The 55222-nt window shown below is 63.9% G+C and carries 52 protein-coding genes and 4 tRNA genes (1 of these 56 cut by a window edge); 36 read left to right on the top strand and 20 right to left on the bottom strand.

The window, feature by feature from the left end; genetic code table 11:
* The 3 genes in view from C6A77_RS13090 to C6A77_RS13080 are tightly spaced (at most 44 nt apart) and all read right to left on the bottom strand, a layout consistent with a single transcriptional unit that may run on beyond the window.
* Positions 1-603: the 5' portion of a GntR family transcriptional regulator gene (locus tag C6A77_RS13090; protein ID WP_114169844.1), read on the bottom strand. It extends 66 nt beyond the left edge of the window; 603 of the gene's 669 nt are visible here — the first part of the coding sequence; the start codon lies at positions 601-603; the stop codon falls past the left edge of the window.
* 15 nt (positions 604-618) lie between these two features.
* Entirely contained in the window at positions 619-1323 is a 705-nt protein-coding gene (locus C6A77_RS13085) for an FCD domain-containing protein (protein ID WP_114169843.1), read from the bottom strand.
* Between the two features lie 44 nt (positions 1324-1367).
* Positions 1368-2681, bottom strand: a complete 1314-nt coding sequence (locus C6A77_RS13080) for a C4-dicarboxylate transporter DctA (RefSeq protein WP_114169842.1) — start codon at positions 2679-2681, stop codon at positions 1368-1370.
* Positions 2682-3183: 502 nt separating this feature from the next.
* Between C6A77_RS13080 and C6A77_RS13075 the strand changes: the two genes are divergently transcribed.
* Both C6A77_RS13075 and C6A77_RS13070 read left to right on the top strand, forming a co-directional pair.
* Complete coding sequence (locus tag C6A77_RS13075; protein WP_114169841.1) at positions 3184-4749, top strand: PAS domain-containing methyl-accepting chemotaxis protein; 1566 nt, start codon at positions 3184-3186, stop codon at positions 4747-4749.
* 13 nt (positions 4750-4762) lie between these two features.
* On the top strand, positions 4763-6454 hold the full coding sequence (locus C6A77_RS13070; protein ID WP_114169840.1) for an EAL domain-containing protein: 1692 nt from the start codon (positions 4763-4765) through the stop codon (positions 6452-6454).
* Positions 6455-6673: 219 nt separating this feature from the next.
* Here C6A77_RS13070 and C6A77_RS13060 read toward each other — a convergent pair whose 3' ends face one another.
* Entirely contained in the window at positions 6674-8422 is a 1749-nt protein-coding gene (locus C6A77_RS13060; RefSeq protein ID WP_114169838.1) for a sigma-54-dependent Fis family transcriptional regulator, read from the bottom strand.
* 227 nt (positions 8423-8649) lie between these two features.
* On the opposite strand from C6A77_RS13060, the gene C6A77_RS13055 reads away from it, so the two are divergent.
* From C6A77_RS13055 to C6A77_RS13030, 6 genes are read left to right on the top strand one after another with little or no spacing between them, the layout of a single operon-like run.
* Positions 8650-9744, top strand: coding sequence for an ABC transporter ATP-binding protein (locus tag C6A77_RS13055; protein ID WP_114169837.1), 1095 nt, complete (start codon positions 8650-8652; stop codon positions 9742-9744).
* Positions 9744-10841, top strand: a complete 1098-nt coding sequence (locus C6A77_RS13050; protein WP_114169836.1) for an ABC transporter ATP-binding protein — start codon at positions 9744-9746, stop codon at positions 10839-10841. The genes C6A77_RS13055 and C6A77_RS13050 overlap by 1 nt, the downstream gene beginning before the upstream one ends.
* Positions 10838-11701: a sugar ABC transporter permease gene (locus C6A77_RS13045; RefSeq protein WP_041166682.1), complete on the top strand. Its 864-nt coding sequence runs from the start codon at positions 10838-10840 to the stop codon at positions 11699-11701. Before C6A77_RS13050 ends, C6A77_RS13045 begins: the two co-directional genes overlap by 4 nt.
* Positions 11702-11704: 3 nt before the next feature.
* Positions 11705-12505 (top strand): carbohydrate ABC transporter permease, encoded by an 801-nt coding sequence (locus C6A77_RS13040; RefSeq protein WP_114169835.1) that lies wholly within the window; start codon positions 11705-11707, stop codon positions 12503-12505.
* Positions 12506-12516: 11 nt separating this feature from the next.
* Entirely contained in the window at positions 12517-12789 is a 273-nt protein-coding gene (locus C6A77_RS13035; RefSeq protein WP_114169834.1) for a DUF2160 domain-containing protein, read from the top strand.
* Positions 12790-12828: 39 nt separating this feature from the next.
* Positions 12829-14568: an ABC transporter substrate-binding protein gene (locus C6A77_RS13030; protein ID WP_114169833.1), complete on the top strand. Its 1740-nt coding sequence runs from the start codon at positions 12829-12831 to the stop codon at positions 14566-14568.
* Between the two features lie 339 nt (positions 14569-14907).
* On the opposite strand, the gene folD is transcribed toward C6A77_RS13030, so the two are convergent.
* Positions 14908-15762, bottom strand: coding sequence for a bifunctional methylenetetrahydrofolate dehydrogenase/methenyltetrahydrofolate cyclohydrolase FolD (folD, locus tag C6A77_RS13020; protein ID WP_114169832.1), 855 nt, complete (start codon positions 15760-15762; stop codon positions 14908-14910).
* Positions 15763-16051: 289 nt separating this feature from the next.
* On the opposite strand from folD, the gene C6A77_RS13015 reads away from it, so the two are divergent.
* The 4 genes from C6A77_RS13015 (at position 16052) to C6A77_RS13000 (ending at position 16502) form a co-directional block, all read left to right on the top strand.
* Positions 16052-16128 (top strand) — tRNA-Arg (locus tag C6A77_RS13015).
* 41 nt (positions 16129-16169) lie between these two features.
* Positions 16170-16245: transfer RNA gene (locus tag C6A77_RS13010), tRNA-His, on the top strand.
* Between the two features lie 52 nt (positions 16246-16297).
* Positions 16298-16382, top strand: a tRNA-Leu gene (locus tag C6A77_RS13005).
* 44 nt (positions 16383-16426) lie between these two features.
* A tRNA-His gene (locus C6A77_RS13000) sits at positions 16427-16502 on the top strand.
* A gap of 74 nt (positions 16503-16576) precedes the next feature.
* On the opposite strand, the gene C6A77_RS12995 is transcribed toward C6A77_RS13000, so the two are convergent.
* Both C6A77_RS12995 and C6A77_RS26125 read right to left on the bottom strand, forming a co-directional pair.
* Positions 16577-16888 carry an XRE family transcriptional regulator gene (locus tag C6A77_RS12995; protein WP_161959670.1) on the bottom strand — a complete coding sequence of 104 codons (312 nt, stop codon included), beginning with the start codon at positions 16886-16888 and terminating at the stop codon, positions 16577-16579.
* The gene (locus C6A77_RS26125; RefSeq protein ID WP_275937129.1) at positions 16885-17016 is read right to left on the bottom strand and encodes a hypothetical protein; all 132 of its coding nucleotides are present in this window, start codon (positions 17014-17016) and stop codon (positions 16885-16887) included. The genes C6A77_RS12995 and C6A77_RS26125 overlap by 4 nt, the downstream gene beginning before the upstream one ends.
* Positions 17017-17236: 220 nt before the next feature.
* Here C6A77_RS26125 and C6A77_RS12985 point away from each other — a divergent pair, with 220 nt between their 5' ends.
* The 7 genes from C6A77_RS12985 (at position 17237) to C6A77_RS12955 (ending at position 26257) form a co-directional block, all read left to right on the top strand.
* On the top strand, positions 17237-17536 hold the full coding sequence (locus C6A77_RS12985; RefSeq protein WP_114169830.1) for a DUF6388 family protein: 300 nt from the start codon (positions 17237-17239) through the stop codon (positions 17534-17536).
* A gap of 247 nt (positions 17537-17783) precedes the next feature.
* Positions 17784-19097, top strand: a complete 1314-nt coding sequence (gene tig, locus C6A77_RS12980; protein ID WP_114169829.1) for a trigger factor — start codon at positions 17784-17786, stop codon at positions 19095-19097.
* A gap of 90 nt (positions 19098-19187) precedes the next feature.
* On the top strand, positions 19188-19829 hold the full coding sequence (clpP, locus tag C6A77_RS12975) for an ATP-dependent Clp endopeptidase proteolytic subunit ClpP (RefSeq protein ID WP_003259400.1): 642 nt from the start codon (positions 19188-19190) through the stop codon (positions 19827-19829).
* 108 nt (positions 19830-19937) lie between these two features.
* Entirely contained in the window at positions 19938-21221 is a 1284-nt protein-coding gene (gene clpX / locus C6A77_RS12970) for an ATP-dependent Clp protease ATP-binding subunit ClpX (protein WP_025338419.1), read from the top strand.
* Between the two features lie 162 nt (positions 21222-21383).
* Positions 21384-23780, top strand: coding sequence for an endopeptidase La (gene lon, locus C6A77_RS12965; protein ID WP_114169828.1), 2397 nt, complete (start codon positions 21384-21386; stop codon positions 23778-23780).
* Positions 23781-23931: 151 nt separating this feature from the next.
* Positions 23932-24204: a nucleoid-associated protein HU-beta gene (gene hupB, locus C6A77_RS12960; RefSeq protein WP_003250246.1), complete on the top strand. Its 273-nt coding sequence runs from the start codon at positions 23932-23934 to the stop codon at positions 24202-24204.
* A 181-nt stretch (positions 24205-24385) separates the two neighbouring features.
* Positions 24386-26257, top strand: coding sequence for a SurA N-terminal domain-containing protein (locus tag C6A77_RS12955; protein ID WP_114169827.1), 1872 nt, complete (start codon positions 24386-24388; stop codon positions 26255-26257).
* Between the two features lie 175 nt (positions 26258-26432).
* On the opposite strand, the gene C6A77_RS12950 is transcribed toward C6A77_RS12955, so the two are convergent.
* Positions 26433-27473: a patatin-like phospholipase family protein gene (locus tag C6A77_RS12950; protein ID WP_114169826.1), complete on the bottom strand. Its 1041-nt coding sequence runs from the start codon at positions 27471-27473 to the stop codon at positions 26433-26435.
* 179 nt (positions 27474-27652) lie between these two features.
* Here C6A77_RS12950 and C6A77_RS12945 point away from each other — a divergent pair, with 179 nt between their 5' ends.
* The 3 genes from C6A77_RS12945 to C6A77_RS12935 all read left to right on the top strand — a co-directional run bounded on the left by C6A77_RS12945 (position 27653) and on the right by C6A77_RS12935 (position 29603).
* On the top strand, positions 27653-27931 hold the full coding sequence (locus C6A77_RS12945; RefSeq protein WP_114169825.1) for a hypothetical protein: 279 nt from the start codon (positions 27653-27655) through the stop codon (positions 27929-27931).
* 17 nt (positions 27932-27948) lie between these two features.
* On the top strand, positions 27949-28728 hold the full coding sequence (locus tag C6A77_RS12940; protein WP_114169824.1) for a CHAD domain-containing protein: 780 nt from the start codon (positions 27949-27951) through the stop codon (positions 28726-28728).
* A gap of 77 nt (positions 28729-28805) precedes the next feature.
* A complete protein-coding gene (locus tag C6A77_RS12935; RefSeq protein ID WP_114169823.1) occupies positions 28806-29603 on the top strand; it encodes a thioesterase family protein in 798 nt (265 codons plus the stop codon).
* 17 nt (positions 29604-29620) lie between these two features.
* Here C6A77_RS12935 and C6A77_RS12930 read toward each other — a convergent pair whose 3' ends face one another.
* From C6A77_RS12930 to C6A77_RS12920, 3 genes are all read right to left on the bottom strand, one after another.
* The gene (locus tag C6A77_RS12930) at positions 29621-29989 is read right to left on the bottom strand and encodes an Mpo1-like protein (protein WP_114169822.1); all 369 of its coding nucleotides are present in this window, start codon (positions 29987-29989) and stop codon (positions 29621-29623) included.
* A 75-nt stretch (positions 29990-30064) separates the two neighbouring features.
* Complete coding sequence (locus C6A77_RS12925; RefSeq protein WP_114169821.1) at positions 30065-31543, bottom strand: methyl-accepting chemotaxis protein; 1479 nt, start codon at positions 31541-31543, stop codon at positions 30065-30067.
* Between the two features lie 128 nt (positions 31544-31671).
* Positions 31672-32469 (bottom strand): TatD family hydrolase, encoded by a 798-nt coding sequence (locus C6A77_RS12920; RefSeq protein ID WP_114169820.1) that lies wholly within the window; start codon positions 32467-32469, stop codon positions 31672-31674.
* Positions 32470-32627: 158 nt separating this feature from the next.
* Here C6A77_RS12920 and C6A77_RS12915 point away from each other — a divergent pair, with 158 nt between their 5' ends.
* The 4 genes from C6A77_RS12915 to greB all read left to right on the top strand — a co-directional run bounded on the left by C6A77_RS12915 (position 32628) and on the right by greB (position 35601).
* Positions 32628-34034, top strand: a complete 1407-nt coding sequence (locus tag C6A77_RS12915) for a transglycosylase SLT domain-containing protein (RefSeq protein ID WP_114169819.1) — start codon at positions 32628-32630, stop codon at positions 34032-34034.
* Positions 34035-34146: 112 nt separating this feature from the next.
* Entirely contained in the window at positions 34147-34584 is a 438-nt protein-coding gene (locus C6A77_RS12910; RefSeq protein ID WP_114169818.1) for a DoxX family protein, read from the top strand.
* Between the two features lie 223 nt (positions 34585-34807).
* Complete coding sequence (locus C6A77_RS12905) at positions 34808-35116, top strand: hypothetical protein (protein ID WP_114169817.1); 309 nt, start codon at positions 34808-34810, stop codon at positions 35114-35116.
* An 11-nt stretch (positions 35117-35127) separates the two neighbouring features.
* Positions 35128-35601 carry a transcription elongation factor GreB gene (gene greB, locus C6A77_RS12900; protein ID WP_114169816.1) on the top strand — a complete coding sequence of 158 codons (474 nt, stop codon included), beginning with the start codon at positions 35128-35130 and terminating at the stop codon, positions 35599-35601.
* Positions 35602-35727: 126 nt separating this feature from the next.
* On the opposite strand, the gene C6A77_RS12895 is transcribed toward greB, so the two are convergent.
* Positions 35728-38235 carry an FtsX-like permease family protein gene (locus tag C6A77_RS12895; RefSeq protein WP_114169815.1) on the bottom strand — a complete coding sequence of 836 codons (2508 nt, stop codon included), beginning with the start codon at positions 38233-38235 and terminating at the stop codon, positions 35728-35730.
* On the bottom strand, positions 38235-38918 hold the full coding sequence (locus tag C6A77_RS12890; protein ID WP_114169814.1) for an ABC transporter ATP-binding protein: 684 nt from the start codon (positions 38916-38918) through the stop codon (positions 38235-38237). Before C6A77_RS12890 ends, C6A77_RS12895 begins: the two co-directional genes overlap by 1 nt.
* Positions 38919-38928: 10 nt before the next feature.
* On the opposite strand from C6A77_RS12890, the gene C6A77_RS12885 reads away from it, so the two are divergent.
* The 3 genes from C6A77_RS12885 to C6A77_RS12875 all read left to right on the top strand — a co-directional run bounded on the left by C6A77_RS12885 (position 38929) and on the right by C6A77_RS12875 (position 40972).
* Positions 38929-39534, top strand: a complete 606-nt coding sequence (locus tag C6A77_RS12885; protein ID WP_114169813.1) for an arylesterase — start codon at positions 38929-38931, stop codon at positions 39532-39534.
* 58 nt (positions 39535-39592) lie between these two features.
* Positions 39593-39883: a hypothetical protein gene (locus C6A77_RS12880; RefSeq protein WP_114169812.1), complete on the top strand. Its 291-nt coding sequence runs from the start codon at positions 39593-39595 to the stop codon at positions 39881-39883.
* A 111-nt stretch (positions 39884-39994) separates the two neighbouring features.
* On the top strand, positions 39995-40972 hold the full coding sequence (locus tag C6A77_RS12875; RefSeq protein ID WP_114169811.1) for a L,D-transpeptidase family protein: 978 nt from the start codon (positions 39995-39997) through the stop codon (positions 40970-40972).
* A gap of 132 nt (positions 40973-41104) precedes the next feature.
* Here C6A77_RS12875 and oprI read toward each other — a convergent pair whose 3' ends face one another.
* Positions 41105-41356 carry an outer membrane lipoprotei OprI gene (gene oprI / locus C6A77_RS12870; protein WP_003259780.1) on the bottom strand — a complete coding sequence of 84 codons (252 nt, stop codon included), beginning with the start codon at positions 41354-41356 and terminating at the stop codon, positions 41105-41107.
* Between the two features lie 506 nt (positions 41357-41862).
* Between oprI and C6A77_RS12865 the strand changes: the two genes are divergently transcribed.
* Positions 41863-42144 carry a GNAT family N-acetyltransferase gene (locus C6A77_RS12865; RefSeq protein ID WP_114169810.1) on the top strand — a complete coding sequence of 94 codons (282 nt, stop codon included), beginning with the start codon at positions 41863-41865 and terminating at the stop codon, positions 42142-42144.
* Positions 42145-42288: 144 nt separating this feature from the next.
* Here the strand turns inward: C6A77_RS12865 and C6A77_RS12860 are convergent, their stop codons facing one another.
* Positions 42289-43365, bottom strand: coding sequence for a 3-deoxy-7-phosphoheptulonate synthase (locus C6A77_RS12860; protein ID WP_025338433.1), 1077 nt, complete (start codon positions 43363-43365; stop codon positions 42289-42291).
* 231 nt (positions 43366-43596) lie between these two features.
* Between C6A77_RS12860 and C6A77_RS12855 the strand changes: the two genes are divergently transcribed.
* The 3 genes from C6A77_RS12855 to cysB all read left to right on the top strand — a co-directional run bounded on the left by C6A77_RS12855 (position 43597) and on the right by cysB (position 46265).
* A complete protein-coding gene (locus tag C6A77_RS12855) occupies positions 43597-44538 on the top strand; it encodes a putative 2-dehydropantoate 2-reductase (protein WP_114169809.1) in 942 nt (313 codons plus the stop codon).
* Between the two features lie 126 nt (positions 44539-44664).
* Positions 44665-45162 (top strand): universal stress protein, encoded by a 498-nt coding sequence (locus C6A77_RS12850; protein ID WP_114169808.1) that lies wholly within the window; start codon positions 44665-44667, stop codon positions 45160-45162.
* A gap of 128 nt (positions 45163-45290) precedes the next feature.
* Complete coding sequence (gene cysB, locus C6A77_RS12845) at positions 45291-46265, top strand: HTH-type transcriptional regulator CysB (protein WP_114169807.1); 975 nt, start codon at positions 45291-45293, stop codon at positions 46263-46265.
* 126 nt (positions 46266-46391) lie between these two features.
* On the opposite strand, the gene C6A77_RS12835 is transcribed toward cysB, so the two are convergent.
* The 5 genes from C6A77_RS12835 to C6A77_RS12815 form a co-directional block, all read right to left on the bottom strand.
* On the bottom strand, positions 46392-47126 hold the full coding sequence (locus C6A77_RS12835) for a phosphoadenylyl-sulfate reductase (protein WP_114169806.1): 735 nt from the start codon (positions 47124-47126) through the stop codon (positions 46392-46394).
* 79 nt (positions 47127-47205) lie between these two features.
* Entirely contained in the window at positions 47206-48549 is a 1344-nt protein-coding gene (pabB, locus tag C6A77_RS12830; RefSeq protein ID WP_114169805.1) for an aminodeoxychorismate synthase component I, read from the bottom strand.
* Between the two features lie 211 nt (positions 48550-48760).
* Positions 48761-49741: an alpha-L-glutamate ligase-like protein gene (locus C6A77_RS12825; RefSeq protein WP_114169804.1), complete on the bottom strand. Its 981-nt coding sequence runs from the start codon at positions 49739-49741 to the stop codon at positions 48761-48763.
* The gene (locus tag C6A77_RS12820) at positions 49741-51276 is read right to left on the bottom strand and encodes an inactive transglutaminase family protein (protein WP_114169803.1); all 1536 of its coding nucleotides are present in this window, start codon (positions 51274-51276) and stop codon (positions 49741-49743) included. The genes C6A77_RS12825 and C6A77_RS12820 overlap by 1 nt, the downstream gene beginning before the upstream one ends.
* Before the next feature lie 5 nt (positions 51277-51281).
* Positions 51282-51818: an ATP-dependent zinc protease gene (locus C6A77_RS12815; protein WP_114169802.1), complete on the bottom strand. Its 537-nt coding sequence runs from the start codon at positions 51816-51818 to the stop codon at positions 51282-51284.
* Positions 51819-52123: 305 nt separating this feature from the next.
* Between C6A77_RS12815 and C6A77_RS12810 the strand changes: the two genes are divergently transcribed.
* The 3 genes from C6A77_RS12810 to prpC all read left to right on the top strand — a co-directional run bounded on the left by C6A77_RS12810 (position 52124) and on the right by prpC (position 55062).
* Complete coding sequence (locus C6A77_RS12810; protein ID WP_013971909.1) at positions 52124-52840, top strand: GntR family transcriptional regulator; 717 nt, start codon at positions 52124-52126, stop codon at positions 52838-52840.
* On the top strand, positions 52837-53727 hold the full coding sequence (gene prpB, locus C6A77_RS12805; RefSeq protein WP_114169801.1) for a methylisocitrate lyase: 891 nt from the start codon (positions 52837-52839) through the stop codon (positions 53725-53727). The genes C6A77_RS12810 and prpB overlap by 4 nt, the downstream gene beginning before the upstream one ends.
* A 207-nt stretch (positions 53728-53934) precedes the next feature.
* Positions 53935-55062 (top strand): 2-methylcitrate synthase, encoded by a 1128-nt coding sequence (gene prpC / locus C6A77_RS12800; protein WP_114169800.1) that lies wholly within the window; start codon positions 53935-53937, stop codon positions 55060-55062.
* Positions 55063-55222: the final 160 nt, after the last annotated feature.

Here is a 55222-nt window from a genome sequence, read left to right as displayed (position 1 = left end):
GGCATCGCCTTGCTCGACGGCGTCGATGATCGCCGCATGCTCCTCCCAGGCGCAGTGGTCGCAGCAGGGGGACTCGTAGCGGGCGATGATCAGCGAGGTCATCGGCACCAGGCCATTGAGAAACCGCGCCAGTGGCGCGTTGGCGGCCACCTGCGCCAGTTTCAGGTGAAACTCGCCGCCCAGGCGGATCGCCGCACAACGTTCGCCGTTTTCATGGTGCTGGCGTTCGCGCTCCACCAGCTGGCGCAACTGGCGAATCTGCGCCGGCCGGGCGCGCTGTGCGGCCAAGCTGATCAGCGTGGTTTCGGCCAGGCGCCGGGCGCTGAGCACCTGGCGTGCCTGCGCAGGGTCTGGCGCGGCCAGGTGCGCGGTGTGGCTGGGGCGCTGCACCACCACTTGCTGGTCGGACAGGCGCCCGAGCACGCGGCGGATCACGGTACGGCTGACGCCAAAGGCATGGCCAAGGGCCTGCTCGGGCAACAGGCTGCCAGGTGGCAGACGCTGCTCGAGAATGGCATCGAACAGCCGTGGGTAGATCTGCTCGGCCGACAGGCGGGTTTCACCGGCCGCGAGCAGGGCCGGCAAATGGGGGGCGGCGTTCATGGTCGCTCTCCTGGGTCATGGCTGCGGGTGTTCGTCGGGGATGTTCAACGGGATGCCCATGCGCAGCCCTTCGGCCAGAATGTGCTGGCGCATCTGGGCACTGGCCTGGGCGCTGCTGCGTTCACGGATGGCGCGCACCACGGCTTCGTTTTCCTTCAGCCGTGCGGCCAGGTGCTCTGGCGAATTGCGCAGCATGTCGGCGCTCTGCTTGAGGGCATTGCCGGTCTGCTGCACCACGCTCTGGAAGATCGGGTTGGTGGTCAGGGCGAACAGTGCTTCGTGGAAGGCGATGTAGGCGCGCACCCCGGCTTCACTGTCATCGGCTTCCAGCGCTTCGCGCATGTCCATCAGCGTCAGGCGCAGCTGGCCGATGTCCTGGCTGTTGGCCGATTGCGCCACCAGGCCGACGATGAACGGTTCGAGGGTGTAGCGCAGCTCCAGCACATCGGCCAGGCTGGCGGCGGCGCCGGTGTCCGCGCCAGGCTCCTGGGCGGCGGCATCGGCATCCAGCACCAGCACGCCCTTGCCGGGCAGCGAGCGCACCAGGCCCAGGGTTTCCAGGACGATCACCGCTTCGCGCAGGCTGGGGCGGCTGATGCCCAGTTGTTCGGCCAGCTCGCGCTGGCCCGGCAGCATGTCGCCGCTGCGCCACTGGCCGCGGGCAAGGGCCTGGCGCAGTTTTTCCACCACTGAATTGACGACGGTCGATGAGCTGATCACGGTTCGCTCCTGGAAGGGCCGGCAGCAGGGCCGGCCACGTTCGCTCAGAATTCCTGTTGATGAGGGGTGTTGGGCTGCTTGCGTGGCGCCGGGGCGAAGCCGGGTTTGCCGTCGAGCACGTTGTGTGCGCGCTCCAGGTCGATGTCCTTCTCCCAGCGGGCGATCGCCACGGTGGCCACGCAGTTGCCGATCAGGTTGGTCAGCGCCCGGCCGATGCCCATGAACCAGTCCACCGCCAACACCAGCACCAGGCCGACCACCGGGATCGCCGGCACGGCAGTCAGCGTTGCGGCGAGGATCACCAGCGCCGAACCTGGGATGCCGTGAGCGCCCTTGGAAGTCACCAGCGACACCAGCAGGATGGTCAGCAGGTCGGTCATCGCCAGCGGTGTGCCGGTGGCGTTGGCGATGAACACGATGGCCAGGGTCAGGTAGATCGAGAAGCCATCGAGGTTGAACGAATAACCGGTGGGGATCACCAGGCCGACGGTGGAAGTGCCGACGCCCAGGTGCTCCAGCTTGCGCATGATCTGCGGCAGCACGGCATCGGACGAGGCGGTGCCCAGGACGATGGTCAGCTCTTCGCGCAGGTACTTGATCAGCGGCAGCAGCTTCAGGCCCGACAGGCGCATGACCGTGCCCAGCACGATCAGGACGAAGCCGGCACAGGTCAGGTAGAACAGCGCCACCAGCCCGCCCAGGTGTTGCAGCGATTCCAGGCCGTACTTGCTGGTGGTGAAGGCAATGGCGCCGAACACGCCGATCGGCGCCAGGCGCACGATCATGCCCATGATCCGGAAGATCACGTGGCTCAGTTCGTTGATCAGCCGCGAGATGCCGGCGGCCGAATCACCCACCAGGTTCAGTGCACTGCCGAACAGCACCGAGAACAGCAGCACCTGGAGAATGTTGTTGTCGGCGAAGGCGCCGATCACCGAGGTCGGGATCAGGTCCATGAAGAACGCCGTGGCACCATGAATATGCTGGCCGCGTTCGGCCAGGCTGCTGGCGTCGGCGCTGGACAGCTGGTCCAGGTGGATGTTGGCGCCGCTGCCGATGCCGCTGGTGAAGGCGAACACCAGGCCGATCACCAGCGCCAGGGTGGTCAGGACTTCGAAGTAGATCACCGATTTCAGGCCGATGCGCCCGACCTTTTTCAGGTCGCCGGCACCGGAGATGCCGCTGACCACCACGCAGAACACGATCAGGCCGATGAGCATCTTGATCAGCTTGATGAAGCCGTCACCAAGCGGTTTCAGTTGCAGGGAAAGGTCGGGGAAGCTCAGACCGCAGGCGATGCCGAGGGCAAGGCCGAGCACGACTTGCAGGAAGATCGAACGCGAGCACCATTTGAGCATGGGAGGGATCTCTGATCGGTGTCCTTGCTTCGGTAGCCGCACGGGGCGAAAGAGCGCAGGACTTAATTATTGTGGTCTTACCGGTTTGTTCAGCGCGACGCCATGAAAGCGCGAAAAATCCGACATTGCAAGGGTTTTTGGCCTTACCGGTCTGACCAGTTGTGGGGCGTTTTTGCCGGGCGGCTCTAGTTCGGTGCATGCGCCTGCCAAGCGCCGCTTTGTCGCGATTGGCAGCTAAACGGCTCCCCCAGGGCATTGCGCATCGAATAGCAACCAGGCTCGGCCAGACGCCGGGTATGCCGTTGCAATCCGCTTGCCAAGCGCCATCGCGACTTCAATTTTTGCGATAACGCCATGATTCATAAGGTTTATTTGCTTTATACGATTCAGCTCGTACAATCCGCGCTCGACCGGGCAGTCACTAACGGGCCGGCACCGGGATTCTTATCCCGGTAATCGCCCACAAGCAGGCTGCTGGCGATTAAATGAATGGAGTCTCATCGTGCGTCACAACCTTCCGGTCACCCCGGTCGAGCAACTTTTCCCCTCGGATCAGCGGCTGATTTCCGCTACCGACACCGCCAGCCTGATTACCTATTGCAACCCCGAATTCGCCGCCATCAGCGGCTACAGCGAGGCCGAACTGATCGGCAGCCCGCACAACCTGGTGCGCCATCCAGACATGCCGCCGGCGGTGTACGAATTGATGTGGCGTTACCTGAAGGCCGGCAAGAGCTGGATGGGCATCGTCAAGAACCGCTGCCGCAATGGCGACTACTACTGGGTCAACGCCTACGTCACCCCCATCCGCGAAGGCGGGCAGGTGGTGGGCTATGAATCGGTGCGGGTCTGCCCCAGCCGTGAGCAAGTGGCGCGTGCCGAGGCCCTGTACGCGCGCCTGCGCAACGGCCAGGCGGCGCTGCCGTGGCCGCACCGCCTGCTGTCGTTGGCGCAGACCCTGGCCTTGCCACTGGCGGGCGGGCTGCTGGCGCTGGGCGCCAACCGGCTGTGGCCGGGCCCGGTGGCGCAGGGGCTGACCCTGGGGCTGTTCGTGGGCTATGGCCTGTGGGCGTGCAAGGCCTTCGACCGGCAAATGCAGCAAGTGGTGCGGGGCGCCGACGGCACCTTCGCCGACCCCATCGCCGCCTTGACCTACAGTGACCTGCCCGGTGCCGCCGGGCAGCTGCAACTGATGCTGATCAGCGAAGAGGCCCGGCTGAAAACCGCGCTGACCCGTTTGAGCGACCTCGCGGCGCAGATGGCCGTGGCCGCCCGTGACGCCGGGCAGCTGTCACGCGGTACCGAAGCGGCGCTGCTGGAACAGCGTGCGCAAACCGACCTGAGCGCCACCGCCATGAACCAGATGGCAACGTCCATCGGCGAAGTGGCCAGGCATGTGCAACTGACCGCCGCCGAGGCGCATACCGCGCACCTGCTGGCCGAGCAGGGCAGCCAGGTGGCCGATGCCAGCGGTGCGGCCATTCGCACCCTGGCCGGCACCGTGGCGCAGATCAACCAGGCGGTCACTCACCTGGCCGGCCAGACCGGTGCCATCGCCGACGCCACCGGGATGATTCGCGGTATCGCCGAACAGACCAACCTGCTCGCGCTCAACGCCGCCATCGAGGCGGCCCGTGCCGGTGAGCAGGGCCGTGGCTTTGCCGTGGTCGCCGATGAAGTGCGGGCGCTGGCCGACAAGACCCGGCAATCGACCTTGCATATCCAGGCGATCATCGATGCGCTGCGCAGCGGTGCCGCGCAAGCCGTGGCGATCGCCAGCCAGGGCATCGACGGGGCCGAGCAGGGCGTTGCCCAGGTGCAGGACGCTCGACAGGCGCTGCATGGCATTCGGCAAGCGCTGCAGCGTATCAGCGACATGAGCCAGCAGATGGCCACCGCCTCGCAGCAGCAGTCGGTCGTCGCCGAAGACGTTTCGCGGCAGATCAATGGCGTGGCCGGCATTGCCCAGCACAGCGCCCACAGCGCCAACGCCGCCGCTTCGCGCGGCACCGAACTGCAACAGGTGTGCACCGGATTGCGCGCCCTCGTGGAGCGCTTCAACCGCTAAGGCAGGATGCTTTATGGATGACAACTATCGCGCGGCCGTGGACGCGGCCGCGATTTTTTCCGAAACCGACCTGCGTGGGACCATCACCTACGTCAACCAGCAGTTCTGCAGCATTTCCGGGTACAGCCACGAAGAGCTGCTGGGCACCAACCACCGCATCCTCAATTCCGGCCTGCACGAGCCGGCATTCTTCGTCGGCATGTGGCGGGCCCTGGCCGCCGGCCGGGTGTGGAAGGGGGAGATCTGCAACCGCGCCAAGGACGGCTCGCTGTACTGGGTCGACAGCACCATGGTGCCGCTGGTCGACCCGCTGACCGGCCTGGTGCGCAAGTACGTGTCGATCCGCTTCGACGTCACCGAGAAGCGCCAGCTGCTGCATACCCTGCAATGGCGGGTGGGCCACGATGTACTCACCGGCCTGCCCAACCGTGCCTACCTGTCCGACCTTTTGCACCAGGCCCTGGCCTACTCGCGCCGGGAAAACCTGCCGCTGGCGGTGTGCATGCTCGACCTGGACGGCTTCAAGGCGGTGAATGACGGCTACGGGCATGCCATGGGTGACCTGCTGCTGGTCGAAGTGGCGCAGCGCTTGAAGCGCATCCTGCGCGATGGCGATGCCGTGGCGCGGTTGTCGGGCGACGAATTCGTTCTGCTGCTGCGCGATGTCGACGCGGACCGCCAGCTGTATGCGGCGCTGCGCCGGGTGCTGCAAGCGTTGGCGGCGCCTTATGTGGTCCGCGAGCAGCGCCTGTCGCTCAGCGCCAGCATCGGCGTGACCCTGTACCCGCAGGACGACGAAGACGCCGACACCCTGGTGCGCCACGCCGACCAGGCCATGTACGTGGCCAAGCAGCGTGGGCGCAACCGTTATCACCTGTTCGATGTGACCCAGGAGCAGGAGCTCAAGGCCACCCACCAGACCGTGGCGCAGGTACGCCGGGCCCTGCAGCAGGGCGAGCTGTGCCTGTATTACCAGCCCAAGGTCAACTTGCGCAGCGGCCAGGTGCTGGGGTTCGAGGGCTTGTTGCGCTGGCACAAGCCCGAGCACGGGCTGGTGTCGCCTGGGCAGTTTCTGCCCTGGGTAGAACAGACCGACCTGATCGTCGAAATCGGCGAATGGGTGCTGGAGCAGGCGCTGAGGCAACTGCAGGCCTGGCAATGCCAGGGGCGCGCCTGGTCATTGAGCGTGAATATCGCTGCGCGGCATTTGCAGCGCAGTGATTTTGCCGAGCGCCTGCGGCAGATGCTGGCGCAGTACCCGCAGGTGGACCCGGCGCGGCTCGACCTGGAAATCGTCGAGTCCGTGGCCATCGACAACCTGCAGCATGTCGGTGCTTGCCTCGACGCCTGCCGCGCGTTGGGCGTGCGCTTCTCGCTGGATGACTTTGGCACCGGCTATTCGTCGCTGAGCTACCTGAAACGCCTGCCGACGCAGACGATCAAGATCGACCAGTCGTTCGTGCGCGACATCCTGCATGACCAGGATGACCTGGCGCTGACCGGGGCAGTGATCGGGCTGGCGCGGGCATTCGGCCGCGAGGTGATTGCCGAGGGCCTGGAGAGCGTCGAGCACGGCCGCGTGCTGATGGGCCTGGGCTGCGAGCTGGCGCAGGGTTACTGCATTGCCCGGCCGATGCCGGCCGCCGAGGTGGTGGCCTGGGCACAGGCCTACCGGCAGCCGCCCCAGTGGCGCGACCCCGGGTAGTTGCTCAGCGGCGCCGCGCACCGCTTCCTGAATTGTGCGTACCTGTTGGCGCAACTGCTTGCTCAAATGCCAAAAGCCGGCGCAATCCCTGTGGGAGCGGCCATGGCCGCGAACACCGGCGCGGCCGGTGCCATGCACCGCGCTGCATTCTTCGCGGGTTTGCCCGCTCCCACAGGTGGTGTGCAGGTCTTGAGGGTAGCGCGGTGGCGGTAGACCCGATCACTGCTCCCGCAACCGCTTGTAGAGGGTGGTGCGGCTGATCCCCAGCCCACGCGCCACCGCCGAAAGGTTGCCGTTGGCTTGCGCCACCAGCGCTTGCAGGTCTGCCTCGTCAGTCGCGACCGCCACCGGCCCCGGTGACTCGGCGAGAAAGCCCGCCGGCAGGTGTTCCAGGCCGACCGGCCCGGTACCGGCCAAGGCCAGCGCCACCTGCAGCACACTCACCAGTTCGCGTAGATTGCCCGGCCACGGGTGCCGGTCGAGCAGCTCGACGATGGCCGCCGGTAGCCGCGCAGGTTGCCCGGGTTCGCGGTAGCGGGCATGAACCTGTTCGATCAGTTGGCGGCGATCGCTGCGCTCGCGCAGCGGCGGCAACACCAGCGCCAACCCGGCGATGCGGTAATACAGGTCCTGGCGAAAGCGCCCGGCGCGCACTTCTGCGGCCAGGTCGCGGTTGCTCGCCGACACCACGCGAATATCCACCGCCACCGGTTCGCCGCTGCCCAGCGGCTGGATGCTGCGCGACTGCAGCACGCGCAGCAGGCGGGCCTGGGTGGGTAATGGCATGTCGCCGATTTCGTCGAGGAACAGGATGCCGTGGTGGGCCTTGCGGATCAGCCCCGGGTTGCCCTTGTGGTGCGCGCCGGTGAAGGCGCCCTTGTCGTAGCCGAACAGCTCCGATTCCACCAGCTCGGCCGGGATCGCCGCGCAGTTGACCGCGACCAGTGGCTGGCTTGCGCGGCTGCTGGCCTGGTGCAGGGTGTTGACGAACACTTCCTTGCCCACGCCGGTTTCACCCTGCACCAGCACCGGGATGTCTTTTTCCAGCAACAGCCCGGCTTGTGCCAGGGCCTTCTCCAGGCGTGGTTCCGCGCTGCTGCCGGCACAGCGGCGGGGCACCGCGCGCGGCGCCTGCCACTGGCAATGAAAGCGGTTACGCCCGGTCGCCTGCAGGGCGAAGGGCTGTTGCCGGGGATGGCCGAGCAGCTGCCGCAGGGGCAACTGGAACAGTTGCTCGATGTTCTGCCGCAGCGGGTTACCGCCCAGCAGGCTGTCGGCCCGCTGGTTGGCGGCCAGCACCTGCCCCTGCTCATCGAACACCAGCAGGCCGGCCCACGGGCTGTCGAGATTGTCGCAGGCGCTGTTGAAGATCAGCTGCGCGTGCTGGTCGGCATACTCAGCGAGGATCAGGCGGTTTTCCAGGCTCTGGCCCATCATGCGCACCAGGCCCAAGGTCTGGCTGGCCGGCAGGTAGCCGTCGCTGGCAACGTCGAGCACCCCGACGCGTTGCCGCGTGGCGTCCAGCAGTGGCGCGGCGGCGCTGGACAGGTAGCGGTTCTGGCGCAGGAAGTGCTCGTCCTGGCCAACGTGGATCGCCTCGGCGCAGACCAGTGCGGTACCCAGCGCGTTGGTGCCGACGCTGTGCTCGTGCCAGTGGGCACCGGCGCTGAAGCCGTGCGCCTGGCGCGGTTCGATGAAGCGCCGCGAGCCCCAGGTGTCGAGCAGGCAGCCGCTGGCGTCGGCCAGCATCACCAGGTAGCTGGCATTGCCCAGCAGGTGCGCGTATTGCGGCAGCACTTCCTCGCGGGTCAGGCGCAACAAGGTTTGCCGCCGCTCCAGCAGCGCGCTGAGTTCGGCGCGGGTCAGGCAATCGAAGTCCGGGGCCTGCTGCGGCTGCAGGCCGTGTTCGCGACAGCGGGCCCAGGAAGCCTGGATCAGTTGCGCATGGGTCGAAGCGGATACGGCCATGGGCCTGTCCTGTGTGATTGTTGTTGTCATGGTGCCGACCGCTGTTCAGTGTTGTTCACGGTTGTTCAATGTCAAACCGCAGAGTGTTCAGTTGTGCAGTGCTTGTGTTCACTTGTGAACCTGCGGTTGGCCAACGCGGCTGCCCATGCCGCAGGCCAGACGCTTCGGGCGCAACTGGCACGAAACTGGCTGTACCCGGCAGACAACAATCACAAGAAGGCCACGCCATGTCTCTGGTGCTGGAGCAGGTCAGCCGCAGCGTCGACAACCAGGCCTGGATCGTCGATGCCTCGCTGCGTTTCGAACCTGGCTCGTTCAACGTGCTGCTGGGCCGCACCCTGGCCGGCAAGACCAGCCTGATGCGCCTGATGGCCGGGCTCGACCGCCCGGACCGGGGGCGGGTGCTGATGGACGGCCAGGATGTGACCGGCGTACCGGTGCGCCAGCGCAATGTGTCGATGGTGTATCAGCAGTTCATCAATTACCCGACCCTCAGCGTGTACGAAAACATCGCCTCGCCGCTGCGCCAGGCGCGCATGGCCGAGCCGCAGATTCGTCAGCGGGTGCAGGAAACCGCCGAGATGCTGCGCATCGAACCCTACTTGCAGCGCCTGCCGCTGGAGCTGTCCGGTGGCCAGCAGCAGCGCACGGCCATGGCCCGGGCGCTGGTCAAGGATGCCTCGCTGATCCTGTTCGACGAACCGCTGGTCAACCTTGACTACAAGCTGCGCGAGGGCTTGCGCCAGGAACTGCGCGAACTGTTCGCGGCGCGCCACTGCATTGCCGTGTATGCCACCACCGAGCCCAACGAGGCGCTGGCCCTGGGCGGTACCACCACCCTCGTGCACGAGGGCCGTATCGTCCAGAGCGGGCCCACCGCCGAGGTCTACCAGCGCCCGGGCAGCGTGCTGGCTGCCGAGCTGTTTTCCGAGCCGCCGATCAACCTGGTGCCCGGCCGAATCAGCAGCCACGAAGTGAGCCTGGGCCAGGCCGTGCACTTTGCCCGCAACGCCGACCTGCAGGCGCTTGCCGAGGGCGACTACCGCTTTGGCGTACGCCCCAGCCACATCAGCCTGGTGCCAAGCCATGACGACGACCTGGAACTGTCGGTACTGGTCGAGCTGGCCGAAATCAGTGGTTCCGAGACCTTCCTGCATGTGCGCAACGAACACTGGCGGATGATCCTGCACCTGCCAGGGGTACACGAATACCAGGTGGACACGCCGATCCGCGTGTTCATTCCCACCCACAAGCTGTTCGTGTTCGACAGTGCCGGGGCGCTGGTGCAGGCCCCGGGGTTGCGCCAGGCAAGGAGAGGGTGATGGCCGAGATCCGCCTGCGCCAACTGGCGCACAGCTACAGCCGCCAGCCCGCCAGCGAGGCGGACTACGCGTTGCACGCCCTAGAGCATGTGTGGGAGCAGGGCGGTGCCTACGCCTTGCTCGGGCCGTCGGGCTGCGGCAAGTCGACCTTGCTCAACATCATTTCCGGTTTGCTGACACCGTCCCACGGCGAGGTGCTGTTCGACGGCAAACCGGTCAACCAGCTGTCGCCGCAGGCGCGCAACATTGCCCAGGTGTTCCAGTTCCCGGTGGTGTACGACACCATGACGGTGTTCGACAACCTGGCGTTTCCCTTGCGCAACCAGGGCCTGGACGAAGCGCGTGTGCGCGCCCGGGTCGAGGAGATTGCCGAGGTGCTCGACCTGTCGGCGGTGCTGCGCAGGAAGGCGCGCAACCTCAGTGCCGACGAAAAGCAGAAGGTCTCCATGGGCCGTGGCCTGGTGCGCGATGACGTCTCGGCAATCCTCTTCGACGAGCCGCTGACGGTGATCGACCCGCACCTGAAGTGGAAGCTGCGGCGCAAGCTGAAGCAGATCCACGAGCAGTTCAACATCACCATGATCTACGTCACCCACGACCAGCTCGAGGCCTCGACCTTCGCCGACAAGATCGCGGTGATGCACGGCGGGCGCATCGTCCAGTTCGGCACCCCGCGCGAGCTGTTCGAGCGGCCGCGGCACACCTTCGTCGGCTATTTCATCGGCAGCCCGGGGATGAACCTGATCGAGGTGCGCGCCGAAGCGGACGGTGTGGGGTTCGGCGATATCCACCTGGCCTTGCCCGACGGCCTGCGCGAACGCCTGGCGGCGATGCCGGGCGGGCGCTTGCAGGTGGGCATCCGCCCGGAATTCGTGCAGCTGTGGGACAGCCCGTTCGATGATGCCTACCCGGCACGCGTGCTGGATGTCGAGGACCTGGGCACCTACCGCATCGTCACCCTGGAACTGGGGGGTGTCGCGCTCAAGGCGCGCCTGGGCGAGGACCGCCCGGTGCCGGTGGCCCAGGCCTGGGTCAGCCTGCCGACGCAGTGGCTGATGCTGTACGTCGACGATGTGCTGCTGGAGGCCGCGCCATGAACAAGGTACCCAACAACAAGGCCTGGTGGCTGGTGCTGCCGGTGTTCCTGCTGGTGGCCTTCAGTGCGGTGGTGCCGATGATGACGGTGGTCAACTACTCGGTGCAGGACATCTTCGACCAGTCCAACCGTTACTTCGTCGGCGCCGACTGGTACCGCCAGGTGCTGCGCGACCCGGCACTGCATGACGCGTTGCTGCGCCAGTTCATCTATTCCGCCTGCGTGCTGCTGATCGAGATCCCGCTGGGCATCGGCATTGCCCTGACCATGCCGACCAAGGGGCGCATGGCCTCGGTGTGCCTGATCATCATGGCCATCCCGCTGCTGATCCCGTGGAACGTGGTCGGCACCATCTGGCAGATTTTTGGCCGTGCCGACATTGGCCTGCTCGGCGCTACCCTGGCCAAGTTGGGGGTCAGCTACAACTACGCCGGCGACCCGTTCGACGCCTGGCTGACCGTGCTGGTGATGGATGTGTGGCACTGGACGTCGCTGGTGGCGCTGTTGTGCTATTCGGGGCTGCGCGCGATCCCCGACGTGTATTACCAGGCCGCGCGCATCGACCGCGCCTCGGGCTGGGCAGTGTTCCGCCATATCCAGTTGCCGAAGCTGAAGAACGTGCTGCTGATCGCGGTGATGCTGCGCTTCATGGACAGCTTCATGATCTACACCGAGCCCTTCGTGCTGACCGGTGGCGGGCCCGGCAACGCCACCACGTTCCTCAGCCAGACCCTCACGCGCATGGCCGTGGGGCAGTTCGACCTGGGCCCGGCGGCGGCGTTCTCGCTGGTGTACTTCCTGATCATCCTGCTGGTGTCGTGGCTGTTCTACACAGCCATGACCCATGCCGACAAGGACTAGCCCATGAGCACGCGCAAATCGCTGGCCCTGCTGTTGTACTTCTTCTTCCTGCTGGTGCCGATCTACTGGCTGCTGAACATGTCGTTCAAGAGCAATACCGAGATCCTCGGCGGCCTGACCCTGTGGCCACAGGCGTTCACCCTCGACAACTACCGGGTGATTTTCACCGATCCCAGCTGGTACAACGGCTACCTCAACTCGCTGTACTACGTGTGCCTGAACACCCTGATCTCACTGCTGGTGGCGCTGCCGGCGGCGTACGCCTTCTCGCGTTATCGCTTTCTTGGTGACCGGCACCTGTTCTTCTGGCTGCTGACCAATCGCATGGCGCCACCGGCGGTGTTCCTGCTGCCGTTCTTCCAGCTGTATTCGTCGATCGGCCTGTTCGACACCCATATCGCCGTGGCGCTGGCCCACTGCCTGTTCAACGTGCCACTGGCGGTGTGGATTCTCGAAGGGTTCATGTCGGGCGTGCCGAAGGAAATCGACGAAACGGCCTACATCGACGGTTACAGCTTCCCGCGTTTCTTCGTGAAGATCTTCATTCCGCTGATCGGTTCCGGCATCGGCGTGACGGCGTTCTTCTGCTTCATGTTCTCCTGGGTCGAGCTGTTGCTGGCGCGCACCCTGACTTCGGTGAACGCCAAACCGATTGCAGCGGTGATGACGCGCACCGTGTCGGCGTCCGGCATCGACTGGGGCGTGCTGGCAGCAGCGGGGGTACTGACCATCTTGCCGGGCATGCTGGTGATCTGGTTCGTGCGCAACCATGTGGCCAAGGGCTTTGCCCTGGGCCGGGTGTGAGGAGGGCAAGCATGGAATGGATGGCCTGGACCTTGCCGACGGCGCTGTTCTTCGCCGCCGTTGGCCTGTTGCTGCTGGGGATGACCCTGCTGGAATTGCGCCGCCCCTGTGTCGAGCGGCGCGGCTTGCTGCCGCTGGTCACCAGCCGTGGCGATCGTTTGTTCATCGGCCTGCTGGCCAGCGCCTACCTGCATCTGCTGGTGGTCGGCGTCAGCGAGGGGCCGTTGTGGGTGGCCTCGCTGCTTTCGCTGGCGTGGCTGGTGGTGGTGCTGCGCTGGGGCTGAGCGAGCGGCCCTGTGGGATAACTGAAACGGGAGATCACAATGTTCGACAACAAGTACAACAGGCGACATTTGACCCTGGCCGCGTTGCTGGTGCTGGCCAGCGTGCAAGGCACAGCCTGGGCCGACCAGTACGAGGACGCAGCGAGGAAGTGGATCGGCAGCGAGTTCAAGCCGTCGACCCTGACCGCTGAACAGCAGCTGGCCGAGTTGCAGTGGTTCATCAAGGCTGCCGAGCCGTTCCGTGGGATGAAGATCAACGTGGTGTCGGAAACCATCACCACCCATGAATACGAGTCCAAGGTGCTGGCCAAGGCCTTCAGCGAGATCACCGGCATCCAGCTGACCCACGATTTGCTGCAGGAAGGCGATGTGGTGGAAAAGCTGCAGACGCAGATGCAGTCGGACAAGAACATCTATGACGGCTGGGTAAACGACTCCGATCTGATCGGTACGCACTTTCGCTACGGCAAGGTGGAATCGATCACCGACCTGATGGCCAATGAAGGCAAGGCCTACACCTCGCCGACCCTCGATCTCAAGGACTTCATCGGCATTTCCTTCACCACCGCGCCGGACGGCAAGGTCTACCAGTTGCCCGACCAGCAGTTCGCCAACCTGTACTGGTTCCGCGCCGACTGGTTCGAGCGGCCCGAACTGAAGGCCAGGTTCAAGGAGAAGTACGGTTACGAGCTGGGTGTGCCGGTGAACTGGTCGGCCTACGAGGACATTGCCAAATTCTTTACCGAAGACGTCAAGGAAATCGACGGCAAGCGCGTCTATGGCCACATGGACTACGGCAAGAAGGACCCGTCGCTGGGCTGGCGCTTCACCGATGCCTGGTTTTCCATGGCCGGCGGCGGCGACAAAGGCCTGCCCAACGGCCTGCCGGTCGACGAATGGGGCATTCGCGTGGAGGACTGCCACCCGGTCGGTTCCAGCGTGACCCGTGGTGGCGACACCAACGGCCCGGCTGCTGTCTATGCCACCCAGAAGTACGTGGACTGGATGCGCGCCTATGCGCCCAAGGAAGCCCAGGGCATGACCTTCTCCGAAGCGGGCCCGGTGCCGGCCCAGGGCAACATTGCCCAGCAGATCTTCTGGTACACCGCCTTCACCGCCGACATGACCAAGCCGGGGCTACCGGTGGTGAATGCCGACGGTACGCCGAAGTGGCGCATGGCGCCCTCGCCGAAGGGGCCGTACTGGGAGGAGGGCATGAAGCTGGGCTATCAGGACACCGGCTCGTGGACGTTCTTCAAGTCCACCCCCGAGAAGCAGCGCCTGGCGGCGTGGCTGTACGCCCAGTTCGTCACCTCCAAGACCGTGTCGCTGAAAAAGACCATCGTCGGCCTCACGCCGATCCGCGAGTCGGACATCAACTCCCAGGCCATGACCGATCTGGCGCCGAAACTCGGCGGGTTGGTGGAGTTCTACCGCAGCCCGGCGCGGGTGCAGTGGACGCCGACCGGCACCAACGTGCCCGATTACCCGCGGCTGGCGCAGTTGTGGTGGAGTCATATCGCTGAAGTGGCCAGTGGCGAGAAGACCCCGCAGGAAGCCCTGGACGGCCTGGCCCGCGACCAGGACCGGATGATGGAACGCTTGCAGCGCTCCAACGCCCAGGCGACCTGTGCACCGAAGCTGAACCCGGAGAAGGACGCCCAGTACTGGTTCGACCAGCCCGGTGCACCGAAACCCAAGCTGGCCAACGAAAAGCCCAAGGGCGAGACGGTCAGCTACAGCGAGCTGTTGAAGTCGTGGGAGGCGGCCAGGAGGTGATCGGCTGAGCACCGCACTGGCTTCTTCGCGGGCGTGCCCGCTCCCACAGGTTTCAGCGCAAGCCCGAGGCATACGCAGCCCCATGTGGGAGCGGGTTCACCCGCGAAGCAGGCGACGCGAGGGATGGCACCGGCTGCGCCGGTGTTCGCGGCCACGGCCGCTCCCACAGGGATCGCGCCAGTTTTTGGAAATTGATCAAGACAGTTGCTCCCACAGTGAGAGCGGTGCATTACCTGTGGGAGCGGGCAAGCCCGCGAAGAGGCCGGCAAGGCCCGTGCATTAACCACCGGCAAAAAAAAACGGCACCTGCCAGAGGTGCCGTTTTCATGTCACGCGTTCTTACTTGTGCAGCTCTTCCGCCGCATACAGCGTGTTTTCCAGCAGGCACGCCCGGGTCATCGGCCCGACGCCACCCGGCACCGGGGTGATCCAGCCAGCACGCGGCAGGGCGGTCTCGTAGACCACATCGCCGACCAGCTTGCCGTCTTCCTGGCGGTTGATGCCGACATCGATGACGATGGCACCTTGCTTGATCCACTCACCCTTGACCAGGCCGGGTTTGCCAGCGGCCACCACCACCAGGTCGGCGCGGCCGACATGGCCGGCCAGGTCCTTGGTGAAGCGGTGGCAGACGGTCACGGTGCAGCCGGCCAGCAGCAGTTCCATGGCCATCGGGCGGCCGACGATGTTGGACGCACCGACGATTACCGCGTTCATGCCGTACAGGTCCTGGCCGGTGCTTTCCAGCAGGGTCATGATGCCTTTCGGCGTGCACGGGCGCAGCAGCGGGATGCGTTGGGCCAGGCGACCGATGTTGTAGGGGTGGAAACCGTCCACATCCTTGTCCGGGCGGATGCGCTCGAGCAGCAGCGAGGCGTCCAGGTGCGCCGGCAGTGGCAGCTGCAGCAGAATACCGTCGACGGCCGGGTCATCATTGAGGCGGTCGATCAGCTCGGTCAGCGCCTGCTGCGTGGTTTCGCTGGGCAGGTCGAACGCCTGCGAAATGAAGCCGACCTCTTCGCAGTCCTTGCGCTTGTGCGAGACATAGACTTGGGAGGCGGGGTCGGTGCCGACCAGGATCACCGCCAGGCCCGGCGTACGCAGGCCTTGCTGGCGACGCTCCACGACACGTTGAGCGATCTGCTGGCGCAGGCTGGCGGCGATCGCCTTGCCATCGATTAGGTGTGCAGTCATAGACGCGTGATTAACCATCGAGAAGGAAACAATTAAAGAGGGCGCATTCTCGCACGACACGGGCCACGGGCAAAGGCGGGTGGTCGGGCAAATCCCCTAAGCCCTTAAATAATTTAAATTTTTTAGCGAAAGGTGTTGACGACTTACAGGCCCGCCTATAAGATTCGCCGCACTTGTCGGGCACAGCCTAGCACTGGTTGGCTAAGTCGGGCAGAATGAGTGGTTTGGCAGTTGCCTGTTATTGGCAGTTGACTGTTGAAAGTCTCGTTCGGTTAGGCTTCAAGCTTAAGCGCCCGTAGCTCAGCTGGATAGAGCATCCGCCTTCTAAGCGGATGGTCGCAGGTTCGAGTCCTGCCGGGTGCGCCATTAGGCAGCTTTGGCAAGCAAGTAGGCTGTAATGCAATATGGTGGGCGTAGCTCAGTTGGTAGAGCGCTGGATTGTGATTCCAGTTGTCGTGGGTTCGATTCCCATCGTCCACCCCATATTCTTCAAAGGCGCCTCGATTGCATCTGGCGCCTTTGTTTTAAGCGTTACGCGGACGTGGTGAAATTGGTAGACACACTGGATTTAGGTTCCAGCGGCGCAAGCTGTAAGAGTTCGAGTCTCTTCGTCCGCACCATGCTTCTGTAAGGCTGTACGGCAACACTGCAACACCGCAATATGGTGGGCGTAGCTCAGTTGGTAGAGCGCTGGATTGTGATTCCAGTTGTCGTGGGTTCGATTCCCATCGTCCACCCCATATTTTTCGAAGGCGCCTTGGTCGTGAGACCGGGCGCCTTTTTGTTTTGGGCGTTGGCCTGGGGCTCGCTGTGCTCAGGCGAGGGCAGGGCTGTTTTCCGGTACCAGGCGCACTTCGACGCGTTGCCCGAGGGCTCGTGCTGCGCTGGCCAGGGTTGCCAGGGTTGCCAGGGTCATGCCTGGGTCATTCTGGTCGAGTGCCCGGTCAACCGCGGTGCGGCTGGTGTGCATGCGCTCCGCCAGCGCTTTCTTGCTGACTTTCTGCGCTTTCATGGCCTCGGCAATCTGCCAGGCGATCACGCGCTTGAGGGCGGCGGCGGATACCTCTTCTGCAAGGTCTTCGCTTGCCAGGAAGTCGTCGAAGTCGGAGCCGATATGGGTGCTCATTGTTTGTGCCTCTCTATGGCGGCTTTGCGCTGCTTGGCGATGGCCATGGTGCGAGGGAGGCAGGTCAGCCATTCGCGCACGGGTTCATTGCCGGCTTCGGTGCGAAAGAAGCGGGCATCGAGTGTCATCGTGTTCCTGTCCATGGAGGTGTACCAAAAAAGGTTCTCCATTCAAGCGGAGGGCGTTCGCTTGGGCCATGGGGCGTTTCCTTCGGCGTTGTAGGCATGTTCGCCGGGCTGCAAACAATCCATCACGACCCTTGCAATCCTCTGGTGGCAGCCCAATAAAAGCTGTTAGATTTCAGCCGGTTGAAACATCGGCCCATTTGGCCGGCAGAGGAACAGCCCGATGATTGCAAAAGAAGCCCGTCAGGCCTTGGCGCTGCAGCGTTTTGCCGAGGCCAACCCGCAGCTGCTGGAAGAGATCCGCGAGCTGGATGCACGCGAGCAGGCCCAGCAGATCGAGTGGGCGTTCGAGGATGCGGCTGAGGAGCAAGGTATCCAGCCCTGGGAGCTGGCCCTGCAACTGATCGCCGAAACGCCGGAGCAACTGCAGGCCATGCGCCTGGAGACGCACCGTGAGGTGGCTGAGGCGCTGGGCATGGCGTGGGAAGAGTACTGCCAGTTCAACGAAATCGAGCCTGATTAAAAGGAAGCGATTGGTTGCTGGTGGTTGTTTGACAAAGTATTTCGGCTGCAGGGCGCCACAGGCGCCGTGCAGCAACTATTGAAGCAGGCCCGGCGCCATGGCGCACGGGCCTTGAAAGTTAATCGACCGGCGTGGTTTCCCGTCGTCCCGAGTGGGGTGACTTCTGCTGCGCGACTCACTAGAATGCTTGCCCTTGATTCTGGAGTCGGGCTAACGCCGGCTAACGTCTGTGCAACGAGGAATATCCATGCAAGTTTCTGTTGAAAACACTTCCGCTCTCGAGCGCCGCATGACCATCGCCGTTCCGGCCGAGCGCGTCGAGAACGAAGTCAACAAGCGTCTGCAGCAGACTGCCAAGCGCGCCAAGGTTGCCGGCTTCCGTCCGGGCAAAGTGCCAATGAGCGTGATCCGTCAGCGTTTCGAGGCCGATGCCCGTCAAGAGGCTTTCGGTGACCTGGTCCAGGCTTCCTTCTACGAAGCCATCGTCGAGCAGAAGCTGAACCCGGCTGGCGCCCCTGCGGTAGAGCCGAAGTCCTTCGAAAAGGGCAAGGACCTGGAATTCGTCGCCATCTTCGAAGTGTTCCCGGAGTTCACCGTTGGCGGCCTCGAGTCGATCAGCGTCGAGCGCCTGAGCGCCGAAGTGGCTGACGCCGACCTGGACAACATGCTGGAAGTGCTGCGCAAGCAGAACACCCGCTTCGAGGCCGTCGAGCGCGCCGCGCAGAACGACGACCAGGTCAACATCGACTTCGTCGGCAAGGTCGACGGTGAAGTGTTCGCCGGTGGTTCGGCCAAGGGCACCCAGCTGGTACTGGGCTCCGGCCGCATGATCCCGGGCTTCGAAGACGGCCTGGTTGGCGCCAAGGCGGGTGAAGAGCGCGTTGTCAACGTGACCTTCCCAGAGGACTACCAGAACCTGGACCTGGCAGGCAAAGCCGCCGAGTTCACCATCACCGTCAACAGCGTTTCCGCCCCTGTGCTGCCAGAACTGAACGAAGAATTCTTCGCCCAGTTCGGCATCAAGGAAACCACCCTGGAAGGCTTCCGCACCGAAGTTCGCAAGAACATGGAGCGTGAACTGCGCCAGGCCATCAAGGCCAAGGTGAAGAACCAGGTCATGGACGGTCTGCTGGCCGCCAACCCGATTGAAGTGCCGAAAGCCCTGCTGGAGAACGAAGTCAACCGTCTGCGCGTGCAGGCTGTTCAGCAGTTCGGCGGCAACATCAAGCCTGAGCAATTGCCGGCCGAGCTGTTCGAAGAACAAGCCAAGCGCCGTGTGGTGCTGGGCCTGATCGTGGCCGAAGTGGTCAAGCAGTTCGAGCTGAAGCCGGACGAAGGCAAGGTTCGCGAAATGATCGAGGAAATGGCTTCGGCTTATCAGGAGCCTGAGCAGGTCATCGCCTGGTACTACAAGAACGACCAGCAAATGAACGAAGTCCGTTCGGTTGTGCTGGAAGAACAAGTTGTAGATACTGTTCTGCAGAAAGCGACTGTGACCGACAAGTCGGTCTCGTACGAAGATGCCGTTAAACCAGCCCAGGCTCCTGCCGCCGCTGAGTAACCGGCTTCTCTCGTAGGAAACCCCACAAGCCAGCCTTCGAGCTGGCTTGTGCGTATTCAAGCCATGACTATTTGGGAGTGAGCGCAGGACATGTCCCGCAATTCTTATATTCAGCAGAGCTCTGACATCCAGGCCGCAGGCGGCCTGGTCCCGATGGTTATCGAGCAGTCCGCCCGTGGCGAACGCGCTTACGACATCTACTCGCGCCTGTTGAAGGAGCGCGTAATTTTCCTGGTCGGCCCGGTAGAAGACTACATGGCCAACCTCGTCGTGGCGCAACTGCTGTTCCTGGAAGCGGAAAACCCGGACAAGGATATCCATCTGTACATCAACTCGCCGGGCGGTTCGGTAACCGCCGGCATGTCGATCTACGACACCATGCAGTTCATCAAGCCGGACGTCTCGACCATCTGCATCGGCCAGGCCTGCAGCATGGGCGCCTTCCTGCTGGCTGCAGGTGCCAAGGGCAAGCGTCACTGCCTGCCCAACTCGCGCGTGATGATCCACCAGCCGCTGGGCGGCTTCCAGGGTCAGGCCACCGATATCGAGATCCACGCCCAGGAAATCCTCAATATCAAGGCCCGTCTGAACGAGCTGCTGGCCTACCACACCGGCCAGGATCTCGAGACCATCAAGCGCGACACCGAGCGTGACAACTTCATGAGCGCCTCGCGCGCGGCCGAGTACGGCCTGATCGACTCGGTCTACGACAAGCGGCAACTGGCCTCCTGACCCGGGGTGCCAGAGCAGGTGGGCGCGGAAAGCGCCTACCTGCGGACTTGAAAAAGCCCGCAATTGCCTTCATCTTGTGTTGCAAGCCTACCGGATTGGATCGATCGAATGACTGACACCCGTAACGGCGAGGACAGCGGCAAATTGCTCTATTGCTCCTTCTGCGGCAAAAGCCAGCACGAAGTGCGCAAATTGATTGCCGGGCCCTCGGTATTTATCTGCGACGAGTGCGTCGACCTGTGCAACGACATCATCCGTGAGGAGGTGCAGGAAGCCCAGGCCGAGAGCAGCGCGCACAAATTGCCTTCGCCGAAAGAAATCAGCGGCATCCTGGACCAGTACGTAATTGGTCAGGAGCGCGCGAAGAAGGTGCTGGCCGTAGCGGTGTACAACCACTACAAGCGCCTGAACCAGCGTGACAAGAAGGGTGACGAAGTCGAACTCGGCAAGAGCAACATCCTGCTCATCGGGCCGACCGGCTCGGGCAAGACCCTGCTCGCCGAAACCCTTGCACGCCTGTTGAACGTACCGTTCACCATTGCAGACGCCACCACCCTGACCGAAGCCGGTTACGTGGGTGAGGACGTCGAGAACATCATCCAGAAGCTGTTGCAGAAGTGCGACTACGATGTGGAAAAGGCCCAGATGGGCATTGTCTACATCGACGAGATCGACAAGATCTCGCGCAAGTCGGACAACCCGTCCATCACCCGTGACGTCTCGGGTGAGGGTGTGCAGCAGGCACTGCTGAAGCTGATCGAAGGCACCGTGGCTTCGGTTCCGCCGCAAGGTGGCCGCAAGCACCCGCAACAGGAATTCCTGCAGGTCGATACCCGCAACATCCTGTTCATCTGCGGTGGCGCCTTCTCGGGCCTGGAAAAGGTCATTCAGAACCGCTCCACCAAAGGTGGCATCGGTTTTGGCGCCGAAGTACGCAGCAAGGAAGAGGGCAAGAAGGTTGGCGAGTCCCTGCGTGAGGTCGAGCCGGACGATCTAGTCAAGTTTGGCCTGATCCCGGAATTCGTCGGCCGACTGCCGGTGCTGGCCACCCTCGACGAGCTGGACGAGGCTGCGCTGATGCAGATCCTCACCGAGCCGAAGAACGCCCTGACCAAGCAGTATGCCAAGCTGTTCGAGATGGAAAGCGTCGACCTCGAGTTCCGCAGCGATGCGCTCAAGGCCGTGGCACGCAAGGCACTGGAGCGCAAGACCGGCGCCCGTGGTCTGCGTTCGATTCTCGAGGGCGTGCTGCTCGACACCATGTACGAGATTCCTTCGAAGAAGGATGTCAGCAAGGTGGTGATCGACGAGAGCGTCATCGATGGCACCTCGCAGCCGCTGATGATCTACGAGAACAGCGAGCCGCAAGCCAAGGCCGCGCCGGATGCCTGAGACAGGTAAACGTCGCTGATGGTTGCAAGCACGAAGGGGCCTACGGGCCCCTTTCTGCTTTTCCTGCGCTAGCGCTTGTAATTTCCCAGGCATGCCCCCACATTAGGTCCAAGCATCATTTCCACCGGTTTCCGGCCATAAGGCCGCTGTAGAGGCGAAATCATGAAGACCACCCTCGACTTGCCTCTTTTGCCATTGCGCGATGTCGTTGTTTACCCGCACATGGTCATCCCGCTGTTCGTGGGGCGCGAAAAGTCCATCGAAGCCCTCGAGGCGGCGATGACGGGCGAAAAGCAGATCCTCCTGCTGGCCCAGAAAAACCCAGCCGACGATGACCCGGGCGAAGACGCCCTGTACCGCGTCGGTACCGTTGCCACCGTATTGCAATTGCTGAAGCTGCCCGATGGCACCGTCAAGGTGCTGGTCGAGGGCGAGCAGCGCGGCGCCGTCGAGCGTTTCAGCGAAGTGGAAGGGCACATTCGTGCCGAAGTTTCCCTGATCGACGAAGTCGACGCCGCCGAGCGCGAGTCGGAAGTGTTCGTGCGCACGCTGCTGTCGCAGTTCGAGCAATACGTGCAGCTGGGCAAGAAAGTCCCCGCCGAAGTCCTGTCTTCGCTGAACAGCATCGAAGAGCCGGGGCGCCTGGTCGACACCATGGCCGCGCACATGGCGCTGAAGATCGAGCAGAAGCAGGAAATCCTCGAAATCGTCGACCTGGCCACCCGTGTCGAACACGTATTGGCGCTGCTGGACGCGGAAATCGACCTGCTGCAGGTCGAAAAGCGTATCCGCGGCCGGGTCAAGAAGCAGATGGAGCGCAGTCAGCGTGAGTACTACCTGAATGAGCAGATGAAGGCCATTCAGAAAGAACTCGGTGACGGCGACGAAGGCCATAACGAAGTCGAAGAGCTGAAAAAGCGCATCGAAGCCGCTGGCCTGCCCAAGGATGCCCTGACCAAGGCCCAGGCCGAGCTGAACAAGCTCAAGCAGATGTCGCCGATGTCGGCCGAGGCCACCGTGGTCCGCTCCTACCTCGACTGGCTGGTGCAGGTGCCGTGGAAGGCCCAGAGCAAGGTGCGTCTGGACCTGGCCAAGGCCGAGGAAATCCTCGATGCCGACCACTATGGCCTGGAAGAGGTCAAGGAACGCATCCTCGAATACCTTGCCGTGCAAAAGCGCGTCAAGAAAATCCGCGGCCCGGTGCTGTGCCTGGTCGGCCCGCCTGGCGTCGGCAAGACCTCGCTGGCCGAGTCGATCGCCGCGGCCACCAACCGCAAGTTCGTGCGCATGGCCCTGGGCGGTGTGCGTGACGAGGCCGAGATTCGTGGCCACCGCCGGACCTACATCGGTTCGATGCCTGGCCGCCTGATCCAGAAGATGACCAAGGTAGGGGTGCGCAACCCGCTGTTCCTGCTGGACGAAATCGACAAGATGGGCAGCGACATGCGTGGCGACCCGGCCTCGGCGCTGCTCGAAGTGCTCGATCCGGAGCAGAACCACAACTTCAACGACCACTACCTGGAGGTCGATTACGATCTCTCGGACGTGATGTTCCTGTGCACCTCGAACTCGATGAACATCCCGCCGGCGCTGCTCGACCGGATGGAAGTCATCCGCCTGCCGGGTTACACCGAAGACGAGAAGATCAACATCGCGGTCAAGTACCTGGTGCCCAAGCAGGTCAAGGCCAACGGCCTGAAGAAGGAAGAGCTGGAGGTCGATGTTTCGGCGATCCGCGACATCATCCGCTACTACACCCGCGAAGCCGGCGTGCGTGGCCTGGAGCGGCAGATCGCCAAGGTCTGCCGCAAGGTGGTGAAGGAACATACCGGGCAGAAGCAGGTCAAGGTCAAGGTGGCCAGCGAGCAGCTGGAGCACCTGCTGGGCGTGCGCAAGTTCCGCTACGGCCTGGCCGAGCAGCAGGACCAGATCGGCCAGGTCACCGGCCTGGCCTGGACGCAGGTGGGGGGCGAGTTGCTGACCATCGAAGCCGTGGTCATCCCTGGCAAGGGCCAGCTGATCAAGACCGGCTCGCTGGGCGACGTCATGGTCGAATCGATTACCGCCGCGCAGACCGTGGTGCGCAGCCGCGCCCGCAGCCTAGGTATCGCTGCCGACTTCCACGAGAAGCATGATGTGCATATTCACATGCCCGAAGGCGCCACGCCGAAGGACGGCCCAAGCGCCGGTATCGGCATGTGCACTGCCCTGGTGTCGGCGCTGACGCAGATTCCGGTACGTGCGGATGTGGCCATGACCGGCGAAATCACCCTGCGCGGCCAGGTGCTGGCCATTGGCGGGCTGAAAGAAAAACTGCTGGCAGCACACCGTGGCGGCATCAAGACGGTGATCATTCCCGAGGAGAATGTTCGCGATCTGAAGGAGATTCCGGAAAATATCAAACAGGATCTGCAGATCAAACCGGTCAAATGGATTGACGAAGTCCTGCAAATTGCGCTGCAATACGCCCCGGAGCCCTTGCCAGATGTGGCTCCGGAGATTGTCGCGAAAGATGAGAAGCGCGACGGCGATGCTAAGGAAAGAATCAGCACGCACTAGTAGTTTTTTGCTGGGGGGCTTTCCTTGACAGTTTTTTCGGGGCCTTGCTATAAAGCGGCACGCTATTGTCATCAGGCCACCCAGCGCACGTTTCATAAGCTTTTCATTACATACTTAGAAACAAACTCAATAGAGAATAAGGGGACTTAGAGTGAACAAGTCGGAACTGATTGACGCTATCGCCGCATCTGCTGACATCCCGAAAGCTGTAGCCGGCCGTGCGCTGGACGCAGTCATCGAATCCGTCACCGGCGCCCTGAAGCAAGGTGACGATGTGGTACTGGTTGGCTTCGGTACCTTCTCGGTCAAGGAGCGCGCCGAGCGCACCGGCCGTAACCCGCAAACCGGCAAGGCGATCAAGATCGAAGCCGCCAAGGTTCCAGGTTTCAAGGCCGGCAAAGGCCTGAAAGACGCCGTCAACTAAGTCGTCTTTCAGCCGGACCCGGCCTGGCCAGGTCCGAGTACGGTGACGGCGGGGCGCAAACGTTCCCGCCTGACACGTTTGCTAAGCAAAGGCGCATCCTCGGATGCGCCTTTCTTTTATCAGGTTTCTACCCACGCTCCGCGGTTGTCGACGCAGTGGTACAGCCGTTTCTGGGGGACGCATGCTGCAAAATATCAGGGACAATTCACAAGGTTGGATTGCCAAGACCATCATCGGCCTTATCGTCGTATTGATGGCGTTGACCGGCTTCGAAGCCATTTTCCAGGCCGCCACCCATAGCCAGGACGCCGCCAAGGTGAACGGCCAGACCATCAGCCAGAACGAGCTGAGCCAGGCGGCCGACATGCAGCGCCGTCAGCTGATGCAACAGCTGGGCAAGGATTTCGACCCTGCGCTGCTGGATGACAAATTGCTGCGTGAAGAGGCCCTCAAGGGCCTGATCAGCCGCAAGCTGCTGCTGCAAGGTGCAGAAGACGCCAAGTTCGCCTTCTCCGAGGCCGCGCTGGATCAGGTGATCCTGCAGACGCCGGAATTCCAGGTGGACGGCAAGTTCAGTGCCGACCGTTTCGACCAGGTCATCCGCCAGATGGGCTACGGCCGCATGCAGTTCCGCGAGATGCTCGCCGAGGAAATGCTCATCGGCCAGCTGCGCACTGGCCTGGCCGGCAGCAGCTTTGTCACCGACCAGCAGGTCGATGCCTTCGCACGCCTCGAAAAGCAGACCCGCGACTTCGCCTCCCTGACCTTCAAGGCCGACCCGGCCGCGGTCAAGGTCAGCGACGACGAGGTCAAGGCGCACTACGACCAGCACGCCAAGGAGTTCATGTCGCCTGACCAGGTGGTGATCGACTACGTCGAGCTGAAGAAGTCGGCGTTCTTCGACCAGGCCAAGGTGACCGACGAAGAGCTCAAGGCCCAGTACGAGAAGGAAATCGCCAACCTCGCCGAGCAGCGCCATGCCGCGCACATCCTCATCGAGGTCAACGACAAGGTCACCGACGCCCAGGCCAAGGCCCGTGCCGAAGAGGTCGCGCAGCGCCTGGCCAAGGGTGAAGACTTTGCCGCGCTGGCCAAGTCGTACTCCCAGGACCCTGGTTCGGCCAACAGCGGTGGTGACCTTGGCTTCGCCGGCCCGGGCGTCTACGACCCGTCGTTCGAGGAGGCGCTGTACAAGCTGCAGGATGGCCAGGTCTCGGCGCCGGTGCGCACCGAGTTCGGCTACCACCTGATCAAGCTGCTGGGGGTTCAGGCGCCGGAAGTGCCAAGCTTCGCCAGTCTGAAGGACAAGCTGACCCGTGACCTGAAGGTGCCGCTGGTCGAGCAGCGTTACGTCGACGCCAGCAAGCAGCTGCAGGATGCCGCCTACGAGGCTTCCGACCTGGCCCAGCCGGCCCAGGACCTGAACCTGAAAGTGCACACTTCTGCAGCGTTCGGCCGTGAAGGTGGCGAAGGCATCACTGCCAACCGTGCGGTGGTGCAGGCTGCGTTCTCCGAAGAAGTGCTGGAGGAGGGTGCCAACAGCACCGCCATCGAACTCGACCCGGAAACCACCGTGGTGCTGCGCGTCAAGGAGCACCGCAAGCCGGAGCAACTGCCGCTGGAAGCGGTGGCCAGCAACATCCGCGAACACCTGGCCAAGGAGAAGGCGACTGCCGAGCTCAAGGTCAAGGCGGACAAGCTGATTGCCGGCCTGCGTGATGGTTCGATCGCAGCAGGTGGCGTGCACGAGGGGCAGGCCTGGAAGGCCTACGAGGCGGTCACCCGTGGCGAGGACGGCATCGACCCGGCCGAGCTGCAGGCGCTGTTCCGCCTGGGCAAGCCTCAGGCCAAGGACAAGCCGGTGTATGGCAGCGTGGTGCTGCGTGACGGCAGCCTGGTGGTCCTGCAGCTCAAGGGTGTCAACGAAGGCGCTACCGCCACCGACGAAGAGAAGCAGCAGATCCGCCGCTACCTCGCCTCGCGTGCTGGCCAGCAGGACTTCGCGGCCTACCGCAAGCAACTGGAAGCCAATGCGGACATCACCCGTTACTAAGGTGATTGTTGCATGACAAACAGGCCGCCTTGTGCGGCCTGTTTCGTTTTATGTCGCTTGTCCTGGCCTCATCGCCGGCAAGCCAGCTCCCACAGGTTTCCCACAGGGCTCAAGCATTGTGGGGAGCTGTGGGAGCTGGCTTGCCGGCGATGAGGCCAGTACAGGCAATACAGGCCTACCGCTTCACCCCTTCATAGCTATCCAGCGTATCCCGCGCAATTTCCCGCCCCAGGGCAATCAGCTCCGGCGCTTTGTAAAACTCGAAAAAGCGACACACCCGCTTGGGCACGTTGATCAGCACATCCGGTGGGTAGCCAGCAATCTTGTACTGCGCCAGCGAGGTCTGCATGACCTCGAAACTCTGGTTGATCAAGTCCAGTAGCGAAGCCGGCCCCACGTTGTCGATGATGAACGAGCCGGTCGCCGACTTTGGCGCGCCCTCGCTTTCCGGCGCCGCCGCCGGTTGCTGGCCTTCCGGGTTGGCAGCATCCGCCAGCCACGGGTTCGGCGACGCCAGCCCTTCGGCGACGATTTCCTGCTCGATACGGATCAGTTCCTCGGCCGGCTTGCGCCTGAACGGCAAGCGCGACCCCAGCGAACTCAACAAGGCATCGAAACGCATCTTGAACGCTGCCGGGCGTTCGATCACCGGCAACTGGTATTGCTTCTGGTTGGTGGCGTTGAGGTTGACCGCGATGATCAGGTCGCAGTGGCTGGAAACCACCGGCACGATTGGCAGCGGGTTGAGAATGCCACCGTCGACCAGCATGCGATTGCCTTGCACCACCGGTGTGAACAAGCTGGGGATGGCTGCCGAGGCACGCATGGCCTGGTGCAGGCAGCCCTCCTGGAACCAGATTTCCTGCTGGTTGGTGAGGTCGGCGGCCACCGCCGTGTAAGGGATGCGCAATTGTTCGATGTTGATCTCACCGACGATCTTGCGGATTTGCCCGAACACCTTGTCGCCGCGAATCGCGCCGAGGCGAAAGCTGACATCGACCAGGCGCAGCACATCCAGGTAGTCGAGGCTTTCGATCCAGTTGCGGTACTCTTCCAGCTTGCCAGCGGCGTAGATGCCACCAATGACCGCACCCATCGAACAGCCGGCGATGCAGGCGATGTCGTAGCCGCGGCGTTCGATTTCCTCGATCACGCCGATGTGTGCATACCCCCGGGCGCCACCCGATCCCAGTACCAGTGCCACGCGTTTACTCATGAATATTCCCCGGCCAGTGCAACCATGGTCCTACAATGCACCCATCGTTGCCTGTGCTTCAATGTCCTTCGCGCTGAGCTACTGTAATAAAACTGACCCGGCAAAGCCGCCTGGGCAGGGCACTTTTCAGCTGTCAGGGCGTCGAACAGCCACCGTTTTTTTCCATTGAGGTATTACCAATGAAAGCCTGGATCTGCCTTCCACTGATCGCCTTGGCCCTTGCTGGCTGTGCGGGCAAGACGGCCTACCGTGAAAGTTGTGCGAGCCAACTGGATGCCGCCTGGAAGGAGCTGGACCTGGCCAAGGCCGAAGGCTTTGCCGGCGCGGTGAGTTATTCCAAAGCCTTGTCGCTGTTGACCGGGGCCAAGACCCAGCAGCAGTTCGAAGGGTATGAAAGCTGCACCAACAAAGCCGAAAAGGCGCGCTTCTACATTCGTGAATCGCGCGCCGGGCGCTGACCAGGGAGCGTCTCTCGATGTCTGCCATGCTCGATCATGTGGTTGCCCAGATAGTGGCCTTGCAGGTGCGCCTGCTGGCCTGCCGCGAACGCCTGGCTGCCGACACCGACAGCGAGGCATTGCACGACCTGCGCACCACCCTGCGGCGCCTGCGCAGCCTGCTGCGCCCGCTGCGTGGGTTGCCGGGGGTGGAGCAACTGGAGGAAGCCGCCAAGGCGCTGGGTGGCCTGACCACGCCGCTGCGTGACCGCGAGGTGCTGGCTGGCGAACTGATCAGGCGTGGCTTTGCCGAACCGGGGCAGCAGCGCCTGCAAGGGCGAGGCAAGACCTTCGCCAGTGTTGCCGCCAGCCCGCAGTTGATGCGGGTACTGGCGATTGTCGATGCGTTCCCGTTGTTTCTGCGGGCGGCCGGCCGTGAAGGCCTCGACAAGGGCCTGAAAAAGCGTATCGACAAGCGCCTGGTCAAACAGTGGCGCAAGTTGCACGACGCGCTGCGCGACCCGGCTCACGACCGCCACCGGCTGCGTTTGTTGATCAAGCGTGCGCGTTACGGTGACGAGGCCTATCCGCAGCTCGAGCATGCCGGGAAGAAGTTGCAGCGCCTGCTGAAGCGGGCCCAGGGCGACCTGGGTGACTGGCATGATCGCCTGCAATGGCTGCTGCAAGCGCGCGAGCATGCCGACCTGGCACCGTGCCAGGCCGAGTGGGAGCGGGAGTTGCACGCCGCCGAGCGCCATTCGGATGTGACCCTGGATGCGCTGCAACAGGCACTGTCGCGGCGAAAGCCCGAAAAATGACCGATATGCGGGCTGATCGGCGAGGGTTTGCTGGCTAGGATGGGCAGACCTTTTCGCTGCAGGCAGGAGCCGGTCAAATGAATTTCAAGCAACTGCTCGACGCCGTGCGGGCCAACCCAGATGCTGTCAGCATTCCGCCCAGCTGGGCCCAGGGCCGCGCCGCCTTTGGCGGGCTGATGGCCGCCTTGGTGTATGAAACCATGCGCCAGAAACTCTCCGATGACCGCCCGGTGCGCTCGCTGGCCATCAGCTTCGTTGCACCGGCCGCAGCGGATGTACCCATCCGCTTCGAGGTGGAGGTGTTGCGTGAAGGCAAGGCCGTCAGCACGTTGCTCGGCCGTGCCGTTCAGGACGGCCAGGTGGTGACCCTGGTGCAGGGCAATTTCGGTGCCGGGCGGCCGTCAGTGGTCGATGTGCCTGCGTTGCCGGCCATGGACATGACAGCGCTCGAAGAAGCCGCCCCCGAACTGCCCAATATCAAAGGCGTCACCCCCGAGTTCATGCAGCATGTGGCCTTGCGCTGGGCGATAGGCGGGCTGCCCTTCAGTGGTAACCCGTCGCGGCGGATGGGCGGTTGGGTACGTTTGCGTGGAATGGAAGAAGAACCGGTCACCGAGGCGCACCTGCTGGCGCTGGTCGATGCCTGGCCGCCGAGCCTGTTGCCACTGCTCAAGCAGCCCGCTGCGGGCAGTACGCTGACCTGGACCATCGAATTCGTGCAACCCACGGCGCAGTTGTCGACCCTGGACTGGTGCCGTTACTGCGTGGAAACCGAATATGCGCGTGATGGTTACGGCCATGCCGCCGCTGCCCTGTGGACGGCACAGGGGCAGCTGCTGGCCTTGAGCCGGCAGACGGTTACCGTGTTTGCCTGACCGGCTGCAGCAGAGCATCAGCGCCGATGCTTGTGCCGCTCCCGCCAGGCCTTCCACCAGGCCCCGCTCAGCACGAAGCGCGGAAAGGTGATGAACTGCTCGGTCAGCAGGCGCTGCACGGCGTCCTTGCGGTTGGCGAACGGCTCGGGCTGCTCGGCTTCCAGGCGATGGCCTTGGCGCTGCAAACCCAGGCCGGCGATCAAGGCGATGATGCCAACGGCAATCTGCCCCAGGTCCAGACTGAACAGCCCGGACAGCATCAACAACGCGCCCAGGATGAACAGCGGCACGGCGATCAGGTGCAGCACCAGATTGGTCGGGTGGCGGTGATTGTGGTGGTAGCCGCGCCATTGCCAGCTGGGCAGATTGGGCAGTCGTTTGCTCATGGGCATTTCCTCTCGGTCATGCCCAAAGCTTAGTGCGGCCCCCGGCGGGAGGCCAATCGAGGCTGGCTATGGTGACTATAGCTTGAGCTGGCCAATGGCCTTGTTCAGTTCGCCGGCCAGGGTGGCCAGTTCGCTGCTGGTGCTCGCCGAGCCGACGGTCTGCTGCACGGTCTGTTCGGTGACATCACGGATGCTCACCACCGCACGGTTCATTTCCTCGGCCACCTGGCTCTGCTGCTCCGCCGCCACGGCAATCTGGGTGTTGCTTTCGCGCATCTGCGCCACGGCGCCGGTGATCTCGGCCAGTGCTGCACCGGCCTCCTGCGCCTGCCTGACACAGTCGTCCGCCTTGTACGAGCTTTCCTGCATGAACTCGACCGCATCGCGGGTGCCCGATTGCAGGGCCGAGACCATGGTGGTGATCTCGTCGGTGGAGGTTTGCACGCGCTTGGCCAGGTTGCGCACTTCATCGGCCACCACGGCAAAGCCGCGGCCCAGGTCGCCGGCGCGTGCTGCTTCGATGGCGGCGTTCAGCGCCAGCAGGTTGGTCTGCTCGGCGATGCTGTGGATCACACTGACCACGCCGTTGATTTTCTGGCTGTCTTGCGCCAGCTGGCGGATCATTTCGGCGGTTTGCTGCACGCCGCTGGACAGCCCGGAAATCGAATCCTGCACCCGGCTGACTACCGCCTGCCCGCTACCGGCCAGGGTGTCGGCCGTTTGCGACAGGTCCCGGGTGGCGCCGGCATGTTGGGCAATGTGGTGCACCGTCGCCGTCATTTCGTTGATCGCGGTAGCGGCCTGGTCGGTCTCGCTCTGCTGGCCGAGCATGCCGTGACGCACATCGCTCATGCTCGCCGCCAGGCGCACGGCACCCGAGTCCAGTTGTGCGGCGGTGTTTGCGACGGTGCTGACCACGCGGTGGTAGGTTGCCTGCATGGCGTTGAAGGCCCCGGCCATCTGCCCGACTTCGTCGCCACAGGCCAGCGGCACGCGGGCCGACAGGTCGCCGGTTTTTTCCACGTGCAGCATCACATCCTTGAGCGTGTTGAGCTGGCTGAGCAGGAAGCGGATCAGCAGTTGCGAGGCGCCGAGCATGGCCAGCATCAGGATCAGTACGCACACCGCATAGTTGCTGAAACGCTCGAAGAACACCTGGCGCAGGCTTGGCACCTGGGCCAGCACGGCTAGCTGCTGGTCGCCGTTGCGCAGCACGTGCGCGCCATGTAACGGGTTATTGCCGAGGATTCGCGCGGCCGGCAGCTCGACCCAGCCCTGGGCGTTGCGCAGGGCTTCGAGGGGTTCACCGGCGAAGGTAGGCAGCTGCCCGGCCGACCAACTGATGACATTGGCCGTGCGCGGCAGTGGCTGCCCGGCCGGCCAGGCGGCCAGCAACTGAGCCTGGGCGACCGCCTGGGCCTGCGCCGCTTCGGCGCGGGCGCGTTGCTCCAGGTGCACGGCATACAGCACCAGCAGCAAGGTCGTGACAAAGGCCACCGCGTTGACGGCCCAGAATTTGTACTTCAGGGAAACATTGCTAAGCCAGGCACCCATGGGCAGGTCTTCTCTGAGTTGAGCGGAAACAATATTGGCAAGGTGCCATCATTGTGCCCGCCCAAGCCAGGGGCTTTGTTGATGTGTATCAAGAAAATTCCGCCGGCCAGGGTAGCCCTGCCGCTGCTTCAGGGAAGCTGAAAGAACGCTCGCGCAGTCGCGGTGGTATGCGCCGCCGTATGCTCGGCCGTCTCCCCCCGGTGCACGGCGACCTCGCGCAACACCTCGGGCAGGAATGCCGGTTCGTTGCGCCCGTTTTTCGGTTTCGGCCGCAGGCTGCGCGGCAGCAGGTAGGGCGCATCGCTTTCCAGCATCAGCCGCCCTTCGGCAATGTTGGCCACCAGCGGGTGCAGGTGGGTTCCGCGGCGTTCGTCACAGATCCACCCGGTAATGCCGATGTGCAGGTCCATGTCCAAATAGGCGAACAGCGCGTCGCGCTCGCCGGTAAAGCAGTGCACCACCGCGCCGGTCAGGTGGTCGCGGTAATCCTTGAGGATCGCCAGCAGGCGCTCGCTGGCATCGCGTTCGTGCAGGAACACCGGCAGGCGCAGCTCGGCAGCCAGTGCCAGCTGTGCCTCCAGGGCTTTTTCCTGAAGCGGGCGAGGGGAGAAGTCGCGGTTGAAGTCCAGCCCGCATTCCCCCACGGCGCGTACCCGTGGCTGGCTCAGCAACTGGCGCAACTGGCGCTCGCTGCCGGCATCCCAGGCCTTGGCATCATGCGGGTGCACGCCGGCCGTGGCGAACAGGTGCGCGCCACCTGCATCCAGCTGCTGGCACAGCTCCAGTGCCTGTTCGCTGACCGCAAGGCTGGTGCCGGTCAGCACCATCTGCGTGACCCCAGCTTCGAGGGCGCGCTCGACGACGGCCGCCTGCTGGTCGTGGAAACTGCTGTTGGTCAGGTTGACGCCGATATCGATCAGTTGCATGGTGCTACCTCGTGCCGCGGGGCGGCCAGCATAGCAAAAACCGTGTTTTTGCGGAAAAACCAAGAACTTCATACTGTTGCCATGGTCTTTTGCCGTCATTTCTCACTTGGCGGTGCCACCCCATGGCTGCCGCCCACCGACCACGGACACGTTTGCGCATGCTGCGATGCTGGTTGATTTTCCTGCTGACGCTCGGGCTGGTTGCCGCAGGGCCCGCGCATGCGCGGCTGCCGGGGCCGCAGCAGAACATTCCGCCCGCCAAGGTGCGGGACCTGCAGCAGATTCGCAGCAGCCAGGTGCTGCGGGTGCTGGTCAACCAGAGCCGCAACAGCTCCGGTGAGGTCAAGGGCGAGCCGGTCGGCATCGAATACTATCGCCTGCGTGCCCTTGAGCATTACCTCAACGCCCGCGCCGGCGACGGCCAGCAGATCCGGCTCAAGTTGATCCCGCGGGCCAAGGAGCAGTTGCTGGGCGCCCTGGCCCGCGGCGAGGGCGACCTGGCCGCGCCGGGCGAGCTGCTCGACCCCGGCGTGGTGCGCGAGGTCAGCAGCAGCGCGCCGGTGCTCGAGCAGGTGCCGCTGGTGCTGGTGGGGCGCAAGGGCGAACGCAGTTTCCGTCATGTCGAGCAGCTGTCCGGGCGAACCGTGGCCCTGACCAGCGCCAGTGCCGCCGGCCCGTTGATCCAGCAGGTCAACCAGCAGCTGGCACTGCGCAAGCGCGCGCCCATCAAGGTGGAGTGGGTCGATGCGACCCTCGCGGTGGAGGATGTGCTGGAAATGGTCCAGGCCGGCATCTATCACCTGACCGTGGTCGAGCAGCCGATCGCCCGGCGCTGGGCCCGGGTGATGCCGCGCCTGCGCCTGGACAGCCGCGTGCAACTGGGGCCACCGCAAGCCATGCGCTGGTACGTGGGGCAGGATGCGCCGCAGTTGCTGGCCACCGTCGATCGTTTCTTGCAGGGTTACCGCGCGCCGGACAACCAGGACGCTGCCTTCGAGCGCATCTACCGCCGCCAGTACCGCGTACATGATCCGTTGGCAAGCAAGGACCGCCAGCGCCTGACTGCAGTGCGTGCAGTGCTGCAGAAACATGCCGAGGCGCAGCAGATCGACTGGCTCAACCTGGCCGCGCTGGCCTTCAAGGAGTCGACGCTCAACCCCAACGCACGCGGCACCGGCGGGGCCCATGGCCTGATGCAGATCACGCCTTCGGCGGCGCAGCGGGTGGGGGTGAGCAATACCGCCACGGTGGACGGCAACGTTCAGGCCAGCGCCCGTTATCTGGCGCTGATCCGGCGCAAGTTCTTTGCCAGTGCCAGGATCAACGAACGTGAGCGCATGGCCTTCGTACTGGCGGCGTACAACCTCGGCCCCGAGCGGGTCCAGGCGATGCGCGCCGAAGCGCGGCGGCGCGGGTTCAATGGCGACCAATGGTTCTTCCAGACCGAACGCATCGCCATGGAGCAGGTGGGGATGGGCCCCGTCAACTTCGTCAACAGCGTCAACAAGTACTTTGTAGCGTTCAATCGGGAGCGTGCCGCGCTGGAGCGTGTGGTGAAGCGTTAATTAATCGATTTTATCGATTTTTATGCGGGATTTTTGCGGTTTTCATATCTATTGTATTGATTATGATGGCGCCCATCCCAACACAACTTCCCCGCTTCAAGGAGCTTTCCACATGAACAACCCAACCCTCAACGCCGTGTTCTCCACCCGCGCCGGCACCGGCCTCAGTGTCATCCGCATCCTGGTGGGCATCATCTTCATGGCGCATGGCGCGCAAAAACTGTTCGGCCTGTTCGGCGGTTATGGTCTGGAAGGCACCGGCCAGTGGATGGAAAGCATCGGCCTGGCCCCGGGCTATCTGATGGCCCTGTTGTCCGGCAGTGCCGAATTCTTTGGCGGCCTGGCCCTGGTGCTCGGTCTGCTGGTCCGTCCTGCGGCCTTGGCGTTGAGCGTGACCCTGGTGGTGGCGATCGTCTCGGTGCACATCGGCAACGGCCTGTTCATGGCCAACAACGGCTACGAGTTCGGCCTGGCCTTGCTGGCAGGTACCGTGGCGGTGCTGATCGAAGGCGCCGGGCGCTTCTCGCTGGACCGCCTGATTGCCCGCTGATACACCCTGAGCAGCAAGATACAAGCCTCAGGCCGATCACTTTCGGCTTGAGGCTTGTATCTTGCCGCTTGTAGCTCTAGCATACCGTCTGCGCCGATTTAAACAGCTACTTGCGGGGCGCAGGAAGCCCTCGTTACGGGTCATCCGAAATACCGCTAAAGCGCTGGTTCGGTGACGCCTCCCACCGCTGCCCAGCGGGATTCGCGAGGCGGAGAGAAGCTCCATGAGTTGCCCACGTACCAGTGTCTGTCTGACCCCCTTGCCTGCCAGCCAGGCGTCCCGCACACCGCGCATCCTGCTCGGCGGCCAGCATCAACCCACGCTTTTACGTCACCTCGAAGGGCTGTCCCGGCGCAAGGGGCAGGCGCGTGCCTTTCTGATCCAGTTCGCCGATACCGGCTGCCACCTCGCGCAGTATGGCAATGACCGTTTCGACCTGGCGGTGATCCAGGCGCCGGTGCCGGACGAGGCCGCCGAAGTCATCGGCCACCTTACCCGCATTGCGCGTCAAGGCCTGATCACCCGCCGCTGAGGAGCGCGCTGTTGAGTACCAACATCATCACCACGCAAGGCCATGAGGCGCTGAAGAAAGAGCTGGACCACCTGTGGCGGGTGTACCGCCCGGAGATCACCCAGAAGGTCGCCTGGGCGGCGTCGCTGGGTGATCGCAGCGAGAACGCCGACTACCAGTACAACAAGAAATTGCTGCGCGAGATCGACCGCCGGGTGCGTTACCTGCGCAAGCGCCTTGAAGATGTGAAGGTGGTGGCTTACTCGCCGCAGCAGGAGGGCAAGGTGTTTTTCGGTGCCTGGGTGGAAATCGAGAACGACGAGGGCGAGACCCTGAAGTTTCGCATTGTCGGTTATGACGAAATCTACGGGCGCAATGACTACATCTCGATCGACTCGCCCATGGCCCGCGCCCTGCTGAAGAAGCAAGAGGGTGATGAGGTGGTGGTCCACACGCCTACCGGTGAAGCGACCTGGTATGTGAACAGCATCAGTTACGATCAGTGATCCTGTGTTGCCAGGCCTGGCCTCTTCGCGGGTAAACCCGCTCCCACAGGTCGCGCGTTACCTTCAAGGGTAATGCATTACCTGTGGGAGCGGGTTTACCCGCGAAGAGGCCGGCACCGGCAACCCTCAACTGTCGCGTAACACCGCCAACGGGCTGGCATTCAAAGCCCGCCGCGTCCCCAGCACGCCCGCACCGCCCACCAGCAACGCCCCGGCCAGCGGCAACATCAGCAACCAGGCATGTGGACGCCATTGCAGGTCGAAGGCATAGCGATACAGAACCAGGGTAATCAGCTCACACCCGACTGCCGCCAAAAGCCCGCTGACCGCACCCAGCAAACCGAACTCGATCCGCCGCGCCTTGACCAGCAAGGGGCGCGCCGCGCCCAGTGCGCGCAGCAGGGCGCCTTGGCGGATGCGCTCGTCCAGGGTCGCCTGCAAACCGGCGAACAACACCGCCAGCCCGGCCGCCAGGACGAACAGCAATACGTACTCCACCGCCAATGTCACCTGGGCGAGGATGCTGCGCAACTGTTCGAGCAAAGCGTCCACCTGCAGAATGGTCACCGCCGGGAATGCTCGTGACAGTGCCACTACCTCAACGTCGTGGCCCGGCGCCAGGTAGAAGCTGGTCAGGTAGGTGGTCGGCAACCCTTGCAGGGTGCCGGGCTGGAAGATCATGTAGAAGTTCGGCTGGAAGCTGTCCCAATGTACGCTGCGCAAGCTGCTGACCCGGGCCTGGCGCTGCTGGCCGCCGATGTCGAAGGTGAGCAGATCGCCCAGTTTCAGGTGCAGGCTGGTAGCCAGTTGCGCCTCCACCGAAACACCGGGAATTTCACTGTCGCTCGGCGTCGCCTGCCACCAGTGGCCGGCGGTCAGCGCGTTGCCTTCGGGTAATTCGGCCGCCCAGGTCAGGCTGAGGTCGCGCTGCACGGCGCGCTCGCCTGCCGAATCCTTGCTGACCACCTGCTGCACCGGTTGCTGGTTGATTTGCACCAGGCGCCCGGGAGTCACCGGGTACAGCGGCGCCGAGGTCGCATTGACCTGCTGCAGATGCTGGGCGAACGGCTCGCGGTCATCCGGCAGGATGTTCAGGGCGAAATGGTTGGGTGCATCCTTGGGCAGCTGCGCTTGCCAGGTATCGAGCAGTTCCGCACGCAACAAAGCGACCAGGGCCATGGCCAGCAGGATCAGGCCAAAGGCCAGCGCCTGGCCGGCGGCAGCCGTGGGGTGGCGCAGCAGCTGGCCCAGCCCCAGGCGCCAGGCCAGCGGCGCCCCGCCCAGCAACCGGCGCAGGCTGCGCAAGCCGAGCAGCAGCAGGCCGCCGAGCAGCAGCGCGGCGACCAGGCCGCCGCCAAGCAGGGCGAAGGTGAGCAGCAGATCGAGGCTCAGGCGCCACATGATCAGGCCCAAGGCGAGTAGGGCGGCGCCATACACCAGCCAGCTGCTGGGCGGTATCGGCAGCAGGTCGCGGCGCAGCACGCGCAGCGGCGGCACCTTGCCCAGAGCGGCGATGGGGGGCAGGGCGAAGCCGGCCAGCGCAACCAGCCCGGTCGCGATGCCGGCCAGCGCCGGGACCACGCCGCCTGCCGGCACCACGCTGGGCAGCAGGCCGTGCAGCAGGCGGAACAGGCCCAGCTGGGCCAGCCAGCCGAGCAGGGCGCCGGCCAGCGCGGCGACCAGGCCGAGCATGGCCAATTGCGCGCAGTACAGGCCGAGCGCCTGGCGGCGCGATAGCCCCAGGCAACGCAGCAGGGCGCTGGCATCCAGGCGGCGTGCGGCATAGCGGCTGGCCGACAGGGCGACGGCGACGCCGGCCAGCAGCACCGCAACCAGGCTGGCCATGTTCAGGTAGCGTTCGGCTTTGCCCAGGGCGCCACCGATCTGCTGGTTGCCATCGCGGGTATCGCGCAGGCGCTGGTTGGCGGCCAGGTCCTTTTTCAATGATTCGCGGTACTGGGCCAACACGTCGGCATCGCCACGCCACAGGTCGCGATAGGTGACCCGGCTGCCCGGCTGGATCACACCGGTGGCTTGCAGGTCGGCCAGGTTCATCATCACCCGGGGGGTAAGGCTGTAGAAATTGTTGGCGCGGTCCGGTTCGTAGGTCAGCACGCGGCTCATGCGCAGGGTTTTCATGCCCACATCGATGTTGTCGCCCACCTGCAGCCCCAAGGCCGCCAGCATGCGCGGCTCGACCCATGCCTCGCCAGGCGCCGGGCCGCCGCCCGCGGTTTCGGCGGCATAGGGCGCCGGCGCGCTGCGCACCTGCCCGCGCAGCGGGTAGGCGCCATCGGCCGCCTTGACACTGGACAGCTGGATGCCATTGTCGCCGCCAACCACGCTGGTGAACTCGACCACCTGGGCGTGACGCAAGCCAAGCGCCTTGCCGCTGACTAGCTGCGCCTCGCGGGCCGGGGCGCTGCCTTGCAGCACCAGGTCAGCGCCAAGGAACTCGCTGGCGCGCAGCTGCATGGCACCGTTCAGGCGTGCGCCGAAATAGCCGATGGCGGTGCTGGCAGCGACCGCCACCAGCAGGGCGAAAAACAGCACGCGCACTTCGCTGGCGCGAACATCACGCAGCAACTGGCGCAGGGCCAGGCCGCACAGGCGGGACAGCGGCATGTGGGTCATCAGGCCTCCACCGCGGCCACCAGGCGGCCCGCGTCCAGGCGGATCTGGCGGCGGCAGCGCCGCGCCAGGCGTTCGTCATGGGTCACCAGCACCAGGGTGGTGCCGCGCTCTTTGTTCAGTTCGAACAGCAAGTCGCTGATGCGCTCGCCGGTGTGGCTGTCGAGGTTGCCGGTGGGTTCGTCGGCGAACAGCACTGCCGGTTGCGCGGCGAATGCGCGGGCGATGGCCACCCGCTGCTGTTCGCCGCCCGACAGCTGGCGCGGGGTATGGCTCAGGCGTTTGCCCAGGCCGACCCGCTCGAGCAGGGTGCGCGCCTGTTCGCGGGCATCGCGACGGCCGTCCAGCTCCAGCGGCAGCATGACGTTTTCCAGGGCGTTGAGGCTGTCGAGCAGCTGGAACGACTGGAACACGAAGCCCACGTGTTCGGCGCGCACCCGCGCCCGCTGGTCTTCATCCAGCGGCCCCAGGTCGTGGCCGGCGAGGATGACCTTGCCGGCGCTGGGCTGGTCGAGGCCGGCGAGCAGGCCAAGCAGGGTCGACTTGCCCGAGCCCGAGGCGCCGACGATGGCCAGGCTGTCGCCCTGGGCCAGGTCGAGGGACAAAGCGTGCAGGATGGTCAGGTCACCTTCCGCGCTGGGGACCACTTTGCTAAGGTGCTGCGCAACGAGAATGCTGGGGCCCATGGAGAATCCGATGCGAGTGTGGTGGTGGAGTGCCGGTCTGGCCCTGTGTTGCCTGGCCCAGAGCGCGGCGGCGGGAACACTGCTGGTTGTCGGCGATAGTATCAGCGCCGGTTTTGGCCTGGATACCCGCCAGGGCTGGGTGTCGTTGTTGCAGGCCCGTCTGAAGGATGAAGGTTTCGATGACAAGGTGGTCAACGCATCGATCAGTGGCGACACCAGTGCCGGTGGCCAGGCGCGGCTGCCGGCGCTGCTTGCAGCACACAAGCCGAGCCTGGTGGTACTGGAGCTGGGCGGCAACGACGGCCTGCGCGGGCAGCCGCCAGCGCAATTGCAACAAAATCTTGCCTCGATGATCGAGAGCGCGCGCAAGGCCGGTGCCAAGGTGGTGCTGCTGGGCATGCGCCTGCCGCCCAATTACGGCGTGCGCTATACCACCGCGTTTGCCCAGGCCTATGAACAGCTGGCGGCAGAAAAACAGGTACCGTTGGTGCCGTTTTTCCTCGAGGGGGTAGGGGGCGTGCCTGAACTGATGCAGGCTGATGGTATCCATCCGGCCCAGGCCGCCCAACAGCGCCTGCTGGAAAATGCCTGGCCGGCGATAAAACCCTTGCTGTGACGCTTTAAACGGCGCCGGCTTTCGGCTAATGTTGCGCCCCCCGTTTCGAGTGCCCCCGATGCCGCGCCCTGCCTGGTCCCTGTACGCCTACCAACTGATCGAGCCTGATGAGCAGCTCGACCTGTTCGCCTGCCAGGAAATCCGCGTCCATCTGGTGGCGCGCCAGCTCGAACTGGGCGTGCCGGTCGACCGTACCCTGTGTGGCGGCCTGCTGCCGGCGCAACCGCGCTGGTCCGGGGTGCCGCGCTCGATCTACCGGGACGGCCGCCTGTGTGACCTGTGCCGCGCCATCCTCGATGCCCAGCGGCGCGGCATGCGCCCGGTGTGGCCGGAGTTGCACGGGGGCTGAACGCCGCGCCTTTCATCATCTGAAACGCCTGCATGGCAGCAATGCCTCCCGCTTGTATCGGCGCAGGTGTACAATCGATTCTCTTGACCCACCTTTCGAAGGATTTACCGGATGTTGCCGCGCTTTCCTGCCGTCACCCGTAGCCTGTCCCTGGCCGCCCTGCTGGTAGCAGGCCCTGCTGCTGCGCTGGAGCTGCCACTGCCACCACCCGGTGAAGACATCATCGGCCAGGTGCAGGTGATCAAGGCAAAGTACGAGGACACCTTCGCCGATATCGGCACTGCCAACGACCTCGGCTACCTGGAAATGATCGCCGCCAACCCGGGCGTCGACCCGTGGCTGCCGGGCGCCGGCACCGAAATCATCCTGCCGACCCGCTACATCCTGCCGCCGGGCCCGCGTGAAGGCATCGTCATCAACCTGGCCGAGTATCGCCTGTACTACTTCCCGAAAGGGCAGAACGTGGTGCATACCTTCCCGCTGGGCATTGGTCGTGAGGGTTGGGGTTCGCCGATCGCCAACACCAAGATCACCGCCAAGACGCCGAACCCGACCTGGACCCCGCCAGCCTCGATCCGCGCCGAGCACGCCGCCGACGGCGACATCCTGCCGAGCGTGGTGCCAGCCGGCCCGGACAACCCGCTGGGGCCGTTCAAGTTCACCCTTGGCGTGCCGGGTTACCTGATCCACGGTTCGAACAAGAAGTTCGGCATTGGCATGCGTACCAGCCACGGTTGCTTCCGCATGCTCAACAACAACGTGCTGGAACTGTCGAAGATGGTGCCGGTGGGTACGCCGGTGCGCATCATCAACGAGCCCTACAAGTTCGGCATCAGCGGCGGCAAGGTCTATCTGGAGGCGCACACGCCGCTGGACGACCAGGGTAATCCGTCGGTGGTCGATAAACACACTGCCGTTATCAACGCCTTGCTCAAGCGCGAAGACCTGGCCAACAACCTGCGCATGAACTGGGATATGGTGCGTGATGTGGTGGCCGCGGAAGATGGCATGCCGGTAGAGATTGCCGTACCGACCGAAAACCAGGGTGGCGCACCCATGGTGTCGAGCATTCCGCCAGAACTGCAGTAGGGTTTATGCGACGCATCAGGGCCTGCCTTAGTGCAGGCCTTTTTGTTTCTGTCTGGCGTGTTTGCCTTGTGCGCAGGCAATAAAAAAGCCGACCCACAAGTGGGTCGGCTCCATAACAATCCGTGAGGATTATTACTTGCGGCTGGCTTTGTCCAGCATACGCAGAGCGCGCTCGTTGGCTTCGTCAGCGGTCTGCTGAGCCTTCTGAGCGGCTGCCAGTGCGTCGTCAGCCTTACGGTAGGCTTCGTCAGCACGAGCTTGAGCGCGAGCTGCTGCGTCTTCAGTCGCAGTCAGACGAGCTTCGGTTTCTTTGGATACGCTGCTGCAACCGGTAGCCAGAACTGCGGCCAGAGCCAGAGCAGAGAATTTCAGAACGTTGTTCATCGTGTTCCCCTTCAAGGACTTTCTATTAAATAGCCATCTCTCGGAAAAGAGAAACTGGCCGGCGTACATAGTACCCATTACTTGTAGTAAGTAAACTGACTAAGCGCAAGAACTGCAAAAAAAATGTTGCTTGACGTCGTTCCGACAAGATTTGCGACACGTCTGTGAAAAAAACCTGCAGGGTGCGCAAGCGATTGTAGTGCGGGAACTTTTTTGCTGAACTAACGGTGACTTTAACTGTCCTTCAGCGTCTTAAGTCCTGGTACATCCGGTGGCTGCCGGGCCTCATGCAAGAGTCGCTGTGGCACCGTTCCAGCCATTTTTAACCGCCACCACCTTGAGCAATCCCGCCTGCGGCGCCTACTATCTTGTGAGTGCCAGAACAGCCGAACGATTGCAAACGTCCGGAGGTCGAAGGGGCAACAGGTGGCGTAGAGGATTCTGTGCCGGATAAACCACCATCGGTTAAGGTATGGGTCTGCCGAGAAGACCTGCGAGGAGTAGTGATGAGCGAAGCGCTGACCATCCACCATGACCAGGCCGGTCATCAGTTCGAGACCAATGTGGACGGTCATCGTGCCTATCTGACGTACATGGATCTGGGCAAGCAGACGCTGGACATCTATCGCACCTTCGTGCCCAACGCCCTGCGCGGCCGAGGGATCGCTGCGGCGCTGACCGAACGGGCCCTGGCGTACGCCGAACAGATGGGCTACACGGTGATTCCGTCGTGCTCGTATGTGGAGCGCTACATGGAGCGCCAGCAGCGGCATTCGAGCAAGGTCTGAGTTTCTGATTTCATAAAAAAGCGGGGCCGCTGCGCGCCCCATCGCTGGCAAGCCAGCTCCCACATTCAAAGCATGACGCTGTACATGTGGGAGCTGGCTTGCCAGCGATGGGGCGCATGGCGGCCCCGCTTTTTTCTGGACTGATCAGCCGCGCTTACGCTGCGGCAGCACATCCTTGAGCTTGGTGCGCATGCTGCGCAGGGTCTTCTCGGTAGCCGACCAGTCGATGCAGGCGTCGGTGATCGACACGCCGTATTGCAGCTCGTCGAGGTTCTTCGGAATCGACTGGCAGCCCCAGTTCAGGTGGCTCTCGACCATCAGGCCGATGATCGACTGGTTGCCTTCGAGGATCTGGTTGGCGACGTTCTCCATGACCAGCGGTTGCAGGGCCGGGTCCTTGTTGGAGTTGGCGTGGCTGCAGTCGACCATGATGTTGGCCTTGATCTTCGCCTTGGCCAGGTCCTGCTCGCACAGGGCGACGCTGACCGAGTCGTAGTTCGGCTTGCCGTTGCCGCCGCGCAGCACCACGTGGCCATACGGGTTGCCCTTGGTGGTGACGATCGAAACACCGCCTTCCTGGTTGATGCCGAGGAAGCGGTGCGGCTTGGAGACCGACTGCAGGGCGTTGATGGCGACGGTCAGGCCGCCGTCGGTACCGTTCTTGAAGCCGACCGCCGAGGACAGGCCAGAGGCCATCTCGCGGTGGGTCTGCGATTCGGTGGTGCGGGCGCCGATGGCCGACCAGCTGATCAGGTCCTGCAGGTACTGCGGGGAGATCGGGTCGAGCGCTTCGGTGGCGGTCGGCAGGCCCATCTCGGCCAGGTCCAGCAGCAGCTTGCGGCCGATATGCAGGCCGTCCTGGATCTTGAACGAGTCATCCAGGTACGGGTCGTTGATCAGGCCTTTCCAGCCGACGGTGGTACGCGGTTTTTCGAAATACACGCGCATGACCAGGTACAGCGTGTCTGACACTTCCTCGGCCAGCACTTTCAGGCGCTCGGCGTACTCGTGGGCGGCCTTGATGTCGTGGATCGAGCAAGGGCCGACCACGACGAACAGGCGATGGTCCTTGCCGTCGAGAATATTGCGCACCACTTCACGGCCGGCAGTCACGGTCTGCAGGGCCTTGGCGCTGAGGGGGATTTCCTTCTTGAGCTGATCGGGGGTGATCAGGGTCTCGTTGGAGGCAACGTTCAAGTCATCGATCGGTAAATCAGCCATCGTGTTACTCGTCAGGTCACGGTGCCGGCCGCCAACTATCCCCGTGCGGCCCAGCAGCAAGAATAATCGCAGCGGGGAGCCGAACCTTAGCGCGTTACAGGTGGCGCGACAATGGGCTTGGCCCCGTCCATGCGGGGTTTTTCCGCGCGCGCGGCTGCTCGCTGCGAATGGGCTGCCCGGCGCCGCCCAACCTGTGTAATAAAGAGGGCTGACTTTTACCTGGAGATCGTCATGCTTTCGCACACCCCCCGTATCGGCATCATCGGCAGCGGCGCCATCGGCGGCTTTTATGGGTTGATGCTGGCCAGGGCCGGCTTCGATGTGCATTTCCTGCTGCGCAGCGAGTACGAGACGGTTCGTGAGCAGGGGTTGGCGCTGGACAGCGCCGAGCATGGCGCGCTGAAGATGAAGGTGCAGGCCTATGCCAATGCTGCTGACATGCCGCCCTGCGACTGGCTGCTGGTCGGCGCCAAGGCCACCGGCAATGGCCAGCTGGCGCCGCTGATCGTGCAGGCGGCCGCGCCGGGCGCCAAGGTGGTGCTGCTGCAGAACGGCCTGGGTGTGGAGCAGCAGCTGCGCCCGGCCTTGCGCAGCGACATGCACTTGCTCGGCGGCCTGTGTTTCATCTGCGTCAACCGCCAGGCGCCCGGGGTGATTCGTCACCAGGCGCTGGGGGCGGTCAACCTGGGCTATCACAGCGGGCCGGCGGCTGGTGGCGGTGCTGCCCTGGTCAGCGAAGGCGCCGGGTTGTTCCAGGCGGCGGGCATCGAGTCGCAGGCCATGCCGAACCTGGCGTTGGCGCGCTGGCAAAAGCTGGTGTGGAATGTGCCCTACAACGGCCTGTCGGTACTGCTCGGCGCCAGCACTACGGCGCTGATGGCCGACAGCCATAGCCGCGCGCTGATCCAGGCCTTGATGGCCGAGGTGGTGCAGGGCGCGGCGGCGTGTGGCCATGTGTTGCCCGCGGGTTATGCCGAACACCTGTTCCAGGTGACCGAGCGCATGCCCGACTACTGGCCGAGCATGTACCACGACCATGCCCTCAAGCGCCCGCTGGAACTGCAGGCCATCTATGCCGAGCCGCTGGCACAGGCACGCGCGGCCGGCTGCAGCTTGCCACGCATGGAAATGCTGTATCAGGCACTGAGCTTCATCGACAGCAGCGCGCGTTAGCGCCGAGCACGCCTGCGGCCTGGTGCGGGGAGGGCGGCGGCCCACCTGCGCCGGACGGCAAAGCAGCGGTCTGGCGCGCTGCTAAGCTGAAGCTTGCTCTGCCGCAGCGGCAGTCAAGGAGGTCGAATGATCCACTCCATGCTGTACGCCACCGACCTCGGTGTCTACGCCCCTTTTGTCATGCAGCACGCGCTGGCGCTGGCGCGCACATTCGGCGCCGAGTTGTATGTGATCCACGCGGTGGAGCCGATGGGCCAGTTCGCTGAATCTCTGCTGCAAAGCTACCTTGATGAACAGACCCTCGACCAGCTGCACAGCCAGGGGGTGAACACGGTGATGGCGAACATCGAGCAGCGAGTGCTGGAAAGCTTTCGCGACGAGCTTGGCGAGGAGGCTGACCTGGCGGTGATCAAGGCGGTGCGGGTGCGCCAGGGCGACCCGGCGCAGGTGATTCTCGAACAGGCGCAGCGGCTGAGCGTCGACCTGCTGATCTTCGGTAGCCACAGTGCTGGCGCCGGGGTGGATGTGCCACTGGGGCGCACGGCGGTGCGCTTGCTGCAACTGTCGCCGGTGCCGGTGTACATGGTGCCGCTGGCGCAGCATTTGGGGCGTAGGAAAGCATGAAGATGGCCGTAGGCCATTTCCGGGGGCGTGTAACAAAATAGTTCTAGATTTATTTCCAGAACCACTAATATAGTTATATATCGTCGCTGCCTGCTGCCGCGGACTCATCGCTGAACCGAGGGGAACCTATGAAGCTTCAACAACTGCGCTACATCTGGGAAGTGGCGCACCATGACCTCAACGTCTCCGCGACGGCGCAGAGCCTGTACACCTCGCAGCCAGGTATCAGCAAGCAGATCCGCCTGCTCGAGGATGAGCTGGGTGTCGAAGTCTTCGCCCGCAGCGGCAAGCACCTGACCCGCGTGACCCCGGCCGGCGAGCGCATCATCAATACCGCTGGCGAGATCCTGCGCAAGGTCGAGAGCATCAAGCAGATTGCCCAGGAATTCTCCAACGAGAAGAAGGGCACGCTGTCCATCGCCACCACCCACACCCAGGCGCGTTATGCCCTGCCGCCGGTGATCAGCAGCTTCATCAAGCAGTACCCGGAAGTCTCCCTGCACATGCATCAGGGTTCGCCGATGCAGATTGCCGAGATGGCGGCGGACGGTACGGTCGATTTCGCCATTGCCACCGAGGCGCTGGAGTTGTTCGGCGACCTGATCATGATGCCGTGCTACAAGTGGAACCGCTGCGTGGTGGTGCCGCAGGGCCATCCCTTGACCAAGCTGCCGAAGCTGACCCTGGAAGCGGTTGCCGAATACCCGATCGTCACCTACGTGTTTGGTTTCACCGGGCGCTCCAAGCTGGACGAGGCGTTCAACCACCGTGGCCTCACGCCGAAAGTGGTGTTCACCGCAGCAGACGCCGATGTGATCAAGACTTATGTGCGCCTGGGCCTGGGCGTTGGTATCGTCGCCGGCATGGCAGTGGACGCCAAACTGGACAACGACCTGGTCGCCCTGGATGCCAGCGAGCTGTTCGAAGCCAGCGTCACCAAGATCGGCTTCCGCCGTGGCACCTTCCTGCGTGGTTTCATGTGCGATTTCATCGAGAAGTTCGCCCCGCACCTGACCCGTGAAGTGATGGCCAAGGCGATTCAGTGCCATAACAAGCAGGAACTGGAAGAGCTGTTCGAAGGTGTCGAACTGCCAGTGCACTGATCCAGAAGTATAGGGGGCCTCACAGCCCCTGTGGGAGCGGGTTTACCCGCGAAGAAGGCGATGCGGTGTATGGCACCGGCTTCGCCGGTGTTCGCGGGTGAACCCGCTCCCACAACGGCCCCAGTCTTATGCCTTGGTAATCAGGTTGCCCGCGTGCAACCCACATTCCTTCTGCGTCGATTCTTCCCACCACCAACGCCCTTCACGCTCATGCTGGTTCGGCAGCACCGGGCGGGTGCACGGCTCGCAGCCAATGCTGATGAAGCCACGCTCGTGCAAGCTGTTGTAGGGCAGCTCCAGCATGCGGATGTAACCCCACACTTCCGCGCTGGTCATCTGTGCCAGCGGGTTGAACTTGTACAGGGTGCGCTCGGCGGTGGAGAAGGCGCTGTCAATTTCCAGTGCCGCCACCTGGCTGCGCGTGCCCGGGCTCTGGTCGCGGCGCTGGCCAGTGGCCCAGGCCGTCACCGTAGCCAGCTTGCGACGCAGCGGCTCGATCTTGCGAATACCGCAGCATTCGCCGTGGCCGTCCTTGTAGAAGCTGAACAGGCCCTTTTCCTTGACGAACGGGTCCAGTCTGGCGCGGTCGGGGCTGAGGATTTCAATCGGCAGGTTGTACTGCTCGCGCACCTGGTCGATGAACCGGTAGGTCTCCGGGTGCAGGCGGCCGGTGTCGAGGCTGAAGACCTTGACCTGCTTGTTCAGCTTCCAGGCCATGTCGACCAGCACCACGTCCTCGGCGCCGCTGAAGGAGATCCACAGGTCATCACCGAAGTGCTCGAAGGCAAGTTTGAGGATGTCCTGCGGGGACTTGTTGGCGTAGGTCGCGGCCAGGGCGGCGACGTCGAAGGGTTGGCTCATCAGGCGGTTTCCATCTTGGCTGTGGCGCTGTGCGCTCGTAGTGAGGTGATGGTAACAAAAAAACGTTCGGCGGCGCCTGCTACAAGCCTTGCAAGGTCTGCATCAACACCCGCACCTTGGCGATCGACTCTTCATACTCGGCCTGCCACTCGGAGTCGGCCACCACCGCGCCACCGCCCCAGCAGCTGACCTGCCCATCCTTGACCAGCAGGCTGCGAATGGCAATCGAGCTGTCCATCTCGCCGCGAACGTCCACGTACAGCAGCGAGCCGCAATACAACGCCCGGCGTGCCGGCTCCAGTTCGTCGATGATCTGCATGGCGCGGATCTTCGGCGCGCCGGTGATCGAACCACCGGGGAAGCTGTCACCGACCAGGTCCAGGGCGTCCTTGTCGGCGGCCAGGCGGCCGGTGATGCTGCTGACCAGGTGGTGCACGTTGGGGTAGCTCTCCAGGCTGAACAGCTCCGGCACCTTGACCGAACCGATCTCGCAGGTGCGCCCCAGGTCGTTGCGCAGCAGGTCGACGATCATCAGGTTTTCCGAGCGGTCCTTGCGGCTGTGCAGCAGTTGCTCGGCATTGCGCGCGTCTTCGGCCGGGTCGCTGGCTCGCGGGCGGGTGCCCTTGATCGGCCGGGTTTCCACCTGGCGCTGGCTGACGCGGATGAAGCGCTCTGGCGAAAAGCTCAGCAAGGCGCTGCCATCGGCCAGTTGCTGGTAGCCGGAGAACGGCGTGGGGCAGGCGGTGCGCAGGGCCTGGTAAGCGTGCCACGGGTCGCCCTGGCAGGGCGCGCGGAAGCGCTGGGTCAGGTTGATCTGGTAGCAATCGCCGGCCTGGATGTACCGCTGCACCTGGTCGAAAGCAGCCTTGTACTGCTCGGGCTGCAGGTCGCCGGTCATCGCGCCGAGCAGCTGGAAGTTGCCGCGCTCAGTGGTGTCGACACCTTCGAACAGGGCGATCAGGCGTTCGCGCTCGCTGCCCGCCAGGCGCGGGTGGAACACCAGCTGGCTGGTCGCGCACTGGTGGTCGCTGACCAGAGCCCAGGCGTACAGGCCCAACTGCGCGTCCGGCAGGCCGAGGTCGTCCACGGCCAGGCTGGGCAGTTGTTCCAGGCGGCGGCCGAAGTCGTAGCTCAGGTAGCCGATCAGGCCGCCAGCGAATGGCAACTCGCAGCCTGCCGGCAGCTGCGCGTGGCCCAGCTGCGCCAGGCTGGCGCGCAGGCGCTGGAGGAAGGCGCGGCCATGTTCGTCGGGCTGCGCCTGCAAGTGCTGCAGCGGCCAGGCGCTGAGCAGGTCGAAGCGGCCGCGTTCGGCGCCGGGGCGGGCGCTGTCCAGCAGGATCGCGCCGGGCGCCTGGCGCAGACGGGCGAAATACACGGCAGGGTCGGGCTGGTAGGGCAGGGGGTGAAGCGTACAGGTCGGCATCAGTATGGACGGCGAGGTAAAAGCGAGGAGAGCGATTGTAGACCTGTGCAGGAAATGCGCCTAGCACTGGGCGCGACATTCAACATTGTGTTTGGCGTATGGGGCTGCTCTGCAGCCCAATCGCGACACAAGGCCGCTCCCACAGCAGTGCGCGATCGCCTGTGGGAGCGGCCTCGTGTCGCGATTGGGCCGCAAAGCGGCCCCGGCTTTTTCAGCCCGGATGCACGTGCCCGAACAACCCCTGAGCTACCCGAACACGCTGCTCGGCATCCTCGGTAACACCTTCCTTGGCCAGCGCCTCGATGTGCGCCTCGATGGCATGGGTGCGCTGGGTCAGCCCGCAGTCGTTGGCGATCTGGATGTTCAGGCCCGGACGGGCGTTGAGTTCCAGAATCAGCGGCCCCTTGTCCTGGTCCAGCACCATGTCGACACCGATGTAGCCCAGGCCGCACAGCTCGTAGCAGCCGGCGGCCAGCTTCATGAAGCCGTCCCAGTTCGGCAGTTGCACGCCGTCCACCGCGTTGGTGGTGTCCGGGTGCTTGCTGATGATGTTGTTCAGCCAGGTACCGCGCAGAGTGACGCCGGTCGCCAGGTCGACACCCACGCCGATGGCGCCCTGGTGCAGGTTGGCCTTGCCGCCGGACTGCCGGGTCGGCAGGCGCAGCATGGCCATCACCGGGTAGCCCATCAGCACGATGATGCGGATGTCCGGGACGCCTTCGTAGCTGATGCTCTTGAAGATCTGGTCGGGGGTGACCCGGTACTCGATCAGCGCGCGGTCGCGATGGCCGCCCAGCGAGTACAGGCCGGTGAGGATGCTCGAGATCTGGTGCTCGATTTCCTCGTGGCTGATGATCTTGCCCGACACCGTGCGGTAGCGGTCCTCGAAGCGGTCGGCGATCACCAGGATGCCGTCACCGCCGGCGCCTTGCGCCGGCTTGATGACGAAATCGCTGCGCCCGCCAATGATCTGGTCGAGCTTGTCGATCTCTTTTTCGGTCTCGATGATGCCGTACATTTCCGGCACATGGATGCCGGCCGCCAGGGCGCGCTCCTTGGTGATGATCTTGTCGTCGACGATCGGGTACAGGTGGCGCTTGTTGTACTTCAACACGTAGTCCGCGTTGCGCCGGTTGATACCCATGATGCCCCGGGCCTCCAGGGCTTTCCACGTCTTGATCAGGCCAAACATCAGGCGTCAGCCTTCTTCAGGAATGCCTTGAAGCGCACGAGCTCGGTCAGGCGGTAGCCGCGGTAGCGACCCATCGCCAGCATGAAGCCCACCAGAATCAGCAGCACGGCCGGGAAGGTGAACACGAAGTACACCAGCTCCGGCACCATCATCAGCAGGTGCGCCAGGGAGGCGGCGAACAGCGTGCCGATGGCGACCTTCATGGCATGACCGCCGCCACGCTCTTCCCAGGTGATCGACAGGCGCTCGATGGTCATGGTCAGGATCACCATCGGGAACAGCGCGACCGACAGCCCGCGCTCCAGGCCCAGCTTGTGGCTGAACAGGCTGATGGCGGCGATCAGCACCACGACGAAGGTCAGTACCACCGACAGGCGCGGCAGCATCTGCAGTTTCAGGTGCTCCAGGTACGAGCGCAGCGACAGGCCCAGCGCGGTAATCACCGTGAACAGCACGATGCCGAAGCCCAGCTGGGTTTCGCGGAAGGCCAGGGCGATCAGTACCGGGGTGAAGGTGCCCAGGGTCTGCAGGCCGATCAGGTTGCGCAGCACCAGGATCACCAGCACGCCGATCGGGATCATCACCATGATCATGAAGGTCTGCTGGGTCTGCAGCGGCAGGCCGTACAGTGAGTATTCGAGGAAGTCGGCGTCGGTATTCTCGTCGGTCAGCTTGGCCAGGCGGATGGCGTTCATCTCGCTGTTGTTCATGCTGAAGGTGACGTTGGCCTTCTTGCCGCCATCGACGGTAATCAGGTTGTCGTCACCGGTCCACCACAGCAGGCGGTCGCTGGGCAGGCCCTGCTCGCCGGTGTCCGGGTTGAAGTACAGCCAGTCGCTACCGTTGAAGCTGCGCAGCCACAGTTCCGGGGTTTGCGGGGTGTCGGCCACCAGGCGGATGGTGTGCACCTTCTCCATCGGCACGTGGGCGATCGACAGCAGCAGGTCGATGACCTGGGCTTTCTTCATGGCCGTGGTGTCGCCGGCCAGCAGCAGCTTGACGTTGTCGTCGTTGAGGTTGTTGACCCGCTTGATGGTCTCGCTGACGAAGGTCTCGACGTCGGCCGAGTGCTGGCGGATCGGCGCCATCAGGGCCTCGGCGGCGATCTTCTCGGGGCCTTCGACTGCCAGGCTGTCACGGAAGGTCGGGCCTTTGACCGTGGTCTTCTCGTTGCTGTAGCGCTTGGTCAGCACCAGGCGGTAGTAGAGGGTCTGGTTGCCGCTGGCGCGGCGTGCCGACCAGGTGACCTTGCGGTTGCCGTCGGCACGGTTGACGCTCACCCCGTAGTTGTTGGAGATGAAGCTCTCGTTGAGGCTGACGTAGTCGCGGTTCAGCGGTGGCACGAACATCTGCACCTTGACCGGGTCCTTGGTGCTGGCCACGAACTCGACCTTGGCGTCGATGTTCCACAGGTCGTCGGTTTCATCCTCGGTTACCGGGATGCCGAGTACGAAGATCTGATAAGCCGTGACCGCCACGCCCAACAACACCAGCACGGTGATCAGGACTTTCAGATGGAGGGTAAGAGAGCGCATCGGGATTACTCTGCTTTGGGAGCGTCGGTGGCACAGGCAGGTTTGCCGGCCGCATATTTAAGGCTTGGGTCGACCAGCGCGTCGAAGTGCTTGAGCGCCTCGGAGCCGATCAGCAGCGGGAACTGGAAGGCGCTGCGGTCGGTGAGGTTGACTTCGATGGTGCGCATGGCCTGGCCCATGCAGATTTCAAGTTCGATGACCGGGCGAGCCGTGTAGGCCTTGCCCGATTCGGCATCATAGTCGCCAGCGCGGCGCTTGATCTTGCTGACGCGTGCCAGCGGGCGTTCGATCGGGTGCGAATGGGCGGCATCAATGGCCAGGTAGAAGCGTACCCAGCTTTCGCCGTTGCGCTTGAAACGCTTGATGTCGCGAGCGCTGAGCGAGGCGGTCTTGGCCCCGGTGTCGAGCTTGGCGGCCACTTCCAGGTCCAGGTCGCCCAGGCGTGCGTATTCGTTGAGACCGTACACGGTCTTGCCCGCCGCCTGGCCAAGGGCCGGCAGCAGGGTGAGGCAGAGCAGCATTAGAGCGGGTGTAAGTCTCATATTCCTGGCGCGGTGCAGTGCAAGGTTCGGGCTATGTTCAGGGCAAGGCGACTGGCAACGACTGCGCAAGCTTCCTTGTTCATCTGTCAACAAGCATGAATGGATGACAGACAGGCTATCCATACCCCATCGGAGGCGCGGCATTCTATCACGCCGACGTATTGACGCCAGCGGTGCGCGATCTGACAGCGCTGCGCCGGCGTTAGTTCGTTCTTAGACGATTGTCGACAATATTCATTTTGTCTTTGACTGCTGAGGTTGAATTAGCTAATTTCTGGCCATGAGATTTGCAAGGTGTCGACAATATGCAGGACCTCTCCACCCCCAGCCCGGTGCTTACAGACGAAACGGAAACCTTGTCAGAAAACGTCTTCCGGCGCATTCAGGCAGCCATCGTCAAGGGCGACATCGCCCCCGGCAGCAAGATTTCCGAGCCGGAACTGGCGCGCACCTACGGCATCAGCCGCGGGCCGCTGCGTGAGGCTATCCACCGCCTGGAAGGCCAGCGCCTGCTGGTGCGCGTGCCGCATGTAGGGGCGCGGGTGGTATCGCTGAACCATGCCGAACTGATCGAACTGTACGAAATTCGCGAATCGCTGGAAGGCATGGCCTGCCGCCTGGCCGCCGAACGCATGAGCCAGGCCGACATCGACGAACTGCGCCGGGTGCTCGACACCCACGAGCGCGACGCCGCGTTCCAGGCCGGCCTGGGCTACTACCAGCAGGAAGGCGACTACGACTTCCATTACCGCATCATCCAGGGTAGCGGCAACCAGACCCTGGTCAAGATGCTCTGCGGCGAGCTGTACCAGCTGGTGCGCATGTACCGCATCCAGTTCTCCGCTACGCCGAACCGGCCGCGCCAGGCCTTTGCCGAGCACCACCGCATTCTCGACGCCATCGCCGACCGTGACGGCGAACTGGCCGAACTCCTGATGCGCCGCCACATCGGCGCGTCCAAGCGCAACATCGAGCGTCACTATCTGGACGCCCACAACAACAGCCCACGAGGTGAGAAATGACTGTGAAGAGCACCCCCGGTCAGCGTTTCCGCGACGCCGTTGCCGCTGAACATCCGCTGCAGGTGGTTGGCGCCATCAACGCCAACCATGCCCTGCTGGCCAAGCGCGCCGGCTTCAAGGCGATCTACCTGTCCGGTGGCGGCGTGGCGGCCGGCTCGCTGGGCCTGCCGGACCTGGGCATCAGCAACCTGGACGATGTCCTCACCGACGTGCGCCGCATCACCGACGTGTGCGACCTGCCGCTGCTGGTGGATGTCGACACCGGCTTCGGTGCCTCGGCCTTCAACGTTGCCCGCACCGTGCGCTCGATGAGCAAGTTCGGCGCTGCCGCCATCCATATCGAGGACCAGGTTGGCGCCAAGCGCTGCGGCCACCGCCCGAACAAGGAAATCGTCAGCCAGCAGGAAATGATCGACCGCATCAAGGCCGCGGTCGATGCCCGTACCGATGACAGCTTCGTGATCATGGCGCGTACCGACGCGCTCGCCGTCGAGGGCCTGAATGCCGCCCTGGACCGCGCTGCCGCCTGCGTCGAAGCCGGCGCCGACATGATCTTCCCGGAAGCCATCACCGAACTGCAGATGTACAAGACCTTCGCCGACCGGGTGAAGGCGCCGATCCTGGCCAACATCACCGAGTTTGGCGCCACGCCGCTGTACACCACCGAAGAACTGGCCTCGGTCGATGTGTCGCTGGTGCTGTACCCGTTGTCGGCATTCCGCGCCATGAACAAGGCAGCCGAGAACGTGTACACCGCGCTGCGCCGCGACGGCACGCAGAAAAACGTGATCGACACCATGCAGACCCGCATGGAGCTCTACGATGCCATCGGTTACCACGCCTTCGAGCAGAGCCTCGATGCGCTGTTTGCGCAGAAGAAAGGGTAAGTGATGTTGCCTGTGCCGGCCTCTTCGCGGCTAAAGCCGCTCCCACAGGTTCAGTGCAGTCTGGGAGCCTTGTATTACCTGCCATGACTGGCCACTGGAAACACCACTACCTCTGTAGGAGCGGGTTTACCCGCGAAGAGGCCAGCACAGGCAAACCCGATCAGCCAGCTAGATTTCCATAAACAAATTCAAGAAAGGAGAAACACCATGGCCGAAGCAAAAGTACTCAGCGGCGCAGGCCTGCGCGGCCAGGTGGCTGGCCAGACCGCGCTGTCGACCGTGGGCCAGGCCGGTGCCGGCCTGACCTACCGCGGTTACGACGTGCGTGACCTGGCCGCCGGTGCCGAGTTCGAAGAAGTCGCCTACCTGCTGCTGTACGGCGAGCTGCCCAGCAAAGCCGAGCTGGCCGACTACAAGCACAAGCTCAAGGGCCTGCGCGACCTGCCGCAAGCGCTGAAGGAAGTGCTCGAGCGCATCCCGCGCGATGCCCACCCGATGGATGTGATGCGCACCGGTTGCTCGGTGCTTGGCACCCTCGAACCCGAGTTGACCTTCGACCAGCAGCGCGACAAGACCGACCGCCTGCTGGCGCTGTTCCCGGCGGTGATGTGCTACTGGTACCGCTTCAGCCACCATGGCGTGCGCATCGATTGCACCAGTGACGAAGACACCCTCGGCGGCCACTTCCTGCACCTGCTGCACGGCAAGAAGCCCAGCGCGCTGCATGTCAAGGTCATGAACGTGTCGCTGATCCTCTACGCCGAGCACGAATTCAACGCCTCGACCTTCACCGCCCGCGTCTGCGCCTCGACCCTGTCCGACCTGTACTCCTGCGTCACCGCCGCCATCGGTTCGCTGCGCGGCCCGCTGCACGGCGGCGCCAACGAAGCGGCGATGGAACTGATCGAACGCTTCCAGAGCCCACAGGAAGCCACCGCCGAGCTGCTGCGCATGCTTGAGCGCAAGGACAAGATCATGGGCTTCGGCCATGCCATCTACAAAGAGTCCGACCCGCGCAACGAGGTGATCAAGGGCTGGTCGAAGCAGCTCGCCGACGAAGTGGGTGACAAGGTGCTGTACCCGGTTTCCGAAGCCATCGACAAGACCATGTGGGAGCAGAAGCGCCTGTTCCCCAACGCCGACTTCTACCATGCCTCGGCGTATCACTTCATGGGCATCCCGACCAAGCTGTTCACCCCGATCTTCGTCTGCTCGCGCCTGACCGGCTGGGCGGCGCACGTCTTCGAGCAGCGCGCCAACAACCGCATCATCCGCCCGAGTGCCGAATACGTCGGCGTCGAACAGCGCCAGTTCGTGCCAATCGAGCAGCGCTGAATAGACATAGAGAGGCAACCCGTTTCCCCTGTGGGAGCGGGGGGGGGGGGGGGGGGGGGGGGCCGGCCCCCGCCCGCCGGGGGGGGGGGGGGGGGGGGGGGGGGGGGGGGGGGGGGGGGGGGGGGGGGGGCCCCGCCCCCCCCCCCCCCCCCCCCGCGCG

This window comes from Pseudomonas sp. AFG_SD02_1510_Pfu_092 (assembly GCF_003331055.1).
Classification (GTDB): Bacteria; Pseudomonadota; Gammaproteobacteria; order Pseudomonadales; family Pseudomonadaceae; genus Aquipseudomonas.
Note: the sequence above shows the minus strand (reverse complement) of the source record. Positions and strands in the feature narration are given on the sequence as shown.

Bases quoted from the DNA above. Each gene is read 5' to 3' on its own strand.
- C6A77_RS12865 (WP_114169810.1), top strand. From the start codon at position 41,863: ATGAGCGAAGCGCTGACCATCCACCATGACCAGGCCGGTCATCAGTTC.
- C6A77_RS12875 (WP_114169811.1), top strand. From the start codon at position 39,995: ATGTTGCCGCGCTTTCCTGCCGTCACCCGTAGCCTGTCCCTGGCCGCC.
- folD (WP_114169832.1), bottom strand. From the start codon at position 15,762: ATGACTGCACACCTAATCGATGGCAAGGCGATCGCCGCCAGCCTGCGC.
- C6A77_RS12905 (WP_114169817.1), top strand. From the start codon at position 34,808: ATGAGTTGCCCACGTACCAGTGTCTGTCTGACCCCCTTGCCTGCCAGC.
- C6A77_RS13055 (WP_114169837.1), top strand. From the start codon at position 8,650: ATGTCTCTGGTGCTGGAGCAGGTCAGCCGCAGCGTCGACAACCAGGCC.
- C6A77_RS12860 (WP_025338433.1), bottom strand. From the start codon at position 43,365: ATGGCTGATTTACCGATCGATGACTTGAACGTTGCCTCCAACGAGACC.
- C6A77_RS13060 (WP_114169838.1), bottom strand. From the start codon at position 8,422: ATGGCCGTATCCGCTTCGACCCATGCGCAACTGATCCAGGCTTCCTGG.
- C6A77_RS12810 (WP_013971909.1), top strand. From the start codon at position 52,124: ATGCAGGACCTCTCCACCCCCAGCCCGGTGCTTACAGACGAAACGGAA.
- C6A77_RS12955 (WP_114169827.1), top strand. From the start codon at position 24,386: ATGCTGCAAAATATCAGGGACAATTCACAAGGTTGGATTGCCAAGACC.
- C6A77_RS13050 (WP_114169836.1), top strand. From the start codon at position 9,744: ATGGCCGAGATCCGCCTGCGCCAACTGGCGCACAGCTACAGCCGCCAG.
- C6A77_RS13045 (WP_041166682.1), top strand. From the start codon at position 10,838: ATGAACAAGGTACCCAACAACAAGGCCTGGTGGCTGGTGCTGCCGGTG.
- tig (WP_114169829.1), top strand. From the start codon at position 17,784: ATGCAAGTTTCTGTTGAAAACACTTCCGCTCTCGAGCGCCGCATGACC.
- C6A77_RS12910 (WP_114169818.1), top strand. From the start codon at position 34,147: ATGAACAACCCAACCCTCAACGCCGTGTTCTCCACCCGCGCCGGCACC.
- clpX (WP_025338419.1), top strand. From the start codon at position 19,938: ATGACTGACACCCGTAACGGCGAGGACAGCGGCAAATTGCTCTATTGC.
- C6A77_RS12890 (WP_114169814.1), bottom strand. From the start codon at position 38,918: ATGGGCCCCAGCATTCTCGTTGCGCAGCACCTTAGCAAAGTGGTCCCC.
- C6A77_RS12850 (WP_114169808.1), top strand. From the start codon at position 44,665: ATGATCCACTCCATGCTGTACGCCACCGACCTCGGTGTCTACGCCCCT.
- C6A77_RS12995 (WP_161959670.1), bottom strand. From the start codon at position 16,888: ATGAGCACCCATATCGGCTCCGACTTCGACGACTTCCTGGCAAGCGAA.
- C6A77_RS12820 (WP_114169803.1), bottom strand. From the start codon at position 51,276: ATGCGCTCTCTTACCCTCCATCTGAAAGTCCTGATCACCGTGCTGGTG.
- C6A77_RS12985 (WP_114169830.1), top strand. From the start codon at position 17,237: ATGATTGCAAAAGAAGCCCGTCAGGCCTTGGCGCTGCAGCGTTTTGCC.
- C6A77_RS12950 (WP_114169826.1), bottom strand. From the start codon at position 27,473: ATGAGTAAACGCGTGGCACTGGTACTGGGATCGGGTGGCGCCCGGGGG.
- C6A77_RS13030 (WP_114169833.1), top strand. From the start codon at position 12,829: ATGTTCGACAACAAGTACAACAGGCGACATTTGACCCTGGCCGCGTTG.
- C6A77_RS12885 (WP_114169813.1), top strand. From the start codon at position 38,929: ATGCGAGTGTGGTGGTGGAGTGCCGGTCTGGCCCTGTGTTGCCTGGCC.
- C6A77_RS12915 (WP_114169819.1), top strand. From the start codon at position 32,628: ATGCTGCGATGCTGGTTGATTTTCCTGCTGACGCTCGGGCTGGTTGCC.
- C6A77_RS13080 (WP_114169842.1), bottom strand. From the start codon at position 2,681: ATGCTCAAATGGTGCTCGCGTTCGATCTTCCTGCAAGTCGTGCTCGGC.
- C6A77_RS12945 (WP_114169825.1), top strand. From the start codon at position 27,653: ATGAAAGCCTGGATCTGCCTTCCACTGATCGCCTTGGCCCTTGCTGGC.
- prpB (WP_114169801.1), top strand. From the start codon at position 52,837: ATGACTGTGAAGAGCACCCCCGGTCAGCGTTTCCGCGACGCCGTTGCC.
- C6A77_RS12855 (WP_114169809.1), top strand. From the start codon at position 43,597: ATGCTTTCGCACACCCCCCGTATCGGCATCATCGGCAGCGGCGCCATC.
- cysB (WP_114169807.1), top strand. From the start codon at position 45,291: ATGAAGCTTCAACAACTGCGCTACATCTGGGAAGTGGCGCACCATGAC.
- pabB (WP_114169805.1), bottom strand. From the start codon at position 48,549: ATGCCGACCTGTACGCTTCACCCCCTGCCCTACCAGCCCGACCCTGCC.
- C6A77_RS26125 (WP_275937129.1), bottom strand. From the start codon at position 17,016: ATGACACTCGATGCCCGCTTCTTTCGCACCGAAGCCGGCAATGAACCC.
- C6A77_RS12880 (WP_114169812.1), top strand. From the start codon at position 39,593: ATGCCGCGCCCTGCCTGGTCCCTGTACGCCTACCAACTGATCGAGCCT.
- prpC (WP_114169800.1), top strand. From the start codon at position 53,935: ATGGCCGAAGCAAAAGTACTCAGCGGCGCAGGCCTGCGCGGCCAGGTG.
- C6A77_RS12835 (WP_114169806.1), bottom strand. From the start codon at position 47,126: ATGAGCCAACCCTTCGACGTCGCCGCCCTGGCCGCGACCTACGCCAAC.
- C6A77_RS12925 (WP_114169821.1), bottom strand. From the start codon at position 31,543: ATGGGTGCCTGGCTTAGCAATGTTTCCCTGAAGTACAAATTCTGGGCC.
- C6A77_RS12815 (WP_114169802.1), bottom strand. From the start codon at position 51,818: ATGAGACTTACACCCGCTCTAATGCTGCTCTGCCTCACCCTGCTGCCG.
- C6A77_RS12895 (WP_114169815.1), bottom strand. From the start codon at position 38,235: ATGACCCACATGCCGCTGTCCCGCCTGTGCGGCCTGGCCCTGCGCCAG.
- C6A77_RS12930 (WP_114169822.1), bottom strand. From the start codon at position 29,989: ATGAGCAAACGACTGCCCAATCTGCCCAGCTGGCAATGGCGCGGCTAC.
- lon (WP_114169828.1), top strand. From the start codon at position 21,384: ATGAAGACCACCCTCGACTTGCCTCTTTTGCCATTGCGCGATGTCGTT.
- C6A77_RS12935 (WP_114169823.1), top strand. From the start codon at position 28,806: ATGAATTTCAAGCAACTGCTCGACGCCGTGCGGGCCAACCCAGATGCT.
- oprI (WP_003259780.1), bottom strand. From the start codon at position 41,356: ATGAACAACGTTCTGAAATTCTCTGCTCTGGCTCTGGCCGCAGTTCTG.
- C6A77_RS12940 (WP_114169824.1), top strand. From the start codon at position 27,949: ATGTCTGCCATGCTCGATCATGTGGTTGCCCAGATAGTGGCCTTGCAG.
- C6A77_RS13040 (WP_114169835.1), top strand. From the start codon at position 11,705: ATGAGCACGCGCAAATCGCTGGCCCTGCTGTTGTACTTCTTCTTCCTG.
- C6A77_RS13070 (WP_114169840.1), top strand. From the start codon at position 4,763: ATGGATGACAACTATCGCGCGGCCGTGGACGCGGCCGCGATTTTTTCC.
- C6A77_RS13035 (WP_114169834.1), top strand. From the start codon at position 12,517: ATGGAATGGATGGCCTGGACCTTGCCGACGGCGCTGTTCTTCGCCGCC.
- clpP (WP_003259400.1), top strand. From the start codon at position 19,188: ATGTCCCGCAATTCTTATATTCAGCAGAGCTCTGACATCCAGGCCGCA.
- C6A77_RS12920 (WP_114169820.1), bottom strand. From the start codon at position 32,469: ATGCAACTGATCGATATCGGCGTCAACCTGACCAACAGCAGTTTCCAC.
- C6A77_RS12825 (WP_114169804.1), bottom strand. From the start codon at position 49,741: ATGTTTGGCCTGATCAAGACGTGGAAAGCCCTGGAGGCCCGGGGCATC.